Consider the following 57,671-nt stretch of genomic DNA (forward strand, 5'->3'; position numbering starts at 1 on the left):
GAGCGCGCATCTGCTCATGGACGGCCACACCCCGGCCAAGCTCGAGCGGTTGGTGGCCGAACTGTCCCTGCAGCCGGGGGTCCGCACGGTGCAGTGGTACGCGGGGGAGACGGCGCAACAGCCGGACTGAGCACCGGCCGGGCCGGCTAGGGGCGGCCCTGCAGCTGCGGCGCGGCCGCGGCGAGCAGGGCCGCGCGGTCACCGGTCAGCGGCGGGTAGATGCGCGGGGTGTTGATGGCCCGCTTGGTGGCCTTGGCCTGCGCGCCCCGCGAGACCACCGCCCGGTCCCATCCCCGGGTGTAGACCGCGCCGGCCGGTCCGAGGTCGAGAACGGTGACGTACCAAGGTATTCGAAGCGGCAGCATCGGCTCATCGAACAGGTCGCTGATCACGTTGTAGCCGGCGTGGCGACCCATCGGACGTCCGTGCCGGCACGACATCACCGACAGATGTTCTTCGTCCAGGCGGGCGGCCGCCACGTCACCCGCGGCGAACAGCGATGCGATCCCGGGGACGCGCAGGTAGCCGTCGACCGGCACCCGGCCCAGCCCGTCGCCCGTCACCGGCAGCCACGCGGTCAATGGGCTGGCCCACATCCCGGCGCACCACACCAGCGTGGCGGCCTCGAGGCGCTCGCCCGACGACAGCGACACACCCCTTTCCGCGACCGCGGTGACGCGCTCGCCCCCATCCGGGTGTCGATGCCGTTATCCGACAACGCCTGCCGGATCACCGGCAGTGCCGAAGGGCCCATGTCCGAGCCGATCGCGCCGTGGTCGACGAGGACCACGCGCGGGGCGGCCCGTTGCGGGCCGAACAGCCCGCCGAGCCCGTTCGGCAGCTCGCTCGCTCACCACGGTGACGTCGACCGTGCCCGCGGGGACGGCGAGTTCGTCGAGCCGCCGCGCGGCGCCCAGGGCCGCCCACAGTCCGGCGAACCCGGAGCCGATCACCAGCACAGCGGTCAACGCCCGACACTTCACCGATCCGAGCCGCTCGGCGGCTCGGATCGCGCAATCGTCTCACCACGCCGTGACGGTGGCGGCCATCGACGCGGCGCGGCGGCGCGCCCGACGCCCGCAGGTCTCGCGCCGGCGCCGAGCCGACCGGATCCGCGAATTCCCCGGACGCAATAGCCGGACGCAATAGTCTGTGTGGGTGAGTTCCGTTTCGGGTTTCCTGTCCGCGCTCCCGCCCCAAATGCGGGATCCCGTATTGTTTGCTATCCCATTCTTTTTGCTGCTGCTGACGCTGGAATGGACCGCGGCCCGCAAGCTGGAACGCATCGCACCGGACGTCGGCGAGACGCGGCCGGGTTCCGGGGCCTACCTGAGCCGCGACTCCATGGCGAGCATCTCGATGGGCCTGGTGTCGGTCGCCACGACGGGGGGCTGGAAGACCCTGGCGCTGCTGGGCTATGCGGCGATCTACGCCTACCTGGCGCCCTGGCACCTCCCGTCGTCCCGGTGGTACACGTGGGTCGTCGCACTCTTCGGCGTCGACCTGCTGTACTACGCCTACCATCGCGTCGCGCACCGGGTACGGCTGATCTGGGCCACGCACCAGGCGCACCACTCCAGCGAATATTTCAACTTCGCTACCGCGCTGCGCCAGAAGTGGAACAACAGCGGCGAAGTCCTGATGTGGATTCCCTTGCCGTGGTTGGGGGTTCCGCCGTGGATGGTCTTCTTTTCCTTCTCGGTGAGCTTGATCTACCAGTTCTGGATCCACACCGAGCGAATCGACAAACTGCCGCGCCCGTTCGAGTTCGTCTTCAACACGCCGTCGCATCACCGCGTGCATCACGGCATGGACAAGCTCTACCTGGACAGGAACTACGGCGGCATCCTGATCATCTGGGACCGGCTGTTCGGCAGCTTCCAACCGGAGGTGTTCCGCCCCCACTACGGGCTCACCAAGCAGGTCGACACGTTCAACATCTGGAAGCTGCAGACGCGCGAATACGTCGCCATCGCCCGCGACTGGCGAGCGGCCGGCCGCCACCGCGACCGGCTCGGCTACGTGTTCGGTCCGCCGGGCTGGGTGCCGCGCGCGGCGGCGCGGACCGGGGCCGCCGACCCGATGGTCACGACGCTGTAACGCCCGCGCCGACCGTCGCGAAGACTCCTGCGTAAGGGAAAGTAACGCCGTAGTCTCGATTAGGTTGAGATTCGGCCCCGACGGATCGGAGCCCAAGGTGCGCCGCCGAGCATTGCGCGCATTCGCCGCCCCAGTCATTGTCGCGGCCTTCGTGCCTGCGTTGCCGTCCGCTGCGGCCAGCGCGCAGGGCACTCTGGTCTACCCGGGCATGGAGATCGTGCAGGACAACCGGCTGTGCACTCTGGCCTACGTCGACCCGACGATGCGCGTCGCGTACACGGCCGGGCATTGCCGCGGCGGGGGAGCCGTCTACGACAAGAGCGGCAACGCGATCGGCCGGATGGCCACCTTCCGGGACAACACGCCCAGCGGAACGACGGTCGCCACCGACCAGATCATCAACGACTACGAGGCGATCGTGCTGGACGACGGCGTCACGCCGAGCACCGTGCTGCCGGGCGGGCGCTCCCTGCAGTCGAATCCGGCCGCCACCGTGCAGGCGGGCCAACCGGTGTGCCACTTCGGGGTGGTCACCGGTGAGACCTGCGGGACCGTCGAGAGCGTCAACAACGGGTGGTTCACCATGTCGCACGGCGTGCAGAGCATGAAGGGCGATTCCGGCGGACCGGTATACCTGGCACCCGACGGTGGACCCGGGCAGATCGTCGGGATCTTCAACAGCATGTGGGGTGATTTCCCCGCCGCGGTGTCGTGGCGGGCGGCCTCGGACCAGGTCCGCCAGGACCTGGGCGCGACCGCCAACCCGCGCTGATCAGCGCGAGGCGTCCGGGGCCAGCACGAAGACGGGGATCGCCGGCGCGGCGGCGCGCAACTGCTCGTCACCGGAGTCCGGTGTCAGGCCGGGGACGAAATCTTTGACCTGCCAGTACCACCGGGCCAGGTACCGCCGCAGGACGTCGGGCTTGGCCGCGTCGTCCAGCTCTGTGGCGGCGGCGCGCTCCCGGTGCCAGCGCGGGCCCATCTCGAGGACGCCCGCCGCCCGGACGTTGCGGGCCCACTGCGTGTTGCCGCGGGGTGAGACGAGGTAGTGCACGCCGTCGACGGTCAGCAGGTTGACCGCCACCGTGCGCGGCTGCCCGGTCTTGCGGCCCCGCACCCGCACCGCGCGGGTCCCGGCGATGCCGACCCCCATCTCGGCCAGCCAGCGGATCGCGACGTTGGCGGCCCGGGCGGCGCGGTTCGGCTGTTGATAGTGGGTGGTCACCGTGGCGTCCTCTCGACAGACCAGAGAGCGGCGCTCTCGAATTGCCACCACGGTGCCACGCCCTTCGCCGAAAAGCAAGAGCGGTGATCTCGGTTGTGCGATACTGGCCGTGTGGGGAAGCGCCAGGAGTCGCGGGAACAGATCGAGGCGCGGATCGTCGAACTGGGCCGCCGCCACCTGGTGGACCGCGGCGCGGCGGGCCTGTCGCTGCGTGCGATCGCGCGCGACCTGGGCATGGTGTCCTCGGCGGTGTACCGCTACGTGGCCAGCCGCGACGAGTTGTTGACCTTGCTGCTGGTCGACGCCTATTCCGACCTGGCCGACACCGTGGACCGGGCCCGCGAATCGGGCGGCGAACTGTGGAGCGACGACGTCATCGCCATCGCGCGGGCCGTGCGGGGCTGGGCGATTGCCCACCCGTCCCGCTGGGCCCTGTTGTACGGCAGCCCCGTTCCCGGCTATCACGCCCCCGCGGAGCGCACCGTCGCGGTCGGGACCAGGGTTGTCGGGGCCTTCCTCGACGCCGTGTCCGCCGGGATCGCCACGGGAGACATACGGTTAACCAATGACGTTGTGGCACAGCCGCTGTCGTCCGATTTCCGGCGGCTCCGCCAGGAATTCGGCTTTCCAGGGGACGACCGAGTGATCACCAGATGCTTTTTGCTGTGGGCGGGCGTGCTGGGCGCCATCAGCCTGGAGGTGTTCGGCCAGTACGGCGCCGACACGCTGACCGAGCCCGGAGCGGTTTTCGACGCCCAGCTCCAGTTGCTGGTCGGCCTGTTCGGCCAGCCGTGACGCGCGACCGTGCGCCCTCGGCGGCGGCGGAATTAGAACGTGTTCATCCGGTACCGACCGGCGCGGCGCGGCCCGTCACGGCAAAGATCGCGTGCTGGGCTATCCTGCGAGGCGATGACCCTCTCCGTTCACGCGCCCACGCAGATCGCCTGGGTCACCCGGGACCTGGACGCCACCGAAACGGCCCTCACCGGCCTGTTAGGAGTCAGGAAATGGGTTCGCATCCCCGGCGTGCACTTTGCTCCGGACAGCTGCAGCTACCTCGGCGCGCCGGCCGATTTCGTCGCCGACATCTCCTTGAGCTACCTCGGCGACATGCAACTGGAGTTGATCTCACCGGTCCGCGGCCAGAACATCTATAGTGACTTTCTGCGTGACTCCGGACCGGGACTGCACCACATCTGCACGGAGGCCGACAGCCCCGAGCAGTTCGACGCGATGCTGGCCGGGGCCGGCGACCATGGCGCCACCGTCGCGCAACAGGGCGTGATGCCCGGCGGTATCCGGTTCGCCTATCTGTCGGCGCCCCAAGCGGGAGTGCCATTCGTCGAGATCGCCTACGTCTCGCCCGAGATGCGGGCTTTCTACGACTACATCAAACGGCAGCAACGGTGAGCCGCGCCAACGACGATGCAGAGCGCAGCGATGAGGAGGAGTGGCGCCAATGAGTCGCGCCAACGACGATGCAGAGCGCAGCGATGAGGAGGAGTGGCGCCAATGAGTCGCGCCAACGACGATGCAGAGCGCAGCGATGAGGAGGAGTGGCGCCAATGAGCACCGAGACACCAGCAACGGTCAGCGCGGACACGGTGGAGTCCTGGTCCGACGACGTCGACGTGGTCGTGATCGGGTTCGGCATCGGAGGCGGGTGTGCGGCCGTCAGCGCGGCGGCCGCCGGCGCACGGGTGCTGGTGCTGGAGCGCGCCGCCGCGGCGGGCGGCACCACTTCCCTTGCCGGAGGCCACTTTTACCTCGGCGGGGGAACGGCGGTGCAACTGGCCACCGGCCACCCCGATTCGCCCGAGGAGATGTACAAATACCTGGTCGCCGTCTCGCGCGAGCCGGAGCTGGACAAGATCCGCGCCTACTGCGACGGCAGCGTCGAACACTTCGACTGGCTCGAGGACCTGGGCTTCCAGTTCGAGCGCAGCTACTTCCCGGGAAAGGCGGTGATCCAGCCCAACACCGAGGGCTTGATGTACACCGGCAACGAGAAGGTGTGGCCGTTCCTGGAGAAGGCGGTGCCGGCGCCGCGCGGCCACAAGGTGCCCGTCCCCGGCGACACCGGCGGCGCCAGCATGGTGATCGAGCTGCTGCTCAAGCGCGCCGCAAGCCTGGGCGTTCAGATCCGCTACGAGACCGGCGCCACGCAGCTCGTCGTGGACGATTCCGGCGCCGTAACCGGTGTCACCTGGAAGCGTTTCACCGAAACCGGTGCGGTGAAAGCGAAGTCGGTGATCATTGCCGCCGGGGGATTCGTGATGAACCCGGACATGGTGGCCACCTACACCCCGAAACTGGCCGAGAAGCCGTTCGTGCTCGGCAACACCTACGACGACGGCCTGGGCATCCGGTTGGGCGCGTCGGCCGGAGGGGCCACCCGGCACATGGATCAGGTCTTCATCTCCGCGCCGCCCTACCCGCCGTCGATCCTGCTGACCGGGATCATCGTCAACAAGCTCGGCCAGCGCTTCGTCGCCGAAGACTCCTACCATTCCAGGACGGCCGGGTTCATCATGGACCAGCCGGACAGCACGGCGTACCTCATCGTCGACGAGGCGCACCTCGAGCACCCCAAGATGCCGCTGGTGCCGCTGATCGACGGCTGGGAAACCGTCCCCCAGATGGAGGCCGCGCTCGGCATCCCGCAGGGCAATCTGGTGGCGACGCTGGACCGGTACAACGACTACGCCGCGCGCGGCGAGGACCCGGACTTCCACAAGCAACCGGAATTCCTCGCGCCACAGGACAAGGGTCCGTGGGGCGCGTTCGACATGTCGCTGGGCAAGGCGATGTATGCCGGATTCACCATCGGCGGGCTGGCGGTCACCGTGGACGGCGAGGTGCAGCGCGCCGACGGCAGCGTCATCCCGGGGCTTTACGCGGTGGGCGCCTGCGCGTCCAACATCGCCCAGGACGGCAAGGGGTACGCCAGCGGCACGCAACTGGGCGAGGGTTCGTTCTTCGGGCGCCGCGCGGGAGCGCACGCGGCCCGCGGGGCCGGGGAGGCGCAGGCGCCCGCGCCGAGCCTGTAATTCTGCTGGGCCTGCAATTCTGCAGGGAAAGTGCGAGTACAGTCCTGCAGATTTACAGCCTCGAGGGCTGCCCGGCCGACAGCCGGCTAGACCGACGCAGGCTCCTTCTCCACCGGGCCCAACCGCCAGTCGCCGCCACCGAGCAGGTGTAGCCGTTGTTCGTGGTGCTGCTCGACGGCAGGCCGGTGACTGACGCTGACCAGCACGCAATCGGGCAACTCGGCGCGCACCAGCTGGTACAACGCGAATTCCAGCCCCTCGTCCAGCGCGGAGGTGGCCTCGTCGAGGAAGACCGCCTCGGGTTTGGTCAGCAGGATGCGGGCAAAGGCGACACGCTGCTGTTCGCCGGGGGAGAGCACCTTGGCCCAGTCCTGCTCCTCGTCGAGCCGGGCGATCAGCGGGCTCAACGCGACCTTGCCCAGCACGTCGCGTAACTGGTCGTCGGCGACGTCGTCGGGCGAGTTGGGATAGCAGACGACGCTGCGCAGGTCGCCCAGCGGCACGTAGGGCAACTGGGACAAGAACATCGTCGCGTTGTCTCCGTCGGGACGGCACAACGTCCCCGACGCGTACGGCCACAGCTCGGCCAGACTGCGCAGCAGCGTGGTCTTGCCGGACCCGGAGCGCCCGGTGATCACCAGCGAGTCGCCCCGGTCCAGCTGCACGTCGAGCGGGTCGATCAGCTGGTCCCCGTTCGGCGTGCGCACCTCCAGGTCGCGGAGTTCGACCGCCGCCTCCTCGCTGCCTTTGACCAGGATCGTCGGCAGGGCCCGGCCCCGCGTGTTGGCGTCGACCAGGCCGTGCAACCGGATGATCGCGGCCCGGAAGGCCGCGAACGCGTCGTAGTTGTTGCGGAAGAACGACAGCGAGTCCTGGATGTTGCCGAAGGCCGTCGCGCTCTGTCCGACGTCACCGAAGTCGATGCGCCCGGCGAACAGCCGCGGCGCCTGAATCACCCAGGGCAACGGGACGATCAACTGCGACACCGAGAAGTTCCAGCCGTTGAAGATGATGGTGCGGCGCACGAACCTGCGGTAGTTGTCGATGATCGGGGTGAAGCGCCGCCACAGTTGCGCCCGCTCGACCCGCTCACCGCGGTAAAAGCCCACCGCCTCGGCGGCGTCGCGCAACCGCACCAGTCCGTAACGGAATGCGGCGTTGAGCTTCTCGTTGTTGAAGCTCAGCCAGATCAGGGGGTGCCCCAGCCACACGGCGACGACCGTGGCGACCAGCACGTAGACGAGCACGACCCAGAACATCGCACGGGGAATGGTCACGCCCAGGACGTTGAGGTTCCCGGACAGGTTCCACAGGATCGCGGCGAACGAGAGCACCGAGGCCACCGCGTTGACGGCCCCGAACAGCAACGTGCTGCCGGTCCCGTTGGACGGGATGTTCGGCGTGCCCCCGGCGTTGGCGGTGAAGATGTCGATGTCCTGCTGGATGCGCTGGTCGGGGTTGTCGATGGTGTTGTCGATGAACAGGTCCCGGTAATAGGCCCGCCCGGCGAGCCAGTCGTCGGTGAGGTTGCCGGTCAGCCACACCCGCCAGGCGATGATGAAGCGCTGCGTCAGGTAGATGTCCGTCATGATCCGGACGACGTAGAGCGACGCCAGCAGGCTGAAGATCACCAGGGACATCCAGAAGCCGTGGATGCCGGACTGTCTGACCTTTTCGTTGCCGGCCGCCAGGCCCTGCACCGCGATCTGCACGGATGTGTAGAGGTCGTTGCCCTGGTAGCTGAGCAGCACCATGATCCGCACGGACAGGATCACCGACAGCAACAGCACGCCGAGCATCGCCCATACGGGAACGCTGCGCGCGCCGACGAAGTACCCGCGGGTGATCCGCCAGAACTGCCGTCCCCAGGGCGTGAAGTACCTGAACGCGACCAGCACGACCAGCACGCAGACCGCGCTGATGACCCAGGCCAGCGCGACCCACCGCAGCGACTCCACGGGTGCCGTCGACCAATTGATCGACGGCTTAAACGTTTTCGCGCCCAAGGTCTGAGTCTCCTTTGTACCCGGAAGGCGGCGGATAGGCTGCAGTGATGAGCACCGACGCCGTCTCAACCCAGCCCATGCATGCCGGCCGGCTCGTCGCGCGGCGACTCAAGGCCAGCGGTGTCGACACCATCTTCACGCTATCCGGCGGCCACCTGTTCTCCATCTACGACGGCTGCCACGACGAGGGTATCCGGCTGATCGACACCCGCCACGAGCAGACGGCGACCTTCGCCGCCGAGGGCTGGTCCAAGGTCACCAGGGTGCCGGGCGTGGCGGCGCTGACCGCCGGGCCGGGGGTCACCAACGGGATGAGCGCGATGGCGGCGGCGCAGCAGAACCAGTCGCCCCTGGTAGTGCTCGGCGGCCGCGCCCCGGCGGGGCGCTGGGGGATGGGTTCGCTGCAGGAGATCGACCACGTGCCGTTCGTGGCGCCGCTGGCGCGGTTCGCGGCCACCGCGCAGTCCGCCGACGCCGCCGGCCGACTCGTCGACGAGGCGCTGCGGGCCGCGGTGGCCCCGCCGTCGGGCGTGGCCTTCGTCGATTTCCCGATGGACCACGTCTTCTCGATGTCCGACGACGACGGCAGGCCCGGGGTCCTGGCCGAACCGGCGCCCGGCGTCCAGGCGGATTCCCAGGCTCTGGAGCATGCGGTCGGCCTGCTGTCCGCCGCGCAGCGGCCGGTGATCATGGCGGGCACCAACGTGTGGTGGGGGCACGCGGAGGCGGCGCTGCTGCGGCTGGCCGAGGAGCGGCAGATTCCGGTGCTGATGAACGGGATGGCCCGGGGGGTGGTGCCCGCCGATCACCCGATGGCGTTCTCGCGGGCGCGGGCGAAAGCGCTGAGCGAGGCCGACTTGGCCCTGGTCGTCGGGGTGCCGATGGATTTCCGGCTCGGCTTCGGCGGGGTGTTCGGCCCGCAGACCCAGCTCGTCGTCGCCGATCGCGCCGAACCCGGGCGCGACCATCCGCGTCCCGTCGCGGCCGCGCTCTACGGCGACCTCACCTCGATCCTGTCGGCCCTGACCGAGGGGACCGTGGCGAACGGCACCGGCCACCGGGACTGGACCGCGGAGCTGCGCGCGACCGAGAACGCCGCGCGCGCCGGGGAGCAGGCCGACCTGGGCGAGAACAGGATTCCGCTGCACCCGATGCGGGTGTACGCCGAGCTGGCCCCGATGCTGGACCGCGACGCCATCGTCATCATCGACGCGGGCGATTTCGGCTCCTACGCCGGCCGGGTGATCGACAGCTACCTGCCCGGCTGCTGGCTGGACAGCGGCCCGTTCGGGTGCCTGGGTTCGGGCCCGGGTTACGCCCTGGCCGCCAAGCTGGCCCATCCGGACCGCCAGGTCGTGCTGCTGCAGGGCGACGGCGCGTTCGGCTTCAGCGGCATGGAATGGGACACCCTGGTTCGCCACAACGTGCCGGTCGTGTCGGTGATCGGCAACAACGGGATCTGGGCCCTGGAAAAGCATCCGATGGAGGCGCTCTACGGCTACTCGGTGGTGGCCGAGCTGCGCCCGGGCACGCGGTACGACGAGGTGGTGCGCGCCCTGGGCGGCCACGGTGAGCTCGTGTCCGCCCCCGCCGAGCTGCGGCCCGCGCTGGAGCGCGCCTTCACCTGTGGCCTGCCCGCCGTCGTCAACGTGCTCACCGACCCCGCCGTCGCCTATCCGCGCCGATCCAACCTGGCCTGACGCCGCGCCGCATGGTTCCCTCCGGACCGGGTAGGCGCAGTGCATGCCGATGGTGCCGAAGCACCGGATCCCGAGCGGCCCGGTGTTGATGTTCTGGGTGGTGCCGGCGGTCTGCGTGGCCGTGGCGATCGCGCTCGTGATCGCCGAGGTCGCGCATCGGTCGCGCCAGGTGATGGATCGGTACTATCCGGCCGACGCGGACCGGCCCGCCGAAACTGATCTCTCGGAGGCCCCGGAGCACGTGATCGCGTCACCGCGCGAAGGACTGCTCGTCGAGGTGGACGAGGCCGCCCTCGCCAAGCTGGCGGCCCGCGCGAATTGCGTGGTCGCGCTGGAGCGCCGGGTGGGAGACTTCGTTCCCGAGGGGTCGGCGTTGCTGACGGTGCGCGGTGACCCCGACGATCCGGACCGGCTGGTCGGCCGCATGTGCAGGCGGGTGGTGTTGGGCGCCGAACGGGCCCTCGTGCAGGATGTGGCGTTCGGGTTTCGCCAGTTGGTCGACATCGCCGACCGGGCCATGTCCCCGGGCATCAACGATCCGACCACGGCCTGCCGGGCCCTGGACTCGCTGCACAGTCTGCTGCGGCAGCTTGCCACGCGCGCGCCGGCATCCGACGCGGTATGCGGGCCGGACGGCCGGGTGCGGTTGGTGATGCCGCGATATCAGTTCGCCGACCTTCTCGACGTCACGGTGGACGAGATCTGGCACTACGGATCCGACGCGGCGCAGGTGCCCGAGCGGATCAGGCGCATGCTCGCCGACCTGGCTGAGGTCGCCCGCCCGGAGCATCAGGACGCGGTGCGGCACTGGATACGGCGGGTCAACGCATAACGAAATCCGCCGTGCGCGTTGGCATTGGTGTCGCGCCACGCGTCCGACCAGCGCGGCGCCGGCGCGGTGACCGGTTCCGCGCAGCGCCGCAGGGGTAGTCGCACAACCATGAGCTCGCAGCGCAAGCACCGCATCCCCACCGGCCCGCATTCCCAATTCTGGTTGGTGCCGGTGGTGTTCTCGGTGGCCGCGGTCGGGCTGGCCTTCGCGCTGACCACCTTCAACGACACCTTCCCGGAGATGACCGCGCCCTTCATGTTCAAAGGCACGTCGTCGGGTGCCCGCAGCTCGTTGGACTCCATCGTCACCGCGATGATCTCGCTGACCGGGATGGTGTTCTCGCTGGCCTTCGTCGCGGTGCAGCTGTCCAGCGGCCAGTACTCGCCCCGGGTGGTGCAGATGTACATGCGGGACCGCATCATCCAGGTCACGTTCGGAGATCTTCGTCGCGACGTTCTTCTACGCGCTGGTCGTGGAGCAGAGCTTGAAACCCGGCGCGCCGGTGCCGCGCCTGGCGGTCAGCGTGGCAACGGTGTTCGTGTTTGCCAGCGCCGTGTTGTTCATGATCTATGTCGGTCGCGTGGCGTACATGATGCGGGCCTCGACGATCATCGCCGAGATCTGCGACCTGGCGAGCGCGATCCTGGAGGGACGCTGTCCGCGCGACGCGGGGCCGCCCGACACCGTCGGAGAGCTGCCGGCGGCGCACCGCGTGATCGCGGCGCGGGAGCGGGGGATGCTGGTCACGATCGCGGAGTCGGCCGTCGCGAAGCAGGCTGCCCGGGCGGGCTGCATCGTGGCGTTGAAGCTTCGGGTCGGGGATTTCGTGCCGCTGGAGGCGCCGCTGTTCACGGTGCACGGCACGCCCGACGACCTCGACCGCCTCGTCGACGGGACGTGCAAGCACCTGGAGTTCGGCACCGAGCGCACCCTGCAACAGGATGTGGCGTTCGGCTTCCGGCAGTTGATCGACATGATCGAGAAGGCGCTGTCCCCGAGCGTGAACGATCCGACCACCGCCTGCCAGGCCCTGGACGCGCTGCATGAGTTGTTGCGGCGGCTGGCAACCCGCGCGCCGGTGTCGGAAGCGGTCCGCGGACCCGACGGCGAGCTGCGGCTGGTGATGCCGCGCTACCAATTCGGCGACCTGCTTCAGGTGACGGTGTGCGAGACGCTGCGCTACGGCTCGGATGCGGCGCAGGTGCCCGAGCGGATCGACCGCATGCTCGCCGACCTGGCGGAGGCGGCCCACCCCGAGCATCGCGACGCCGTACGTCGCGCCAGGGAACTGAGCGTCTAGGGCGGGGCCGGGACTGGCCGTCGCCACCTGCGACTGCCCGGCGCCGGCCCGCGTACCGTTGTGCTGTGCCCAAGACCAGCCGCGCCCAGCCTGGCGGCCTGAGCAGCCGGTTCTGGCGACTGCTCGGCGCCAGCACAGAAAAGGACCGCAGCCGTTCCCTCGCCGCGGTCACCTCCTCGTCGGAGTACGACGAGGAGGCCGCCGGCCTGACCGATGAGCAGCTCCGCAAGGCCGCGGGACTGCTCAAGCTCGACGACCTCGCGGAGTCCGACGACATCGCCCAGTTCCTCGCGATCGCCCGGGAGGCGGCCGAGCGCGCGACCGGGCTCCGCCCGTTCGACGTGCAGTTGCTGGGGGCGTTGCGCATGCTTGCCGGCGACGTGATCGAGATGGCCACCGGTGAGGGCAAGACCCTGGCCGGCGCGATCGCGGCGGCCGGGTACGCCCTCGCCGGCCGGCACGTGCACGTGGTGACGATCAACGACTACCTGGCCCGCCGCGACGCGGAGTGGATGGGCGCCCTGCTGACGGCCATGGGTTTGACCGTCGGCTGGATCACCGCGGAGTCGACGCGGGAGGACCGCCGGGCCGCCTACCACTGCGACGTCACCTACGCCTCGGTCAACGAGATCGGCTTCGACGTGCTGCGCGACCAGCTGGTGACCGACGTCGCCGACCTGGTCTCGCCCAACCCCGACGTCGCCCTGATCGACGAGGCCGACTCCGTACTGGTCGACGAGGCGCTGGTGCCCCTGGTGCTGGCCGGCACCACCCACCGGGAGACACCGCGCCTGGAGATCATCAAGCTGGTCGGCGAACTCGTCGCGGGCACCGACTACGACACCGACGCCGACAGCCGCAACGTCCACCTGACCGAAGCCGGCGCGCACAAGGTCGAGAAGGCGCTCGGCGGCATCGACCTGTACTCCGAGGAACACGTCGGCACGACGCTGACCGAGGTCAACGTCGCCCTGCACGCACACGTGCTGTTGCAGCGCGACGTCCACTACATCGTCCGCGACGACGCGGTGCACCTGATCAACTCCTCCCGCGGGCGCATCGCCCAGCTGCAGCGCTGGCCCGACGGTCTGCAGGCCGCCGTGGAGGCGAAGGAGGGCATCGAGACCACCGAGACGGGCGAGGTGCTCGACACCATCACGGTGCAGGCGCTGATCAACCGCTACGCGACCGTGTGCGGGATGACGGGGACCGCGCTGGCCGCCGGTGAGCAGCTGCGCCAGTTCTACAAGCTGGGTGTGTCGCCGATCCCGCCGAACAAGCCCAACATCCGCGAGGACGAGCCCGACCGCGTGTACATCACCGCCGCCGCCAAGAACGACGCGATCGTGGCGCACATCACCGAGGTGCATGCCACCGGCCAGCCGGTGCTGGTCGGCACCCGCGACGTGGCCGAGTCCGAGGAACTGCACGAGCGTCTGCTGCGCCGCGACATCCCGGCGGTGGTGCTCAACGCGAAGAACGACGCCGAGGAAGCGCAGGTGATCGCCGAGGCGGGCAAATACGGTGTGGTAACGGTGTCCACCCAGATGGCCGGACGCGGCACCGACATCCGGCTCGGCGGGTCCGACGAGGCCGATCATGACAAGGTCGCCGAGTTGGGCGGGCTGCACGTGGTGGGGACCGGCCGGCACCACACCGAGCGGCTGGACAACCAGTTGCGCGGCCGGGCCGGGCGCCAGGGAGACCCGGGGTCGACGGTGTTCTTCTCCAGTTGGGAAGACGACGTGGTGGTGGCCAACCTCGATCGCAACAAGCTGCCCACCCAGACCGACGAGGACGGCCGGATCGTCAGCGCCAAGTCGGCCGGGCTGCTCGACCACGCCCAGCGCGTCGCCGAGGGCCGCATGCTGGATGTGCACGCCAACACCTGGCGCTACAACCAACTGATCGCCCAACAGCGCGCCATCATCGTCGATCGGCGAAACACGTTGCTGCGTACCGCTACCGCGCGCGAGGAGCTCGCCGAGCTGGCACCCCGGCGCTACGAGGAGCTGTCGGAGAAGATCTCCGAGGAACGGCTCGAGACGATCTGCCGGCAGATCATGCTGTACCACCTCGACCGAGGCTGGGCCGATCACCTGGCGTACCTGGCCGACATCCGCGAGAGCATCCACCTGCGCGCGCTGGGCCGGCAGAACCCCCTGGACGAGTTCCACCGGCTGGCGGTCGACGCGTTCGCGTCGCTGGCCGCCGACGCGATCGAGGCGGCCCAGCAGACGTTCGAGACCGCCAACGTCCTCGAGGAGGAGCCGGGCCTGGACCTGTCCAAGCTCGCCCGTCCGACCTCGACGTGGACCTACATGGTCAACGACAACCCGCTCTCCGACGACACGCTGTCGACCCTGAGCCTGCCCGGGGTGTTCCGCTGACGGTGTTCGCGGCCCGATCCGTCGTGCGAACCACATCATCACGGGGCTAAGGTCACGGCTCATGGAGCCACTGCCTCCGCCCGACCGGGTGCTGACAGTGCCGAACGCGCTGAGCGCCCTGCGGCTGGCGCTCATCCCGGTGTTCGTCTACGTCCTGCTGGTCGCGCACGCCAACGGCTGGGCGGTGGCGATCCTGACGTTCAGCGGCGCCTCGGACTGGGCCGACGGCAAGATCGCGCGGCTGCTCGACCAGTCCTCGCGGCTGGGCGTGCTGCTCGACCCGGCGGTGGACCGCCTTTACATGGTCAGCGTGCCGATCGTGTTGGCCCTGAGCGGCATCGTGCCCTGGTGGTTCGTGATCGTGCTGCTGGCGCGCGACGGGCTGCTGGCCGCGACGCTGCCGTGGCTGCGGAGCCGTGGGCTGTCGGCACTGCCGGTGACCTACGTCGGCAAAGCCGCCACGTTCGCCCTGATGGCTGGCTTTCCGCTGGTTCTGCTGGGAACCTGGGACGCGTTATGGAGCCGCGTGGTGTGGGCCTGCGGGTGGGCGTTTCTCGTGTGGGGTATGTACATGTACCTGTGGGCGTTCGTGCTGTACGCGGTCCAGGTGGGCCTGGTCGTGCGGCGGATGCCCAGGCTCGCACCCCACCTGCGGGAAGCGGCCGCACAGGAGTCGGGTGACCATGGCCGAGGCTGACCGCATGCTCGGGGGCTACGACCCCAACGCCGGCCACAGCGCCCACGCGGCCGCACGGCGGCAACACATCCCGGTGCCCTCCCTGCTGCGCGCCCTGCTGTCCGAGCACCTGGACCCCGGTTACGCCGCGGCGGCCGCCAAACGCAGCCGCTCGACCACGCCACCCACCCCGGGCCGGCGCGCCCTGGACTGGATCTGGCAGGCCCTGGCGGCGCTGTTGATCGCGACGGTGTTCGCGCTCGCGGTGACGCAGGCCCGCTCGGTTGCGCCCGGCGTCCGCAGCGAGCAGCAGCTGCTGGTCCGGGGCGTGCGTTCGGCGGAAGCCACCGCCGGCGACCTGGCGCAGCGCCGCGCGGCCCTGTCGACGCGGGTCGACGACGTGCAGCGCCGGGCGCTGGCCGACAACGCGGCGGGCCAGCGGCTGCTGAGCCGCCTGGACGCGCTCAGCCTGGCCGCGGCCAGCACGCCGGTGATCGGGCCGGGCCTGAAGGTGACCGTGACCGACCCCGGCGTCAGCCCGAACCTGTCCGACGTGTCCAAACAGCGGGTCAGCGGCAGCACCCAGATCATCTTGGACCGGGACCTGCAGCTGGTCGTGAATTCGTTGTGGGAGAGCGGCGCCGAGGCCGTCTCGGTCGGCGGCGTGCGGATCGGGCCGAACGCGACCATCCGGCAGGCCGGCGGGGCGATTCTCGTCGACAACAATCCCACCAGCAGCCCCTACACCATCCTGGCGGTCGGGCCGCCACACGCGATGCGCGACGTGTTCGACCGCAGTCGCGGCTTGCAACGCCTCAGGCTGCTCGAGGTTTCCTACGGCGTGGACGTCACCGTCCACGCCGCCGACGGCCTCTCGCTGCCCGCCGGATCGATCCGGGATGTCAAGTTCGCCAAGCAGATTGGGTCGCAGTGAGCAGAGTTCGCGCATGATCGGTATCGCGGCGCTCGCCGTCGGCATCGTGCTGGGCCTGGTCTTCCACCCCGCGGTGCCCGAGGTGATCCAGCCCTATCTTCCGATCGCGGTGGTCGCCGCCCTGGACGCGGTGTTCGGCGGGATGCGGGCTTACCTCGAACGGATCTTCGACTCGAAGGTGTTCGTGGTGTCGTTCGTCTTCAACGTGTTCGTGGCCGCGCTGATCGTCTATGTGGGCGACCAACTCGGCGTCGGCACCCAGTTGTCCACGGCGATCATCGTCGTGCTGGGCATCCGCATCTTCGGCAACGCCGCCGCGCTGCGCCGCCGATTGTTCGGTGCCTGACCGCGCCGGCGACGATGCAGAGCGAAGCGATGAGAAGGAGCGGCGGATTGACCGCGCCGGCGACGATGCAGAGCGAAGCGATGAGAAGGAGCGGCGGATTGACGGCGCCGGCGACGATGCAGAGCGAAGCGATGAGAAGGAGCGGCGGATTGACGGAGACGGGACCGGGATGAGCCAAGACCCGCCCGAACGCGCCCCCGACGAACCCCCCGGCACCCCCGACGAGCGGCGTGGCGGCCGCCACGAACTACCGGCCCACCGCCCGCGGCCCGCGATCGGGGCGGTGCACCGCAGAGGGTGGTCCGGATTCCTGCGCGGCGGCCGCACCCGGCTGGCCTTCGGCACCCTGGCCATCTTGTTGTGCCTGCTCCTGGGGATCGGCATCGCCACACAGGTCCGGCGGACCGAGACGGGCGACTCCCTGGACACCGCGCGGCCCGCGGACCTGCTTGTGCTGCTCGACTCGCTGCGCCAGCGCGAAGCCACCCTCAACACCGAGGTGAGCGAACTGCAGAGCACGCTGAACTCGTTGCAGGCCGCCGGCAACACCGATCAGGCGGCCATCCAGAGCGCGCAGGCCAGGCTGGCGGCGCTGTCGATCCTGGTCGGCATCGTGGGCGCCACGGGGCCGGGCGTCACCGTCACGATCGAGGATCCCGGGCCCGGAGTGTCGCCGGAGGCGATGCTCGACGTCGTCAACGAGCTGCGTGCCGCCGGCGCCGAGGCGATCGAGGTCAACGACGCCCGCCAGTCCGTGCGGGTGGGTGTGGACACCTGGGTAGCGGGTATGCCTGGCTCGCTGGTCGTCGACAACAAGACCCTGTCGCCACCGTATTCGGTTCTGGCAATTGGTGATCCGCCGACGCTGGCCGCGGCGATGAACATTCCGGGCGGCGCAGAGGACAGCATCAAGCGCGTCGGCGCGCGGATGTCGGTGCAGCAGGCCGACAAGGTGGATGTGGCCACCTTGCGGCAACCAAAACCGCACCAATACGCTCAGCCCGTCAAGTGAACCCGACCAGAACAGGATTACCGTGAGCGATATCCCGCCCGATCTGCACTACACCACCGAACACGAGTGGGTTCGCCGCAGCGAGGACACCGCACGGATCGGGATCACCGACTTCGCGCAGTCGGCGTTGGGCGATGTCGTTTTCGTTCAGTTGCCCGAGGTGGGCGCCGAACTGACCGCGGGGGAGTCCTTCGGCGAGGTGGAGTCGACGAAATCGGTGTCGGACCTCTACGCCCCCGTCTCGGGCAAAGTGTCCGCGGTCAACGGCGACCTGGACGGCAGCCCCCAGCTGGTCAACTCCGACCCCTACGGCGCCGGATGGCTGCTGGAAGTTCAGGTCTCGGACGTCGCCGAGTTGGAGTCGGCCATCTCGGGATTGCTCGACGCCGAGGCGTACCGCGGCACGCTGACCGAATGACGGTTGCTAATGTGCCTGCCAGCCGTGCTCCGCAACCGTGCGCGCGGCGCGGCAAGCTCGATCGTGGAGGTGTCGCTCCCGCTCGCGGGGGTACGTCTCCACATGGGCTCGTGCAGTTCCCCCGCGCGGGGAACCGCGACCCGGGGTGGTCGGGCTTACGATGCCGAGGTGGTGGGCACATTGTCGAGCGGTGCGCGGTACGGTCGACACATCAAGGCGAGCAGGCAGTGACAAGCAGTACGGGGCGAAGCGAAACAAGTGGGTGACCGGCCCGAGCGGCCCGGTCAGACAACGCCACAGCGGCCAGTGAGGAGCAGCGCGTGACGGACATGGACTCCGACATGGGTAAAGACCAGAGTTCTGACGAAGTCACTGTGGAGACGACTTCCGTCTTCCGGGCCGACTTCCTCAACGAGCTGGACGCCCCCGTACAAGCGGGCGGCGAAACCGCGGTGTCCGGAGTGGAGGGCCTTCCGGCGGGTTCGGCGTTGCTGGTCGTCAAGCGGGGACCGAACGCCGGGTCCCGCTTCCTGCTCGACCAGCCCATCACGTCGGCGGGCCGGCACCCCGACAGCGACATCTTCCTCGACGACGTCACCGTCAGCCGCCGCCACGCCGAATTCCGGCTGGAGAACAACGAATTCCACGTCGTCGACGTCGGCAGCCTCAACGGGACCTACGTCAACCGCGAGCCCGTCGATTCGGCGGTGCTGGCGAACGGCGACGAGGTGCAGATCGGCAAATTCCGTCTGGTGTTCCTGACGGGGCCCAAGCAAGGTGAGGGCGAGGGAGGTTCCGGAGGCTAGTGAGCGCACCCGATAGCCCGGCTCTGGCCGGGATGTCGATCGGGGCGGTACTGGACCTGCTGAGGCCGGACTTCCCCGATGTCACGATCTCCAAGATCCGATTCTTGGAGGCCGAGGGGTTGGTGACGCCGCAGCGCGCCGCGTCGGGATATCGCCGGTTCACCGCGTACGACTGCGCGCGGTTGCGTTTCATCCTGACCGCCCAGCGCGACCACTACCTACCGCTGAAGGTGATCAGGGCGCAACTGGACGCCCAGGCCGACGGGGAGTTGCCGGCCGTCGGGTCGCCCTACGGTGTCCCGCGGCTGGTGTCGGTGACCGACGACGGGGAGGTCGCCGGATCCGACACGGCGGCAGTGGCTCCCACCCGCGTCCGGCTCAGCCACGAAGACCTCCTGGCGCGCTCGGGGGTCGACGACGAGCTCCTGACGGCGCTCCTGAAAGCCGGCGTGATCACCACCGGCCCGGGCGGTTTCTTCGACGAACACGCCGTGGTGATTCTGCAGTGCGCGAGCGCGCTGTCCGAATACGGCGTCGAGCCGCGGCATTTGCGGGCCTTCCGCTCCGCGGCCGACCGGCAGTCCGACCTGATCGCCCAGATCGCCGGCCCGGTGGTCAAGGCCGGAAAGGCCGGTGCCCGCGACCGCGCCGACGATCTCGCGCGTGAGGTCGCGGCGCTCGCAATTACGTTGCACACATCGTTGATCAAGTCCGCCGTTCGCGACGTTCTGCGCCGCTGAGGACTAGACTTCAAGCGAAACTTGGTGTTCGACCGCAACGTCGCGCCGAGTATGGGTTGTAGACGGCGGCAGGTGCGGAGGTCAGGCACAAATGGGCGAGGTTCGTGTTGTCGGCATTCGCGTAGAGCAACCGCAAAACCAGCCGGTGCTGTTGCTCCGTGAAGCCAACGGCGACCGGTATCTGCCGATCTGGATCGGCCAGTCCGAGGCCGCGGCCATTGCGCTCGAGCAGCAAGGCGTGGAGCCGCCCCGCCCGTTGACGCACGATCTCATCAGGGATGTGATTGCCGCGCTTGGACATTCGCTGAAAGAAGTGCGGATCGTCGACCTGCAGGAGGGCACCTTCTACGCCGACCTGGTGTTCGACCGCAACATCACCGTGTCGGCGCGGCCGTCGGACTCGGTGGCGATAGCGCTGCGGGTCGGCGTTCCGATCTACGTCGAGGAAGCCGTGCTCGCCCAGGCGGGGCTGCTCATCCCCGACGAGAGCGACGAGGACTCCAACACCGGCGTCCGTGAGGACGAGGTGGAGAAGTTCAAGGAATTCCTCGACAGCGTGTCGCCCGACGACTTCAAGGCCACCTAGCCCGCCCGGCGGGCCGCTCCGTCACCGCAGGTCGCGACCGGCGCGGGGCCGACCAGGGTACGCCCGCTACCCTGGACGGGGACGTCACGGATGTGTCTCATCTCGCCGCGATCTCGACACGCCTGGCGGATAGCGCACCCACTCACCGTTGCGGCGGCCATACTTTGAGGACCAGACAAGGCGCGGCGGCTACCGAACAGCGTAAGCTCTCTAGCACTCGGGCCTGAGCAAGCGCGGCTGCCGGGGCAGCCAGTGAGAACGAGCGCGACCGGCGAGAGGAAGCACCTTGAGCGACCAGCCACGTCAAGAGCAGCTGGATCTAGCCGACCACGCGGAGCCCGCAGGCAACGGTGATCAGGTGCCGCACGAACCCGTGCAGCCCGGACTGTTCCCCGACGATTCCGTGCCCGACGCGCTCGTGGGCTATCGCGGGCCGAGCGCCTGCCAGATCGCCGGCATCACCTACCGCCAGCTGGACTACTGGGCGCGAACGTCGCTGGTGGTTCCCTCGATCCGCGGCGCGGCGGGTTCGGGCAGCCAGCGCCTCTACTCGTTCAAGGACATCCTGGTCCTCAAGATCGTCAAGCGCCTGCTCGACACCGGCATCTCGCTGCACAACATCCGGGTCGCCGTCGACCATCTGCGCCAGCGCGGCGTCGAGGACCTGGCCAACATCACCCTGTTCTCCGACGGCACCACCGTCTACGAGTGCACCTCGGCCGAAGAGGTCGTCGACCTCTTGCAGGGCGGCCAGGGCGTGTTCGGCATCGCGGTATCCGGTGCGATGCGCGAGCTGACCGGCGTCATCGCCGACTTCCCGGGCGAGCGCGCCGACGGCGGCGAATCCATCGCGGCTCCCGAAGACGAGCTGGCGTCCCGGCGCAAGCACCGCGACCGCAAGATCGGTTAATCGCGCGCCCGTCCCGGCGCGAAGGTGCGCGGCTGCACGCGTCGCGCGGCGTGTCGCCGTGCCGACACGCACGCTCGCGGCCGAGCCGAGCGGCCGGGTAAGCTGGACGACGCGTCGCACTCGGGCGGGAGAGTTCCGTGACTGCCAGTCACGGGCGCCGAAGGAGCAAGACCTCTCCACCAACCTCTCAGGCATCCGGACCGCGCGAGTTTACGACGTCTCTGGAAAGCGGTGCGGCCCCGACTGGTCCGCACCCGCCGATGGGGAAAGGCGCTAAGAGCAGGAGCGGCGCCGAATCTCTCAGGCGCCTGGCGAGACGGGCGAAGACAGAGGGAGAGGGCCGCCTTCCTCTGCCTCTGCTTTTCTGCAGGCCGTCCAGTCAGGAGTTCGCCCGTGTCAGACCACTCAACTTTCGCAACCCGTCACATCGGCCCCGACAGCCAGGCCGTCGCGGCCATGCTCGCGGTCATCGGCGCCGACTCGCTCGACGAACTGGCCGCCAAGGCCGTGCCGGGCCGCATCCTCGACAAGCTCACCGACGGCGGTGTCGCGCCCGGTCTCGACGCGCTGCCCCCGGCCGCCACCGAGACCGAGGCGCTGGCCGAGCTCCGCGCGCTGGCCGAGGCGAACACGGTGGCCGTGTCGATGATCGGGCAGGGCTACTACGACACGCTCACCCCACCGGTGTTGGTGCGCAACATCATGGAAAACCCGGCCTGGTACACCGCCTACACCCCGTACCAGCCCGAGATCAGTCAGGGCCGGCTGGAGGCGCTGCTGAACTTCCAGACGATGGTGGCCGATCTGACCGGGCTCGAGATCGCGAACGCCTCGATGCTCGACGAGGGGACCGCGGCCGCCGAGGCGATGACCCTGATGCACCGGGCCGCCCGGGGCACGTCGAACTGGCTGGCCGTCGACGTCGACGTCTTCACCCAGACCGCCGCGGTGCTGGCGACGCGGGCCCGGCCGCTGGGCATCGAGATCGTCACCGCCGACCTGCGCGAGGGGCTGCCGGACGGCGAGTTCTTCGGGGTCGTCGCGCAGCTGCCCGGCGCCAGCGGCCGGATCACGGACTGGGCCGCCCTGGTGGCGCAGGCGCACGACCGCGGGGCGCTGGTCGCCATCGGCGCCGACCTGCTGGCGTGCACGCTGATCACCCCGCCCGGCGAGATCGGCGCCGACGTGGCGTTCGGCAGCACCCAAAGATTCGGTGTGCCAATGGGCTTCGGCGGCCCGCACGCCGGATACCTGTCGGTGCACCCCCAGCATGCGCGCCAACTGCCGGGCCGGCTGGTGGGGGTGTCGGTCGACGACGACGGTGCGCCGGCGTTTCGCCTGGCGCTGCAGACGCGCGAGCAGCACATCCGCCGCGACAAGGCGACGAGCAACATCTGCACCGCGCAGGTGCTGCTGGCGGTGATGGCCGCCATGTACGCGGCCTACCACGGTGCCGAGGGCCTGGTGGCCATCGCCCGCCGGGTGCACGGGCACGCCGAGGCGATCGCCGCCGGGCTCGGCGACGCCGTCGTGCACGACACGTACTTCGACACCGTCCTGGCCCGGGTGCCGGGACGCGCTGACGCCGTCGTCGCCGCGGCGAAGGTCAAGGGCATCAACGTGTGGCGCGTCGACGCCGACCATGTGTCGGTGGCGTGCGACGAGGCCACTACGGACGACCACGTGGCGGCGGTGCTGGAGGCGTTCGGGGTGCTGCCCGCCGACCCGGTGCGCGTCGACATCGCCACCCGGACATCGGAATTCCTGACCCACCCGGCGTTCACGCAGTACCGCACCGAGACCGCGATGATGCGCTACCTGCGCACCCTCGCGGACAAGGACATCGCCCTGGACCGCAGCATGATCCCGCTCGGCTCGTGCACGATGAAACTCAACGCGGCCGCCGAGATGGAGCCGATCACCTGGCCGGAGTTCGCGCGCCAGCATCCCTTCGCCCCGGCCTCCGATACCCCCGGGCTGCGTCGCCTGATCGCCGACCTTCAGAGTTGGCTGGTGCAGATCACCGGCTACGACGCGGTCTCCCTGCAACCCAACGCCGGCTCGCAGGGCGAATACGCCGGATTGCTGGCGATCCGCGAATACCACGCCAGCCGGGGCGAACCGCACCGCGACGTCTGCCTGATCCCGTCCAGCGCGCACGGCACCAACGCCGCCTCGGCGGCGCTGGCCGGCATGCGGGTGGTCGTGGTGGCCTGCCGGGACAAGGGTGGTCAGGCGGGCGACGTCGACCTCGACGACCTGCGAGACAAGGTCGCAGCGCACGCCGACCACCTGGCGGCGCTGATGATCACCTATCCCTCCACGCACGGGGTCTACGAGCACGACGTCGCCGACATCTGCGCGGCCGTGCACGACGCCGGCGGCCAGGTCTACATCGACGGCGCGAACCTCAACGCGCTCGTCGGGCTGGCCCGGCCGGGACGGTTCGGCGGCGACGTCAGCCACCTGAACCTGCACAAGACGTTCTGCATCCCGCACGGGGGCGGCGGCCCGGGCGTCGGGCCGGTGGCGGCGCGGTCCCACCTCGCGCCGTTCCTGCCGGGGCACCCGTTCGCCCCCGAGCTGCCCGGCGGGCACCCGGTGGCGTCGGCGCCGTACGGCTCGGCCTCGATCCTGCCGATCACCTGGGCCTACATCCGGATGATGGGCGCGCAGGGGCTGCGCGCGGCCTCGCTGGTCGCGATCGCCTCGGCCAACTACATCGCCCGGCGTCTCGACGAGTACTTCCCGGTGCTCTACACCGGCGAGAACGGCATGGTCGCCCACGAGTGCATCCTCGATCTGCGCGGGATCACCAAGGCGACCGGCGTGACCGTCGACGACGTCGCGAAACGACTGGCGGACTACGGTTTCCACGCGCCCACGATGAGCTTTCCGGTGGCCGGCACGCTCATGGTCGAGCCCACCGAGAGCGAGACCCTGACCGAAGTCGACGCGTTCTGCGAAGCCATGATCGCCATCCGCGGCGAGATCGACCGGGTCGGTTCGGGGGAGTGGACCGTCGACGACAATCCGCTGCGCGGCGCGCCGCACACCGCCGAGTGCCTGCTGGTCGCCGACTGGGATCACCCGTACACCCGCGAGGAAGCGGCCTACCCGCTCGGCAAGGGCTTCCGGCCCAAGGTCTGGCCGCCGGTGCGGCGCATCGACGGCGCCTACGGCGACCGCCACCTGGTCTGCTCGTGCCCGCCGGTGGAGGCGTTCGCGTAGTCGGCGAGCTCAGCTCAGCTCAGGAACGTGTTGACCGCGGCGGCGAGGTTGGGGGAGGCCGACGTCGGCAGGTTCTGGTAGCCGCCACCGCTGAGCCGGGCGACGGCTTCCCAAGTCGGGCGGTCGGGGTCGGCGCCGAAGTCGATGACGTTGACCGCGATCGGCTTGGCCGGGTCGGCGCTGGTGCGGATGAAGTCCTGCAGGCCCGCTCCGTCGAGCGTCCGGTCGGTGTGCGGCCCGGCGGTGATCACCAGGATGGAGTTCGTCTGGCCGGCACGGTAACTGGCCTGCCGCTCCTGGTAGAGCATGCGCAGCGTCGTGAACGACACCGCACCGCCCGGCGAGGAGTACTGCTTGTCCAGGGCGGCCATCAGTGCCGCCGACCGGGGCTGGCCGTTGACCGGGTCGGACAGCGGTCCGGTCGCCACCTCCGCCCGGCCCTCGTGGCCGTCGAACGTCCACAGCCCGAGGACGTCGGAGGGCGGCAGCGCCTTGATCTTGCCCTCGAGCGCCGCGATCACGTTGGCCAGCCGGGTCTTGCCGCCTTCGTCGGTGGGCATCGACTGGTCGAGCATGATCGTCGCGGCCAGCCCGCTCGACGGCGCGGCCATCGCCTCGGCCAGCGTGGCGCGCAGCCCGTCGTCGCCCACCGACAGGGCGGGCGGGAGGGCGGGGAAGCCGATGACCGGGCTGCTCGGCGGTGTGACGCCGTTGACCCGGAACCCCGCCTTGGCCAGCTTGTCGAGTTGCTCGGGCTTGCGCATGAAGTGGGCGAACTCGCTGCCCGCCGACACCTGCTCCTGCGTCAGCCACTCGCCGCTGAGCAGCACCGTGGGGTAGTCGGCCACCGGTGGCGGTCCGGGCGGCAGCCAGGCGCCCAGCTTGCCCTTGGCGTCCGACAGCGACTGGCCGCGCTGGAACACCTGCTGCTCGGTGGTGATCACCGCGTGCACCGGCGCGGACGCGACGTCACCCGCGTCGACCAGCGCGTTCATCGCCTCGACCAACGAGTTGTCCGCCAGTTTGGGCTGGGAGCCCAGCAGCGTGTGGACCGCGCCGACCCCCTGGGTGGCCGGGGCACCGGCGGGCGCCGAGGCGACCGCGACCGCCTCGCCGGCCAGGAACGAGGCGTCCCCGTTACCGCCCGTCGGCAACGCCAGCCGCAGCGAACCCCAGCCCGGCAGGTTCATTCCGTCCAGGGCGTTCGGGTTGGCCTGCAGGCCGGGCAGCGCGGCCCAGGTCTGGTCGCTCAGGGCGTGCTCGAGTTCGGGGCGGACGGCGACCACCACCGGCGACGTCACCAGCGACCGGCTGTCGCTGATCGTCTTGGGGCCCGTGGCCGCGGCGAGCCGCGCGACGGACACCGAGCTGCCCGGGAGCCACAACGTCGGCCGCTCGCCCAAGTCGGCGGGCCACTGGCCGATGAAGCCGCCGAGGACGGCGTCGGCGTTGGCCGCCTTGATCTTCACCACCATGCAGTGATCGCCGACCGGGCCCGCCGACGAGTTGTAGCTTTCCGCCAGCTGCTGCACCGGATCGGCGATCGACGGGTCGACGATGACCGCGACGTCCTCCTTGCCCCCCACGCAGCGCACCGCGGCGCGGTGCGAGCGGTTGGACAACGCGTCGCCGAAAAAGCTCCACAGAATCACCGTGCCGACCACCAGGATGACGGCCACCAGCGCCACGACCACGCCGACGCTGACGCCCCGGCGCCCGCCGACGCTGCGATGGCCGCCGCGCCAGTCGCCCAGACCCCGGTGCCCGCCCCGGAACAGCGACGGCGACGGGGCTGCCGCGCTGTCCCGGTCCGCCGGGCGCGGGGCGAATTCCGGATACTCGTCGGGCGTGCCCGCACCGAACGCGCCGTCGGCGGGGTAGCGCGCCTCGGCGTCGGGAGCTTCCTCCTCGTCGGCGTCGTCCCCGCCTGCCGCGTCCTCGCCGGGCTCGGGCGGAGACTCCGGCGCGGGGTAGCCGATGCCGCCCCACGGGTCGGTCGTCCACGGCCCGGTCTCGAACCCGTCGCCCGGGCGGTGTTCGTCGGACGGCTGGTCGACGGGCTCGTCGGGGCCGGGCTTGCTGTGCCTACCCATACCGGCGTCCGCCGCCTTTCCGTCGACTGGTCACGTGAACGGGGTCATCGCGTGTGGCGCCCGGTCTCGGGCAACGGCGATTTTACTGCGCGTCGCGGGCCTTGAGCTCCCGCCGGCGCCGATGCAGGATCGGCTCGGTGTAGCCGTTGGGCTGCTGCGCGCCCAACAGGATCAGATCCTGGGCGGCCAGGAACGCGATGCTGTCGTCGAAGTTGGGCGCCATGGGCCGGTAAGCCTTGTCGCCGGCGTTCTGCTGGTCGACCAGCGGCGCCATCCGCTCCAGCCCGGCCCGGACGTCCTCGCTGGTGATGATGCCGTGACGCAACCAGTTCGCGAGCAACTGGCTGGCGATCCGCAGGGTGGCCCGGTCCTCCATGAGGTCCACGTTGTGGATGTCGGGCACCTTCGAGGACCCGACTCCCTGGTCGATCCAGCGCACCACGTAGCCGAGGATGCCCTGGCAGTTGTTGTCGACCTCCTCGCGGATCTCCTCAGGAGCCCAGGCGAGTTCCTTGGTCAGCGGGATGGTCAGCAGCTGCTCGACGGTGGCGCGCTTCTTGCCCGCCAGTTCCTCCTGCACCGCGGCCACGTCGACCTTGTGGTAGTGCATCGCGTGCAGCGTCGCCGCCGTCGGCGACGGCACCCAGGCGGTGCTGGCACCGGCGCGGGGCTGGGCGATCTTCTGCTCGACCATGTCGGCCATCAGCTCCGTCATCGTCCACATGCCCTTGCCGATCTGGGCGTGGCCCTCGAAACCCGCCGCGAGACCGACGTCGACGTTGTTGTCCTCGTAGGCCAGGATCCACGGCTGGGTCTTCATGGCGCCCTTGCGCACCATGGGGCCCGCCTCCATCGACGTGTGGATCTCGTCGCCGGTGCGGTCCAGGAAGCCGGTGTTGATGAACACGACCCGGTCGGCGACGGCCTTGATGCACGCCTTCAGGTTGAGGGTCGTGCGCCGCTCCTCGTCCATCACGCCGACCTTGATGGTCTTCTGCGGCAACCCCAGCACGTCCTCGACCCGGCTGAACAGCTCGGCGGTGAACGCGACCTCGTCGGGGCCGTGCATCTTGGGCTTGACGATGTAGACCGAGCCGGTGCGGCTGTTGGCCAGCGGGCCGTTGCCGTCGCCGGCCTTGAGCCCGTGAATGGCGCACACCCCGGTGAACAGCGCGTCCTGGATGCCCTCGAAGATCTCGTTCCCGTCGGCGTCCACGATCGCGTCGTTGGTCATCAGATGCCCGACGTTGCGGACGAACATCAGGCTGCGGCCCGGCAGGGTCAGCTCGCCGCCGTCGGGCGTGGTGTAGGTGCGGTCCTGGTTGAGGACGCGGGTGAAGGTCTTGTCGCCCTTGCTCACCTCGGCGGCCAGGTCGCCCTTGTTCAGGCCCAGCCAGTTGCGGTAGGCGCCGACCTTGTCGTCGGCGTCGACAGCGGACACGGCGTCCTCGAAGTCGATGATCGTGGTGACCGCGGACTCCAGCACCACGTCCTTCACGCCGGCGGCGTCGGTCTTGCCGATGGGGGACTCGGGGTCGATCTCGATCTCGATGTGCAGGCCGTTGTTGACCAGCAACACCGACCAGCTGGGGGAGCCGAGCTCGCCGCTGTATCCGACGAACTTCTCGGGGCCGGCCAATCCGGTGGAACCCGAGCCGGTGTCGACCTGCAGGCGGCCGTCGACGATGCTCAGGCCGGTCACGTCGGTCCACGAGCCCGACTCCAGGGGCACCGCCTCGTCGAGGAACTTGCGGGCGTAGGCGATCACCTTGTCGCCGCGGACCTTGTTGTAGCTGGTGCCCTGCTCGGCGCCGTCGCTCTCCGGGATGACGTCGGTGCCGTACAGGGCGTCGTAGAGGGAACCCCAGCGGGCGTTGGCCGCGTTCAGCGCGAACCGGGCATTGGTCACCGGGACCACGAGCTGCGGTCCGGCCGTCGTGGTGATCTCGGGGTCCACGTTGGCGGTGGTGATGGTGAAGTCGCCGGGTTCGGGCTGCAGGTAGCCGATCTCGGTGAGGAACTCGCGGTAGGCCTCCGGGTCGAGGGGCTGGATCACCCGTTGCCGGTGCCACTTGTCGATCTGGGCCTGCAACTCGTCGCGGCGGTCGAGCAGGTCCTGGTTCTGCGGGCTGAGGTCGGTGACGACCTTGTCGACGCCCGCCCAGAAGCTGTCCGGGTCAATGTCGGTGCCAGGCAGGGCCTCGTTGTTCACGAAGTCGTAGAGCACTCGGGCGACCCGCAAGTTCCCCACCGACACGCGATCAGTCATTTCTCTCCTCCGTAACGGGCCTGCTCGCACCTCCGGCCCTCAGCTGGCCTTTTAACTAACTCAGGCGTCAGCCTACCGACATGCAGCCTGACGATCGTTCCCCGGCCGGCCCGCAGCAGCAGGTCAGGCCCCGCTGACCGCTCCACCGATGACACCGCGGCGGGCACCGAGGACCACTCGCCGGCAACGCGCGCACCGCGGCGCGAAAACCTTGGCCCTGCAGCACGTTTCTCTACTGGCAGCCGTAGCGATCATACGGGTCGGGGCTGCTCTGCCCGCCGGCCACTCCCACCCGGCCCGTCCGGGCCCCGCCGACCCCTCCCACTAGGCCTCGTTCATGACGCCGACCAGGTCTTCGACCAGATCTTCCATGGCCACCATCCCGACCACCCCGGTGACGTCGTCGGTCACCAGGGCCAGGTGGCTGTTGTTGCGGCGCATCCGGGACAGGGCGTCGGCCAGCGGCAACGACGTGGGCACTCGCGGCAGCGGCCGCACCAGCGCCAGGTCGATCGCGGTCCCGGGGTCGCCGCCGAGGGTGAGTACGTCCTTGATGTGCAGGTAGCCGATGAAATGGCCGTCCGGGCCCGCCACCGGATACCGGGAGAACCCGGTCTCGGCCAGGGCCTGCTCGACGCTGCCGACCGTCGGCCCCGAGTCCGGCCCGGCCACCGGCACCGCCCGGGTCTCGGCCAGCGGAACGACCACGTCCCCGACCACCCGGTTGCGGACCTGCAGCGCCCGGGTCAACCGGCTGTGTTCCTCCCGATCCAGCAAACCCTCCGACACGGATTCGGCGATCATCTCGTCGAGCTCGGCGGTGTTGACCGCGATCTCGAGCTCGTCCTTGGGTTCGACGCCGAGCATCCGCACGACCGCGTTGGCGCAGCGGTTGTAGAACGCGATGAACGGCCGGGCGACGCGCACGTAGGCCAGGTACGGCGGCACCAGCAGCATGGCCGTGCGCTCCGGACCGGCCAGCGCGATGTTCTTGGGCACCATCTCGCCCAGCAGCACGTGCAGCGTCACCACGATGGCCAGCGCGATGGCGAACGACACGCTGTGCAGCAACGCCGGGGGCAGACCGGTCAGCCCGAAACCCGTCTGCAGCAGGCCGAACACCGCGGACTCGCCGATCCGGCCGAGCAGCAGGGAGGCGGCCGTCACCCCCAGTTGGGCGCCGGCCAGCATGGACGACAGCTGCTCCCCGGCGCGGATCACGGTGACCGCCCTGGTCCTGCCCTGCTCGGCCAGCGCTTCGAGGCGGTCCCGGCGCACCGAGATCAGCGAGAACTCCGCCCCGACGAAAAAGGCGTTCACCGCGATCAGCAGGACGGCCAGCAGCAGCCTCATGGTGTCGCTCACCGGCGGCCCCGCTCCTGCGGGCCGCCCAGCTCGGTCAGCTCGAGCTGGTCGATGCGGTGCCCGTCCATCCGGACCACCGTCGCCTGCCAGCGTCCCGGCCCGTCGAGCAGCCCGTCGGAATCCAGCGACGTCAGCTCCACGGTCTCGCCGGCCGTCGGGATGTGGCCGAGTTCGCGCAGCACCAGCCCGCCGATCGTCTCGTAGGGCCCCTCGGGACCGCGGTAGCCGGTGGCGGTGGCGACCTCGTCGATGCGCAGCAGGCCCGCCACCCGCCAGCCGCGGCCGGCCGCCGTCACGTCCGGGGTCGCGTCGTCGTGCTCGTCGCGGACGTCGCCGACGATCTCCTCGATCAAATCCTCGAGGGTGACCATGCCGGCGGTGCCGCCGTACTCGTCGACGACCATTGCGGTCTGCAGCTCGCTGGTGCGGATCTGCGCCATCACCGCGTCCCCGTCCAGCGTCGACGGCACCACCGGGACGGGTTGGGCCAGCTCGGTCAGCGGCGTGTGCGCGCGGTCGGCCGGCGGGATCGCGAAAACCTGTTTGACGTGCACGATGCCGACGGTTTCGTCGAGGTCACCGTCGACGATCGGGAAGCGGGAGAATCCGGACTCGGCGGCCGCCGCGATCAGGTCGGCGACGCTGTCGCCGGTCTGCAGGGCCACGATCTTCGACCTCGGCGTCATCAGTTCCTCGGCGGTCCGGGTGCCGAACTGCAGCGATCGCCGCACCAGCGAGGCGGTGGCCGCGTCCAGGGCGCCGCTGCGCGCCGAGGTGCGCACCAGCGACAGCAGTTCCTGCGGCGAGCGGGCCGACCGCAGCTCCTCGGCCGGTTCGATGCCCAGCTTGCGCACGATCCAGTTCGCCACCCCGTTGGTCACCCGGATGGCGGGGGTGAGCAGCAGTGAGAACAACAGCTGCACGGCCACGACGGCGCGCGCGGTCGCCAGCGGGCGGGCCACCGCGAGGTATTTGGGGACCAGCTCGCCGAACACCATCGACACCGACGTCACGACCACCATCACCAGGAACGCCATGGTCGCGTCGCCCGCGTGGTCGGACACCCCGAGCGCGTCCAGCCACGGATGCGGCAGGTCGGCCACCATGGGTGCGGTGAGGTAGCCGGTCACCAGCGTCGTGATGGAGATGCCCAGCTGGGCTCCCGAGAGCTGGAACGACAGCTTGTTCTGGGCTCGCTGGATGAAACGGTCGCGGCGCCCGCCGGCGCGGGCGTTGGCCTCCACGGCGCTGCGGTCGAGCGCCGTCAGGGAGAATTCGGCCGCCACGAAGACCGCGTTTGCGACGATCAGCACGGCGATGGCCAGCACGCTGACCAGGCTGGCGGCGAGGTTCACGGTGTTCCCGGGAACGTCGCGGGTGGCCGCTGCACCCGCAGGAAAGCGGCCTCGAGGCGTGCCTGCGGCACGTCATCCCCTTCGCTCGATGCCGCGCAGCGGTTTGCTGCGGGCGGGAAATTCACCGGAGATGCCATGGTAGCGAAGTTCGCGTCCCACCCGGAACGTCCGGTTGCCACGTGTTCAGGGTGGTGTCACCAGCCCAGGGGCAGCGGATGGCCCTCGGCGAACCCCGCGGCCGACTGCACACCGACGACCGCCCGCTCGTGCAGCTCCGCCAGGTTGGCGGCGCCGACATAGGTGCAGGTGCTGCGCACGCCCGAGGTGATGTGGTCGATCAGGTCCTCGACGCCGCCGCGGGCGGGATCCAGGCCCATCCGCGACGTCGAGATGCCCTCCTCGAACAACGCCTTGCGGGCCCGCTCGAACGCCGTGTCGGCGCCGCTGCGGGCGACGACGGCCCGCTTGGACGCCATCCCGTAGCTCTCCTTGTAGGGCTGGTTGTCCCGGTCCCGCATCAGGTCGCCGGGGGACTCGTAGGTCCCGGCGAACCACGACCCGATCATGACGTTGGACGCGCCGGCGGCCACCGCCAGCGCCACGTCCCGCGGGTGGCGGATCCCGCCGTCCGCCCAGACGTGCCCACCGAGGGCCCTGGCGGCGGCGGCGCATTCGACCACCGCGGAGAACTGCGGGCGGCCGACCCCGGTCATCATCCGCGTGGTGCACATGGCGCCGGGCCCGACACCGACCTTGACGATGTCGGCCCCGGCGTCGAGCAGGTCCCGGGTGCCCTCCGCCGACACGACGTTGCCCGCCACCAGCGGCAGGCCGAGGTTCAGCTCGGCGACCGCCGCGATCGCCTCCAGCGTCTTGACCTGGTGTCCGTGCGCGGTGTCGATGACCAGCACGTCGACGCCGGCTTCGGCCAGCGAGCGGGCCCGGGCCCCGACGTCGCCGTTGATGCCGACGGCGGCGCCGATGCGCAGCCGCCCGCGCGCGTCGGTGGCCGGGGTGTAGAGCCCGGCGCGGATCGCGCCGGTACGGGTCAGCACTCCGGCCAGCGTGCCGTCCGGGTTGGTCAGCACGGCGACGCCGATCGGGGAGTGCTCGAGCAGGTCGAAGACCTTGCGCATGTCGGTGCCGACCGGGGCGGCGACGAACTCGTTGACGGCGACGTCACGCACCCGGGTGAAGCGGTCGACGCCCAGGCAGGACGCCTCGCTCACCAGACCGATGGGGCGGCCCTCGAAGACGACGACGGCGACGCCGTGCGCGCGCTTGTGGATCAGCGCGATCGCATCGGACACGGAGTCGTCGGGCTCCAGCACGACCGGGGTGTCGAGAACCAGGTCGCGGCTCTTGACGAATTGCACCGTGTGCTGCACCGCCGGGATCGGCAGGTCCTGGGGCAGGATCACGATGCCGCCCCGGCGGGCGACCGTCTCGGCCATCCGCCGCCCGGCCACGGCGGTCATGTTGGCGACCACGACCGGGATGGTGGTGCCCGAGCCGTCGTCGCTGGACAGGTCGACGTCGAACCGCGAGGCAACCTCCGACCGGTTCGGCACGATGAACACGTCGTCGTAGGTCAGGTCGTACCCGGGTCGGTGCCCGTCCAGAAACCTCATCGCTGTCGCCCCAAACTACCCACGCTCCTGTCTCGCTATGCGGGCACTTCGGTGCGGTCGCCGCTCCACAACGTGTGGAACTTGCCCGGCGCGTCGATCCGCGCGTAGGTGTGGGCACCGAAGAAGTCCCGCAGCCCCTGGGTCAGCGCGGCCGGCAACCGCTCGGTGCGCAGCGCGTCGTAGTACGACAGCGCCGACGAGAAGCCCGGAATCGGGATACCCAGTTGGGTGGCCGTCACCACCACACGACGCCAACCGTCGACGGCCGCTTCGATCGCGCTGCGGAAATAGGGCGCCACGACCAGCGTGGGCAGGTCGGGTTCGGCGCCGAACGCCTCCTTGATGCGGTTGAGGAACTTCGCCCGGATGATGCAGCCGCCGCGCCAGATGGTCGCCAGGTCGCCGGGGGCGATGCCCCAGTCGTATTCGGTGCTGCCGGCCTGGATCTGGTTGAAGCCCTGCGCGTAGGCGATGATCTTCGACGCGTACAGGGCCTGCCGGACGTCTTCGACGAACTGCTCCGCATCGGAAGGCTTTGCGCCCAGCCCGCCGGAGGCCAGCCCGATGGTGGCCGTGCGCTGGGTCGCCGAACCCGACAGCGCCCGGGCGAACACCGCCTCGGCGATGCCGGTGACCGGGACACCGAGGTCCAGCGCCGACTTCACCGTCCAGCGTCCGGTGCCCTTCTGCTCGGCCTCGTCCAGGATGACGTCGACGAGCGGCTTGCCGGTCTTGGCGTCGGTCTGGCGCAACACCTGAGCGGTGATCTCGACCAGGAAGCTGTCCAGTTCGCCCTTGTTCCACTCGTCGAACACGTCGGCGATCTCCGCGGCGCTCTTGCCGAGCCCGTCGCGCAGGAGCTGGTAGGCCTCGCCGATCAGCTGCATGTCGGAGTACTCGATGCCGTTGTGCACCATCTTGACGAAGTGGCCGGCGCCGTCGGGGCCGATGTGGGTGCAGCACGGGACGCCGTCGACGTGCGCGGAGATCTCCTCGAGCAGCGGGCCCAGGGATTCGTACGACTCCGCCGGGCCGCCCGGCATGATCGACGGGCCGTTCAGCGCGCCCTCCTCGCCGCCGGAGATGCCGGCGCCGACGAAGTGCAGGCCGCGCTCGCGCATCGCCTTCTCGCGGCGGATGGTGTCGGTGTAGAGGGCGTTGCCGCCGTCGATGATGATGTCGCCCTCCTCCATGGCGTCGGCGAGCTCGTTGATGACCGCGTCGGTCGCCTCACCGGCCTTGACCATGATCAGGACGCGGCGCGGCTTCTCCAGCGCGTCCAGGAATTCCGGGATGGTCTGGCAGCGCACGAACTCGCCGTCGCCGCCGTGCTCGTCGAGCAGCGCGTCGGTCTTGGCGACCGAGCGGTTGTGCAGCGCGACCGTGTAGCCGTGCCGGGCGAAATTGCGGGCGATGTTCGAGCCCATCACGGCCAGGCCGGTGACGCCGATCTGCGCGGTACCCGTCCTGGCATTCGGCTCCATCTTGGCATTCGGCTTGGTGTCCGACGAACTCATGTCTGCGCGCCTCTCAGGTTGGAGAACTTCTGTTGCAAGCCCTTCCGACACACTGTGGCACAGCGGAGCATTCGGTCCTCCGGCGAGTTTCGAGTTGGCCCGCCGCTACAGGTCGAACAGTCGCCGCAACTCGGTGAGCCACGGCACCGCCAGCGCGACGGTGGGCACCACCAGGATGGCGGCCGCGGCCAGGTAGGCGACCACCGACAAGGTCAGGCTGTTACCGCGCCCCGCCAGCCGGCGCACCCGCACCACCGTGCTGGGCCCGCCGACGGCCAGCGCGCCCGAGGGTGCCGTGCCCGACGCGCACGCAACCAGCGCCCGGGCCAGGGGAGCGCGCCCGGCGGCGCGCACCGCGGCATCGTCGGCCAGCAGTTCGACGAGCAGCTGCACGGCGCGCAGCGCGCTGGTGCTGCGCACGAGTCGGGGGAATGCGGCGTGCACGGCGGTGAACGCCTCCAGCACCAGGTCGTGGCGGGCCCGCAGGTGGGCCCGCTCGTGAGTGAGGACGGCCGCGACCTCGTCGCCGGTGAGCGCGGTCAGCGCCCCTTCGCTGACGACCACCCGGCTGCGCACGCCCGGCAGGCAGTAGGCCAGCGGCTGCGCCACCCCCAGGACACGCAGGTCCCGGGTCCGTGCGCACGGCTGGACGCGGGCGGCATCGTGGTCGACCCCGACGAGGTCGACCACCATCCGGTGGTGCGCCCGCCGGCGCCGGTTGGCGATGACGACGCGCACCACGGCGACGGTCAACCGGGCACCGACCAGCACGGTCAGCGCGAAGGCGGCCAGGCACGCCGACCACAGCGGCCAGCCGAGCCGGCCCTCGGCTTCGACGACGCCGGCCGTGGGCCGCCCGTCGGGACCGGGCATGAGCAACCGGCTGGCGACCGCGATGCCGGCGCTGAACGTCGAGAAGACCGCGGCCAGCGCGATGGCCTGCCACAGCACCATCGCGGCGCGCGGGGCGCGCAACGGCCAGGTGGCGCGTGCCAGGATGGCCGGCGCCGGGCCGACCAGCAGCACCGCGAGCAGAGTGAAGGCCAGCGCGGACACGCTGCCAGTCTCCCTCAGGCCTCCGCTGACACGCCAGTAGGTGGCGTATTGCGTTGGTTTGCTTCCAGTTCGGCGAGCGCGCGGCGCAGGGCCTGGGCCTCGTCCGCACCGACCCGCTCGACGAAGTGCACGAGCGCAGCCTGCCGGCCCCCGGAGTCCTCGGCCTGGGCCAGCGCGTCGACCATCAGCCCGGCCACCAGTTCGTCGCGGCCGTGGACCGCCGCATAGCGGTGGGCCCGGTCGTCGCGGATCTGGGACACCAGGTTCTTCTTCGCCAGCCGCTGCAGCACGGTCATCACCGTGGTGTAGGCGAGGTCGCGGCGCGCCGACAACGCCTCGTGGACCTGGCGCACGGTCTGGGGTTCCGGCGTGGACCACAGATGGTCCATCACGGCGCGCTCCAGTTCCCCCAACCGGGTCAGCTTGGCCATAGGCTGCTCATCTCCTCAACCGTCGGGACAAGCGTACTCCCGCTTACTACCGGCCGTCGTAACGAAAGGCGCACGGGTCGCGCCCCGGGGGTTGCAAATTTAGGGCAGCCTTGCCTATGCTGACCGGGATCGAGCGACAACCGAAGTCGACGGACCGCGACGGAGTCCTGAGGGCTGCAGTGACCCCCGGTCCACTCGATCGGCGAGCCCCGTGCCCGGTGCACGGGGCTCGCCCGTTTCCGGGACCGCCCCGCACGCCGGCCGTCGCGCGCCGATGGTGCGGACACGCCGACGGTGCCGACACGCCGATGGTGTAGACACGAGGACGTGCAACCGCCGGACCCGGATTTCAGCGCGCCCTTCGATACCGAATTGGGCCTGCGCTACACCGAACTCGGCCCGGACGGCGTCCGGGCGCAACTCGAGGTCACACCCAAGCTGCTGCAGCCGATGGGCCTGGTGCACGGCGGGGTGTACTGCTCGATGATCGAGAGCATGGCCAGCGTGGCCGCCTACACCTGGCTGGCCACCCGGGGTGGCGGGAACGTCGTGGGCGTCAACAACAACACCGACTTCCTGCGTGCCATCGGGTCGGGAACGGTGTACGGCAGGGCCGAGCCGATCCACCGCGGCCGCCGTCAGCAACTCTGGCTGGTCACCATCACCGACGCGACCGACCGGGTGGTGGCGCGGGGCCAGGTGCGGCTGCAGAACCTCGAGCCGGCTACGGACCAGGGCTGAACGGCGCCCGGGGGGCATCGACCGCCCCGCCACCGCGGCGTGGCAGGATAACCCGACATGCGCCTGACGCCGCACGAGCAGGACCGCCTGCTGTTGTCGTACGCCGCCGATCTGGCCCGGCGTCGCCGGGAACGGGGCTTGCGGCTCAATCATCCCGAGTCGGTTGCGCTCATCAGCGACCACATCCTCGAGGGCGCCCGCGACGGGCGCACGGTTGCCGAGCTGATGGCCAGCGGCTGCCAAGTCCTGACGCGCGACGACGTGATGGAGGGAGTGCCCGAGATGATCGACGACGTGCAGGTGGAGGCGACGTTCCCGGACGGAACCAAGTTGGTCACCGTTCACCACCCGATCGCATGATTCCCGGCGAAATCCTCTACGGCAAAGGCGATATCGAGATCAATGCGGGCGCAAAGCGCCTCGAGATGGAGATCGTCAACACCGGGGACCGCCCGATCCAGGTCGGCAGTCACGTCCATCTTCCGCAGGCGAACAAGGCGTTGTCGTTCGACCGCGCGGCCGCCTACGGTCACCGGCTGGACGTCCCCGCCGCGACCGCCGTGCGTTTCGAACCCGGTGTGCCCCAGCGGGTGCGACTGGTTCCGCTGCGCGGACGGCGCCAGGTGCACGGCCTGACCTTGAATCCCCCCGGAAGGCTGGACGACTGATGGCGCCACTGCCCCGTGACCGCTACGCCCTGGTGTACGGGCCCACCACCGGCGACCGGGTCCGGCTCGCGGACACCGATTTGCTGGTGGAGATCACCGAGGACCGCAGCGGCGGGCCGGGTCTGGCCGGCGACGAGGCGGTGTTCGGCGGCGGCAAGGTGCTGCGCGAGTCGATGGGCCAGGGGCGCGCCACCCGGGCCGAGGGCGCGCCCGACACCGTGATCACCGGCGCGATCGTCCTCGACTACTGGGGAATCATCAAGGCCGACATCGGGATTCGCGATGGCCGCATCACCGCGCTGGGCAAGGCCGGCAACCCCGACATCATGTCGGGGGTGCACCCGGACCTGGTGGTCGGGCCGTCCACCGAGGTCATCGGGGGCAACGGCCTGATCGTGACCGCGGGGGCGATCGACAGCCACGTGCATCTGATCTGCCCGCAGCTCATGCCCGAGGCGATCGGCTCCGGCGTCACCACCATCGTCGGGGGTGGCACCGGGCCCGCCGAGGGCAGCAAGGCCACGACCGTCACCCCGGGCGCCTGGCACCTGGGCCGCATGCTGGAAGCGCTGGACGGCTGGCCGGTCAACTTCGCGCTGCTGGGCAAGGGGAACACCGTCAGCGCCGAGGGGCTGTGGGAGCAATTGCGCGGCGGCGCTTCGGGTTTCAAACTGCACGAGGACTGGGGATCGACGCCGGCGGTGATCGATGCCTGCCTGAGGGTGGCCGACGCGGCGGGCGTGCAGGTGGCGCTGCACACCGACACACTCAACGAGATGGGGTTCGTGGAGGACACACTGGCCGCGATCGCCGGCCGCTCGATCCACACCTATCACACCGAGGGCGCCGGCGGTGGCCATGCGCCGGACATCATCAGGGTCGCCGGCCAACCCAATGTGCTGCCCAGCTCCACCAACCCGACCCGCCCGCACACGCGCAACACCCTCGACGAGCACCTGGACATGCTGATGGTCTGCCATCATCTGAACCCCGCGGTGCCCGGAGATCTGGCGTTCGCCGAGAGCCGGATCCGGGGATCGACGATGACCGCCGAGGACGTGCTGCACGACATGGGCGCGATCGCGATCGTGGGCAGCGACTCGCAGGCCATGGGCCGCATCGGCGAGACGGTGATACGCACCTGGCAGAGCGCCCACGTGATGAAACGCCGTCGCGGCGCGCTGCCCGGTGACGGTGCCGCGGACAACAACCGGGTGCAGCGCTACGTCGCCAAATACACCATCTGCCCGGCGATCGCCCACGGCATGGATCGTGAGATCGGCTCTGTGGAGGTGGGTAAGCTCGCGGACCTGGTGTTGTGGGAGCCGGCGTTCTTCGGGGTGCGCCCGCACCTGGTCATCAAGGGCGGCATGATCGCCTGGGCGGCGATGGGTGACGCGAATGCGTCCATCCCTACCCCGCAGCCGGTGTTGCCGCGGCCGATGTTCGGGGCCGCCCCGGCCACCACGGCGGCGACCTCCGTGCATTTCGTCTCGCCACAGGCCATCGAGGCCGGTTTGGCCGACACGCTCGCGGTCCGCAGGCCGCTGGTGCCGGTCGCCGATGTTCGCGCCGTGGGCAAGGCGCAGCTCCCGCTCAACGACGCCCTGCCCGACATCAAGGTCGACCCGGACACCTTCACCGTGCGCATCGACGGCGAGGTCTGGCCGGAACAACCGCCGACCGAATTGCCGATGGCACAGCGCTATTTTCTGTTCTGACCCTCCCGCGACACGTTCCCGACGGGCGCAGTGGACGGGCTTCGGCAGCACCGATACCGGGGCGTGGAAGGATCAACGAATATGTTCACCGGCCGCATGCCGAGCCCGCAGGAGCGGATGTCCTCCGATTCCGCGGGGCCGACCATCGCCCCATGATGTCTCTCGCGGTGTTACTGACCCTCGCGGACTCGCGGCTGCCCACCGGGGCGCACGTGCACTCTGGCGGCGTCGAAGAGGCCGTCACCACCGGATTGGTCACTAACATGGCAACACTGGAAGCCTTCCTGTGCAGGAAGATTCGCAGCCACGGGCTGGTCGCTGCATCGATCGCGGCGGCGGTGCACCGCGGCGAGCTCACCCCGGCAGACGCCGACCGGGAGGCCGACGCGCGCACCCCGTCCCCGGCGGCCCGCCAAGCTTCGCGCAGCCAGGGCCGCGGACTGACCCGGTTGGCGCGACGGGTCTGGCCGGACGCGGACTGGGATGCCATCGGCCCCCGCCCGCACCTCGCCGTTGCGGCGGGCCGGGTCGGCGCCGCCGGCGGGTTGAGTCCCGAGCAGAGCGCGCTGACCGTCGTCTACACCGCGATGACCGGCACGGCGACGGCCGCGCAGCGCCTGCTCGCGCTGGACCCGGCCGACGTCGCGGCGTGCACGTTTCGGCTCGCGGATCTGTGCGAGCACACCGCCGCCGAAGCGGCCAAGGGACTTGCCGACCTGTCCGACCCGCTCCTCGACACTCTCGCGGAGTGCCACGCCGAACGCGAGCGGCCGTTGTTCTTATCCTGAAAGGTTCGCCATGACAACACATTCCCACACCCACACACACACCCACGCCGATCGGCCCCGACGCGTCCGCGGCCGCGGTGAGCCGCTGCGCATCGGGATCGGGGGACCGGTCGGCTCGGGTAAGACGGCGCTGGTCGCCGCGCTGTGCCGGCAGTTGCGCGACGAGCTGTCGCTGGCGGTGGTGACCAACGACATCTACACCACCGAGGACGCCGACTTCCTGCGCAGGCACGCGGTGCTGCCAGATGACCGGATCGCGGCCGTGCAGACCGGTGGCTGCCCACATACCGCGATCCGCGACGACATCACCGCCAACCTCGATGCGATCGACGACCTGATCGCCGCCCACGACGCGCTGGACCTGATCCTGGTCGAGTCCGGCGGCGACAACCTCACCGCCACGTTCTCGTCGGGACTGGTCGACGTGCAGATCTTCGTCGTCGACGTGGCCGGCGGCGACAAGGTGCCCCGCAAGGGTGGGCCGGGCGTGACCTTCTCGGACCTGTTGGTGGTGAACAAAACCGACTTGGCGTCGGCGGTGGGCGCCAGCCTGCAAGTGATGGCCCGCGACGCCGACGCAGTGCGCGAGGGCCGTCCGACGGTGTTGCAATCCTTGACCGAGGACCCGGCCGCGACCGGTGTGCTGGCGTGGGTCCGGACGCAACTGCGCGAGTTCGCCAGCCTCTGATGCGCTCCGAGCTCCTGGTGATCGCAGCCCCCAACCGGTTGCCGCGCATCGAATGCCGGGCGGGCGCTGTGACTGCTCGCTGCACCGCACCGGACACGGTCCACCTGGTTTCCGCGGCCGCGAACCCGCTGGGCGGCGACGCCATCGAAATTCGCGTGGTCGTCGAGCCGGGAGCCCGGCTGAAAATCCGCAGCGCCGCAGCCAGCGTCGCGCTGCCGGGACCGGCGACACCGACCTCACGCGCACGCTGGGAGGTGGAGGTTGCCGGCGACCTTGACATCGACCTCGAGCCGACGGTCGTGGCCGCCCATGCGCGTCACCTGTCCGGCATCTCGGTGCTGCTGCACGAGGAGGGATCGATCCGGCTGCGTGAACGGGTCCAGATCGGCAGATTCGGTGAGCGGGAGGGATTCTGGTCGGGATCGCTGTGCGCCGACCGCAACGACCGGCCGTTGACGCGGCACCGGGTGGAGCTCGGCGCCGGATCGCTCGCCGACGACGCACTGTGCGCCCCGCGCGCCAATGTCAGCGAGTTATGTTATCCGGCAACCACTTCCGTCGCACCAGCCGGCACCGGGACGACGGTGCTGGCATTGGCCGCCGGGGGATCGCTGAGCACCTGGCAGGGGGACCGGTTGTCCTGCTGACCAACCGGCCACCCCGCCGGGTGCGTCGCTCAGCGTGCGGGGATGGCGTCGTTGTGCGGGGCGTCGCTGTTCTGGTGGGCCCGGGTGAGCACCAGGTACACGATGCCGAGGCCGACGATGGTCACCGACAGGATCGCGATGATGTAGTCGTCGTACCAGGGCTTGTAGGGTTCCCGCGGCCAGGCGAGGTTGACGATGGCCGCGACACCGTAGAGCAGCGCCCCGATGTTGACGGGCAGCCCCCAGCGGCCCAGCTTGTACTTCCCGTTCGGCTGCCAGCCCTTGAGCCGGGCGCGCAGGGCGGCCAGCACCACCATCTGGAACCCGATGTAGACCCCGACCGAGCCGAAGCTGACCAGTTTGGTCAGCGCGTCGCTGGAGATCAGCGACCCGATGATCAGCAGCGCCGGGATGACGACCGCGATCAGCAACGCGTACGGCGGCACGTGCCGTTTCTGGTCGAAGTGCTTCAGGAACTTCGAGCCGACGATCATGTCGTCGCGGCCGTAGGAATAGATGAGCCGGCTGGCGGCGGCCTGCAGACTCAGCGCGCACGACGTGAACGAGATCAGCACGACGCACAGCACCACCTTGGCGCCCAGGCCGCCGAACGCCGACTTCAAGACGGTGTCGATCGGATCGGCGTCCTTGCCGCTGATCACCGCGCCGAAGTCGGGCACCGACAGGATCAGGCTCAAGCAGACGAAGGTGGCCGCCGAACCGCCGATGTAGATGGTGCGCCGCATCGCCTTGGGGATCACCAAGCCGGGGTTGCGCACCTCCTCGGCCACGTCGCCGCACGCTTCGAAGCCGAAGAACTGGTAGAGCGCGATCAGGCCGGCGGCCAAAAACGCGTAGGTGAAGCTGTGGTGGCCTTCGGCGCCGAAGCTGTGGAACAGCACACCGAGGTTGTGGTGGCGCTGGGTGACCAGCAGCCAGACACCGACGACTATGGCGCCGATGAGCTCGGCGCTGAACCCGAAGATGGCGAAGTAGCTCAGCATCTTGGTGCCGGTCAGGTTGATGGCCGTGGCCAGCGCCAGCATGACCAGCGCGCACAGCACCGTGGCGTGCGCGGACGACGTGAAACCGAACACGTCGGCCACGTACGGGCCCGCGCCGTAGGCCGCGTCGGCCAGCAACGCCAGCAGGGTGAACATGTAGACCCACCCGGTCATCCACGCCCACTTGCGTCCCCACAGCCGCCGCGCCCAGGGATAGACCCCGCCGGCCACCGGGAACTGCGCGACCACCTCGCTGAAGACCAGGGCGACCAGCATCTGCCCGGCCCCCGCGATCAGCAGGGTCCAGATCATCGGCGGGCCGGCGGTGGCCAGCGCGAACGCGAACACCGTGTAGATTCCGACCACCGGCGACAGGTAGGTGAAGCCCAGCGAGAAGTTCGCCCACGGGCTCATGTCCCGCCGGAAGTCGGATTGGAGCCCCAGCGCCTTGAGCTGGGCGTGGTCCTCGTCGTATGCGGCGTCGACGCCGGCGCCCACCTCCGTCCGGAGCTGGGTGTGGTCCTCACGATCGTTCGCGGTATTTGATGTCGTGTTGATGGCCAAAGCTCTTTCCTCACTTCTCAGGCCGTGTGGACGGGCAGGCTGGCGGTTCTCGTCACGGATGCGGGCGGGCATCGTGCGGGCCTTCTACTTGTTCGTCCCCTCCTTGATCAGGGTCGCCGCCGTGCGCTTGAGCACGTCGCGTTGTCGGGACACGTCGGCGATCGCCCTCCGCAGCTGGTTGAGTTCGTCGCGCTCGGCCACCGCCGCGGCGTCCTCCGCGCCGGGGGCCGGCTGGGCCCAGCGCGCCGCGGGGTCGTCGTTCATGGCCGATCCGCCGATCAGCTCCGGGATCACCTTGTTGCGTGCGCCGGCCTTGAGCCGGCCCTGGTCGCCGCGCGGCGCGTTGACGACACTTGCCACCGGACCCATCGGGGGCATGCCGTAGAAGCCGCCCGGCCCGGCCTGGGGCACGCCTTCCAGCCCCGCGGCGGGCAACGGCGCCGCGGTGGCGGCCAGCCGGATCGCCGGCGCGCTACCCCAGGTCTCCGGCACCGACAACTTGCCGACGGACACGGCCCGGCCCAGGCCGGCCGACACCCCGGGGCCGCCGAGCCCGGCGGGCGTGCCCGCTCCCGGGCCGTAGGAGTCCACCAGGCTCGACCCGAGCCCGGCATCCAGGGGAGAGGTGGGCGAGACCTGGGAGGCCGTGCTCGCCGAGAGCTGGTCGATCAGCGGGTTCCAGCCCGCGGCCACCGGCGGCGCCAACGTCAGCATGGCCCCGGACGCATCGAAGTTGAGGCCTTCGGAGAGGATCTGCGGACCCACCGTCAGCCCGCTCAGATTGTTGAACGCGTTGAACGGGCCGCTGGTCAACAGGTCGTAGATCGGATTCGATCCCGGCGCCGCGACCGCTCCCGACGACAGGCCCTGCAGCAGGTTGGGCACGCTCGACAACGTCGACTGGGTGCTCGAGCCGACGGCAGACGTGGTGGTCTGGGTGGCCGCCGCACCCTGGGTGGTCGCCGCGGCCGGGGTGGTCGTGGGTGGCGGGGCGTTGAACGGCGTCAACGTCGTGGCGGAAGAGGAGGCCCCGGCGTAGCCGTACATCGCGTGGGCGTCCTGGGCCCACATCTCGGCGTACTGCGCCTCGGTGCTCGCGATCGCCGGGGTGTTCTGACCCATGATGTTGGTGGACACCAGCGACGCCAACAGCGCGCGGTTGACCTCGATCTCCGGCGGCGGCACGGTCGCCGCGAACGCGGTCTCGTAGGCCGCGACCGCCGAGGAGAGCTGACCGGCGGTCTGCTGGGCCTGCGTGGCGGTGGCATTCATCCACGACACATACGGCGCCACCGCGGCCGCCATCCGCATCGACGACGGGCCGGCCCACGGCCCGTCGGTCAACGCCGAGAGCACGGCCCGATACGACGTGGCCATCGACGTCAGCTCGGCCGCCAGCGCGTTCCAGGCCGCCGCGGCGGTCGTCAACGACCCCGGCCCGGGCCCGGCATACATCCGGGCCGAGTTGAACTCCGGCGGGTACGCCGCGAAATCCAGGGCGCTGATCACAGCATCGCCTCCTTGATCAGCCGGGCCGCGGCATCGCGTTCCATCGCCACGTCGGCGATCTCCTTCCTGAGCTTGTCGAGCTCTTCGCGTTCGCGTTCGCTCAAGGCGCTGGCGACGTGCTTGCGAGCCGGTTGCACCGGGGCGGGCCGGGCCGCCGGGCGTTCGTCGGCGTGCTGCTCGCCGGGCAGCGCCGCGACGACCTTCTGGCCCTTGTCGGACTTGGTGCGCGTGGTCTGTTCGCCCCTGGGCGCGTTGACCAGGCTGCCCACCGGCGGGATTCCCCCGAAGAACCCGGGCTCGGCCGCCCCGGCCGCCGGCACGCCGTCGGCCGCCGCGCTCGACAACGGCGATGCGCTGCCGGCGAGGCGGATGGCGGGGGAGGACGTCCAACCGTGCGGTACCGACAACTTGCCGACCGTCGCGGCCTCGCCGACACCGGCCGACACGTCGGGGCCGTTCAGCGCCGCCGACATGGGGCCCCCCTCCGGGCCGTAGGAATCCACCAGCGCCCCGAGCCCGGCGCCGGGTACGACATCGCCGGCGGCCGCGGCGGTGGCCGTCGGCAACGCGAGCCCGTACAGCCCGCCCATCAGGGGCGTGATACCGGACGCGGTGAACAGGAAGCCACTGAGGACCAGCGTCCAGTTTCCGATGTTCGTGGTCAGGGTGTTGAGGTTGGCGGGGATCGGCAGGCCGAGGAGGTTTTCCAGCCACGTGATCGGGTTGAGCGACGCCGCCGGGTTGACCGCCCCCGCCGCCGAGAGACCTTGCAGCACATTGGGCACCGCCGTCAGCGCCGACTGCGCGCTCGGCGCGGCGGCGGAGGTCGTGGCCTGGGTGACCGCGGCGGCCTGGTTCGCCGCCCCGGTCGGATTCGTGGCCTGCGGCGGCGAGGCGAACGCCAGCAGCTTGGTCGCCGCGGCCGAGGCGCCGGCGTAGCTGAACATCGCCGCGGCGTCCTGCGCCCACATCTCGGCGTACTGCGCCTCGGTGGCCATGATCGCCGGGGTGTTCTGCCCCAGGAGGTTGGTGGCCACCAATGCCGCCAACAGGGCCCGGTTGACCTCGATCTCCGGCGGGGGCACGGTGGCGGTGAACGCCGCCTCGTACGCCGCTATCGCCGATTTGAGCTGGCTTGCGGTCTGCTCGACCTGTGCCGCCGTGCCGCTCATCCAGGACACGTAAGGAGTCGCCGCGGCGGCCATCGTGGTCGACGACGGCCCGACCCATGGGCCGCCAGTGAGCTCGGAGACCGTCGACCGGTACGAGGCCGCCGCGATGTTCAGCTCCGCCGCCAGCCCGTCCCAGGCCGCGGCGGCCGCCACCAGCGGTCCCGCCCCCGGTCCCGCATACATCCGACCGGAGTTGATCTCCGGCGGCAATGCCGCGTAGTCCACGTCACAACCCCCTCGTAAGCCGACCTGTCATCACCACGCCACATTCCCGGTCGCCCACATTTCTCGGTTCGTGCCTGCTGCCCGGTTTCGAGCGCCGTGACGGGCGCGCGAATGGTGACGCCCCGAACGTCCACACAGTCGCACCGGGGTGCACATCATCGAACGGACGTCCGGATCGCCGGACAGCTACCAATGATCGTTGTTTACACTGTAACCGGACTGGTTAACTCCTGTGAATTCGCTGGAAAGTCTGGATACCCGCTGTGGACTGACTGTGTTCGGGGGAAGGGACCCGGTTGGCGCGGGCGGGCGACAGCGTCGGCCAACGAGTCGCGGGGGTCGTCGCGGCACCCGGCCGACGCCCGGCGGGACGGCCGGTTCCGCCGGGCCCCAAGCAAAACCTGAACTGTCGCAACAGTTTTTACCAATCGAACGGTTGGGCGGCGGCGGGAGCGACGAGGTCCCGCCGCCGCGAGGCGCAGGGTCGGTGCGCGGCGCGCAGCGGCGCTGCCAGCCCAATTGGCCGACACCCGGGGGCGCCTTCAGCTAAACCGCGCGTTTCTGACGATAATTCGCTTGGGCACACGCCAGCAAACTCAACTCGCGACCCTACCAGGGCCGCGGGTTGAGTGTGGGACGGCTACCGCCGGCCGGTGACGCCACCCCGGCGGCACCGGTCGGCAGTGTCATCGACGCGAATCACCGGGCGGTGCGCGCATCGTGTCCCCAGCCTTCCTCGCTCACAGGCGCGTGAGCGTGTCGTTCAATTTGTACGGGGGCCGGCCACCGCCCTGGGCCGCGCGGCGCGGCTAGTCGGTGAACGGCCCCCACGCGTGCCGTTTCATCGCGGCGGGCTTCTTCCCGAGCTTGCCGGCGCGCACCATCACCGCGAGGCTGTCCAGGATGACGCGGCTGCTCATCAGCGCGGTCTGTTCCGCCCAGTCGTAGGGCGGCGAGCACTCCACCACCTCGATGCCGTTCAGTCCGGGCTCGGAGATCATCCGGATGAGGTTGAGCGCCTCGCGCGGCAACAGACCGCCGGGCTCGGGCCAGCCGGTGCCCGGCACGAATCCGGCGTCGATCACGTCGATGTCGAACGACAGGTACACCGCCTTGGCGTCCTTCCACGCCGTCTCCAGGGCGATCTCGGCGATCTTCTCGATCCCGACGCGTTCGACGTCGCCGACCGTGATGACGGTGCTACCGCGCTGCCGGCCCACCTGGACGCCGGCGCGCGGTGCCTGCCACCCGCCGATGCCGATCTGCACCAGGTTGGTGGCCGGCGCGTTCTTGATGTTGGTGGCGTGGAACCACGGCGTGGTGTGCATCCGCTCGTCGAGGTCGGTTTCCTGGGTGTCGACGTGGCGGTCGAAGTGGATGATGCCCACGTTCCCGTCCAGGTGGGGGGCCAGGCCCCGCACCGTCGGGAACCCGATCGAGTGGTCACCGCCGAGCACCACGGGGAAGACTCCCTGGGAGACCACGTGTGACATCGCCGTGCTGATCTGGTCGAACGACTTCTCGATGTTCGCCGGGATCGTGACGACGTCGCCGATGTCGACGATGTTGAGTTGTTCGCGCAGGTCCACGCCCAGCTCGTAGCAGTAGGTGCCGAACAGGTTGGTCGAGCGCCGGATACCCATGGGGCCAAACCGGGTGCCCGGGCGGTAGGTGGTGCCGGCGTCCAGCGGCGCGCCGAAGACCGCCACCTCGGCGTCGGCGATGTCGTGCACGTCCTCCAGGAACGGGCACTTCAGAAACGTCCCGCGCTCTCCGGCGAAGTGCGGCAGTTCCCCGCGGGAGAAGGTCGACAGCGTGCGGTCGTTGATCGTCGGGGCGGCTTCCAGACCGTGCGCGATGCAGCGGTCGATCTCTTCGCGGTGGCGGCGGTTCGGCAGTTCCGCCTCGGCCTGCTGTGCCCACTGACCTTCGCGGTTGGGAATGTCGGCCTGTCCAGCGAACGGATTCGTCACCAATCTGTCCTCTCGTTGAGATGTAACTCACGGCGGAGGATGCCCCGGCGAACGGTATCTAAGCGACCCGGCGGGTACTCGAATTGGCTTCGGTGACCGCCGCGCGACGCATCCAGTACTCACCGTCTTGTCGCTGTCCGGGTACGGCGAACTCGTCCGGGCGGCCTTTCACGGCTGCGCCGGGGTCCAACATACCGGCCGAGCTCACACCGCAATCCCACCGGCGAGGAACCTGGCCGCTTTGACAGCCGATTACCAGGCACATTGCCAGGCGTTTGACAGGGAAGCGTGGTCGTCGCCGGGGATGACTTCCCGGCGGTCCGGGCTAACTGGCGACCCGGGCGTTTTCCGAGCGGTGCGCCTCGGCCGCCAGTTCGGCAAGCTGTTCGAGGCGCGTCCGCGCAAAGGCCTGCTGCTCGGTGATGGTCAGCTGGCCGCGGCGATTGCTCAGGAACGTCACCGCCCACGACACCAGCGTGGTGACCTGGTTCTTGAAGCCGACCAGGTACACCAGGTGCAGCACCAGCCAGGCCAGCCAGGCGATGAAGCCGCTGAACTCGAGCCGGCCGATCTTGGCCACCGCGGAGAACTTGGAGACCGTGGCCATCGAACCCTTGTCGAAGTACTGGAAGGGCTCGCGCTGCGCCGGGTCCGCCCCGCCGAGCTCGGCTTTGATCGTGCGGGCGACGTACTTGGCGCCCTGGATCGCACCCTGCGCCACGCCCGGCACACCCTCGACGGCGGCCATGTCGCCGACGACGAACACGTTGGGGTGCCCGGGAATGGACAGGTCGGGAAGCACTTTGACCCGGCCGGCGCGATCCAGTTCGACCGCCGACTGGTCGGCGAGGTCCCGGCCTAGCCCACTCGCCGACACCCCGGCGGACCAGACTTTGCACTGGGACTCGATGCGCCGGACGGTGCCGTCGGAGTCCTTGACGGTGATGCCGTTGCGGTCCACGTCGGTGACCATCGCGCCCAACTGGATCTCGACGCCCATCTTCTCCAGCCGCGCGGCCGCCCGCCGGCCCAGCTTCTCCCCGAACGGCGGCAGCACCGCGGGCGCGGCGTCGAGCAGAATCACCCGGGCCTTCGTCGAGTCGATGTGCCGGAACGCGCCCTTGAGCGTGTACTCGGCCAACTCGGCGATCTGACCGGCCATTTCGACGCCGGTGGGACCGGCACCGACGACGGTGAACGTAAGCAGCTTCTTGCGGCGCTCCGGATCCCGGGAGCGCTCGGCCTGCTCGAAGGCGCCCAGGATGCGCCCGCGCAATTCCAAAGCGTCGTCGATCGACTTCATGCCGGGGGCGAACTCGGCGAAGTGGTCGTTGCCGAAGTAGGACTGGCCGGCGCCGGCGGCGACGATCAGGCTGTCGTACGGGGTTTCATAGGTGTGCCCCAACAGGTCGGACACGACGCGGCGGTTGGCCAGGTCGATGTGAGTCACGTTGCCCAGCAGCACCTGGAGATTGCTCTGGTCGCGCAGCACCACCCGGGTGGCCGGGGCGATCTCTCCTTCGGAGATGATCCCGGTGGCAACCTGGTACAGCAACGGCTGGAACAGGTGGTGGGTGGTGCGGGCGATCATCGTGATGTCGACATCGGCTCGTTTCAGCTTCTTCGCCGCGTTGAGGCCACCGAATCCCGATCCGATGATCACGACCCGATGCCTGGCTCCAGCTGGGCTTTCTGGCTGGGGGCTCATTGGTTTGGCTGCTCCTGACGGGGGCTCCTGCGCACGCGAATCCGTATCTTCACCACGGTAGTCACGCGTATACCCCCGGACCCAACTCGTAAGCATGTGTCGTTCGCAACACTAACGTTGTTCCGGGCCTGTATTGCCTGCTGACCGGGGGCGCGCTGTGGCGCAACTATCAGCTGGCCGGCGAGTCCCCGCAACCCGCGCGACGGCACCGAAGCGGCCACTGAGCGCGCTACGTCACTGGTTCGGCGCCGGGTCCCCGGAGCAGTGGTCGTGGCCCGCTTGGACGGTTCCGCCGCCGCCGGCCACCGCCAACGCCGCCGCTTCCGCCGCATCGGGCGTGGGGCCCCAGCCACCGAAGTATCTGGTTTTGGCGCCGTTCAGCGCGAGCGCGACGCACCCACCCGGGCCGCCGCTGGCCAGTAGGCGGCAGTCGCTGATGTTTTTGCGACACCGATCCATCGCCGACTTCTCGGCGTCAGCTTGACTGGCTGCCCCGTTGGCAATCTTGATCTGCCCGGTGGAGTCCGAGATCGCCATTGCCATCCAGTCGTTGTCGGCATGCGCGATCGGTGCTGCCGCGAATGCCACACCACCGATCGCGATCCACACCGCTGCGAATTTCTTCATGGGCTGACCCCGGCCCTTTGCTCTTGCGCTGCGCCGTCGTGACGCCGAGAACCACTATGGCACGGCAAGCGCCACCTCGCGACAGCAACGATTCTCGACCCGTCGTCGCGCGAGGCGCGTGGTGCCGCGTTCTACAACCCGACGACCGGACGCAGTGCTTCGCCGGCGGCGCTCACGACACCGGGCGTGTAGAAGGGCAGGTTGATGATCAGGCTGTCGATACCCGCGTCGAGCACCTTGGTCTTGAGTTGCTCGGCCACCGATTCGGCACCGCCGGCCACCATGCGCTGGCTCATCTCCGCGGGAATCTGGTCGGGTTTGGCGTTGTCGTCGACGAGCGCGGTGACCAGCATGCTGGTTTCCAGCGTGGCCGGGTCGCGGCCGATCTCCTCGCACCGCTGTCGCACCACCTGCAGCTTGCGCGGCAGCTCGTCGAACCCGGCGATCACGTTGAGGTGGTCGAAGTGCCGCGCCGCCAACGGGATCGTCTTCTTCTCGCCGCTGCCGCCGATCATCAACGGGATGTGGTCGCGGTAGCGGGGATTGGCCAGCGCCTCCGTCGCGCGATACCAGTTGCCCGAGAAGGTCGGCCGCTCGCCCTTGAGCATCGGCAGGATGATCTGCAACGCCTCGTCGAGCCGGTTGAACCTGTCGCTGAAGGTGCCGAATTCGAAGCCGAGCTGGTCGTGTTCGAGTTCGAACCAGCCGGTGCCGATGCCCAGGATGGCCCGGCCCCGGCTCACCACGTCCAGCGTGGTGATGGTCTTGGCCAGCAAGGTGGGGTTGCGGTAGGTGTTGCCGGTCACCAGGGTGCCCAGCTGCACCCGCTCGGTGGCGGTGGCCAGCGCCCCCAGGGCGGTGTAGGCCTCCAGCATCGGCTGGTCGGGTGAGCCCAGCATGGGCAGTTGGTAGAAGTGGTCCATCACGAAAACCGAGTCGAAACCGGCCGATTCGGCCTCGCGGGCCTGGGCGATGACGGTGGGGAAAAGCTGATCCACCCCGGTGCCGTAGGAGAAGTTGGGAATCTGCAGACCGAGTCGTATAGCCACGCTGGTTACCGTAGCGATCGGCCCACGGCGAGAAACCGGTGGGACGCGCCAACCGCAACGGGCTCAGGCGAACTGGGTCAACGCGCCGTGGCTGACGTGCAGGGTCTGGCCGGTGATGTGCCGGGCGGCCGGAGTGGTGAGGAACAGCGCCAGGCGGGCGAACTCCGCCGCCACCGTCGGGGGCGTGCGCGACAGGCCGTCGTAGCCGGGCTGGGCGCTGCGCCCGCAGGCGACGGCGTTGACGGTGATCCCGCGCGTGCCGAAGACGACGGCCTGCCCGGCGACCCAGCTCGACAGCGCGGCCTTGATGGCGGCGTCGATACTGCCCGCCGGGGGGTTCTCCGTCACCACCCCGACGATGGAGCCGCCGGAGCGCAGATGGTCGCCGACGGCCTGCACGGTCAGCACGGCCGACAGCACCGTCGCGTCGAGGGCGTTGCGCCAGGCCTGCGCGGTGTCGGCGATCGAGTACGTCCGCGGGTCGCCGGCCTCCCAGGACGGGACGGGCACGTGGACGATGGTGTCCAGGTGGCGGGGGAGGAGCCCGCGGGCCCCTTCGAGGCTGGCCGGGTCGGTGGTGTCGCAGACGATCGCGTCCACGTCGAGTTCCTTGGCGGCAATCTCCACCTCGCTGCGGCGCGCGCCCACCAGCGTCACCTTGTGACCGGCGTCGCGGAAACCCTCGGCCACTGTGCGCCCCAGTTCGGTGTCCCCACCGGTGACCAGCACGTCCACTGCCATGACCTCCTCGTGTTCACCGTCGAACCCCCAGACCCGACTCAGCACATGTTACTGGACGGTAGCTAGCCAATGAAATCCCCGGCGCCGCGACGCGCGCGCCAATTGCGTAACTATTCGGCCATCACCACAATCCTCCCGGGACGCGCACCGCCCGTTAGGGTGCATGCGTGCGTCCGGTCGGGTTCGCGGCTTGTCTGGTGTCGGCGGCGCTGCTGATCGCGCCGGTCGGGTGCGCCGGCAAATCGCCCTCTGCGCAATCCACCGGGTCGATCGTCGTGTTCGCCGCGGCCTCGCTGAAGCCCGCCGTCACCCAGATCGGACGGCAGTTCAAGGCCGACCATCCCGGCGACGGCGTCGATTTCGAGTTCGCCGGTTCCTCCGAGCTGGCGACGCAGCTGACCCAGGGCGCCTCCGCCGACGTCTTCGCGTCGGCCGACACGGCGCAGATGGACACCGTCGCCAACGCCGGACTGCTGGCCGGCGACCCCGCGGACGTCGCCTCGAACACGCTGGTGATCGTGACCGCTCCCGGGAACCCGAAAAACGTCGCGGCCTTCGCCGACCTGGCCAGGCCGGCCCTGGCCGTGGTCATCTGCCAGCGGCCGGTGCCGTGCGGGTCGGCGGCCCGGCGCATCGAGGACGACACCGGCGTGCACCTGAGGCCGGTCAGCGAGGAACTCAGCGTGACCGACGTGCTCGACAAGGTCACCACGGGTCAGGCCGACGCCGGACTGGTGTACGTCTCCGACGCCAAGAACGCCGGCGGCAAGGTGGCGACCGTCGACTTTCCCGAGGCGGCCGGCGCGGTCAACACCTACCCCATCGCGGTGCTGAGGCATGCCCCGCACCCCGCGGCGGCGCGGCGGTTCGTCGCACTGGTGATGTCCGGCCCCGGTCAGCAGGCGCTGGCCCGGGCGGGGTTCGCGAAGCCCTGACCGCCGGCCGTGGCTGCCCCCGTAAACCTGCCGCGCTGGGTGTACGTGCCGGCCGCGGTGGGGACCGTCTTCGTGGTGCTGCCGCTGCTGGCGATCGCGGTCAAGGTCGACTGGCCGAATTTCTGGTCGCTGATCACCAGTTCGTCGTCGAGGACGGCGCTGTTGCTGAGCCTGAAGACCGCGGCCGCCAGCACGGCGCTGTGCGTGCTGCTGGGGGTCCCGATGGCGCTCGTGCTGGCGCGCAGCACGACACCCCTGGTGCAGTTTTTGCGGCCGCTGATCCTGCTGCCGCTGGTGCTGCCCCCGGTCGTGGGCGGGATCGCGTTGCTCTACGCGTTCGGCCGGCTGGGACTGCTCGGGCAATACCTGGAGGCCGCCGGGATCAGCATCGCCTTCAGCACGACCGCGGTGGTGCTGGCGCAGAGCTTCGTGTCGCTGCCGTTCCTGGTGATCTCCCTCGAGGGCGCCGCCCGCACCGCCGGGGCCGACTACGAGGTGGTCGCCGCGACGCTGGGGGCCCGGCCCAGCGCGGTCTGGTGGCGGGTCACGCTCCCGCTGCTGCGGCCGGGCCTGGCATCGGGGGCGGTGCTGGCGTTCGCGCGTTCACTGGGGGAGTTCGGCGCGACGCTGACGTTCGCCGGTTCGCGGCAGGGGGTGACCCGCACCCTGCCGCTGGAGATCTACCTGCAGCGCGTCACCGACGCCAACGCGGCCGTGGCTTTGTCGATCCTGTTGGTGGCGGTGGCGGCGCTGGTGGTGCTGGGCCTGGGAGCGCGCGGGCTGACCGCGAGCGGCGGCAGGTAGGCGCCCGGTTACCAAGTGCCCTTTCCAGGCGCGGGCGGCTGAACGACGATGAACTGAGCCGCCTTTCACGCTTGATACCCCCAGGGGTACCCTTGGGGGCATCGAGCCGCATCACCGTTGTGGCCTGGTCCGACCGAGGAGCATCAATGGCACGAGTCGTCATCCTCGGCGCTGGCATCGCGGGACACACCGCCGCGCTGCACCTGCGCCGATGGCTACCCCGCAAGCACGAGGTCGTCGTGATTTCGCCCAACGCCGACTGGAACTGGATCCCGTCGAACATCTGGGTCGGCGTCGGCCGGATGGAGGCGGACAAGGTGCTGATTCCGCTGAAACCGATCTATGACCGCAAGGGCATCATCTTCCATCAGGCGCGCGCGACCGCGATCCGTCCCGAGGGGACGGGCGGTGAGGCGTCGCCCACGGTGGACTTCACCTACACCGACACCGAGCGCAACGGCCAGACCGGTTCCGTGGTGTACCACTACCTGATCAACGCTACGGGTCCGCAGCTGAACTTCGCGGCCACGCCCGGCCTGGGCCCGGACGGGCACTCCTACTCCGTGTGCACCGCCGATCACGCCATCGAGGCGTCCGCGGCGCTGCACAAGGTGATGGCCAAGATGCGAGCCGGCGAGAAGCAACGCCTGGTCATCGGCGTGGGGCACGGCACCTGCACCTGCGAGGGGGCGGCGTTCGAATACGCCTTCAACGTCGAACACACGCTGCGCGCGGCCGGTCTGCGCGACATGGCCGAGATCGTCTACCTCACCAACGAGTACGAACTCGGCGACTTCGGCGTCGACGGCATGCAGTTCCAGGAGAAGGGCTTCCTGCAGTCCAGCCGCATGTGGACGGAGTCGCTGTTCCGCGAGCGCGGCGTCAAGGCCGTCACCCAGGCCGCCGTGCACGAGGTGATGGAAGGCAAGCTGCGCTACGAGCAACTCGACGGCAAGGAGCACGACCTGGACTTCGACTTCGCGATGCTGCTGCCGCCGTTCAAGGGCGTCCCCCTCGCCGCCTACGACAACGCAGGCAACGACATCACGTCGAAGCTGTTCGCGCCGTCGGGTTTCCTCAAGGTGGACGCCGACTACTCGGGCAAGCCCTACGACGAGTGGTCCGCCGAGGACTGGCCGCACACCTACGAGTCCCCGGCTTACCGGAACATCTTCGCCCCAGGCATCGCGTTCGCGCCGCCCCACCCGATCTCTCGGCCGCGTAAGAGCCCCAACGGCACGGTCATCACGCCGAGCCCGCCGCGCACCGGGATGCCGTCGGGCATCATGGCCAAGACGGTCGCCGAGACCATCCGCGACCGCATCGAGCACCCCGACGCCGCCGCCCACCGCGCCTCGATGGCGACCATGGGCGCGGCGTGCGTCGCCTCCGCCGGTGCCGGACTGCGCGAGGGGTCGGCCGCCGCGATGACGATGTTCCCGGTCGTCCCGGACCCGAAGAAGTATCCGCAGACCGGCCGCGACATCGCCGGCACCTCCGGCGAGCTCGGCCTGGCCGGGCACTGGATCAAGATGTTGCTGCACTACATGTTCATCTACAAGGCCAAGGCCAGGCCGTTCTGGTGGTTGATCCCCGAGTGAAAGGCGGTCCCATGACTTCCATGGACAGTGAGAGCATCGACTCAGAGGTGAACGTCCGGACCGCCGAACGCATCGCCGATGCGCCGCTGCCCACCCGGTCGAAGCTGCGGATGCGCCAAAACCTGCTCGTGCAGTTCTGGCGTTTCACCAGCATCAATCTCAAGATGATGCGGATCATCTTCAGCGGTCACCACTGACGCGTCGCCGGTGAGCCGGTTGCAGCTTCGCGCGGTGGTCGGTGGCCGCCGACTGGACGTGGAGTTCTCGGTGGCCGCCGGCGAGGTGCTCGCGGTGCTGGGGCCCAACGGCGCGGGCAAGTCGACGGCGCTGCACGTCATCGCCGGGCTCGTGCGCCCCGACGAGGGCGTGGTGCGGCTGGGGGATCGCGTGCTCACCGACACCGCGGCGGGGGTGAACGTGGCCACGCACGACCGCCGGGTGGGGCTGCTGCTGCAGGACCCGTTGCTGTTCCCGCACCTGAGCGTCGCCGCCAACGTCGCCTTCGGGCCCCACAGCCGTCCCAAGAAGCTCCGGACGTGGCGCTCCGCGCGCGCCGGGGAGCGGGCGACGGCGCTGCGCTGGCTGCGCGAGGTGGACGCCCACCAGTTCGCCGATCGCAAGCCGCACCAGTTGTCGGGTGGCCAGGCCCAGCGGGTGGCGATCGCGCGGGCGCTGGCCGCCGAGCCCGATGTGCTGCTGCTCGACGAGCCACTGACCGGCCTCGACGTCGCCGCGGCGGCGGCGATCCGCGCGGTGCTGCGGGCGGTGGTGTCCCGCAGCGGCTGCGCCGTGATCCTGATAACCCATGACCTGCTGGACGTGTTCACGCTGGCCGACCGGGTCCTGGTGCTGGAGTCCGGCAAGATCTCCGAGATCGGTCCGGTGGCCGAGGTGCTGACCGCCCCGCGCAGCAATTTCGGGGCGCGCATCGCCGGTGTCAACCTGGTCAACGGCGCCGTGGGGCCCGACGGCTCGCTGCACGACCAGTCCGGCCGCCGCTGGCACGGTATGCCGGCCCAGGACTTCGGGGCGGATCTCACCGCGGGGCGGTACGCGGTCGCGGTGTTCGCGCCGACGGCGGTGGCGGTGTATCGGCATCGGCCGCACGGCAGCCCGCGCAACACCGTCGAGCAGACCGTGGCCGAGCTCGACACGCGTGGGACGGCGGTGTTGGTGCGCGGCCGGGAGCAGCCCGACGGCGCGCCCGGCCTGACCGCCCAAGTCACCGTCGAGGCCGCCGCGGAGCTGCGGTTGGCCCCCGGCGAGCGGGTGTGGTTCAGCGTCAAGGCGCACGAGGTCGCGCTGTATCCGGCGCCGCGGCGACGCCCCGGCTGACGAGCCGGCGCGCTGACCAATTGCCGCAGGGACCACACGAGAAAAAGCGCACCACATTGTCAGCAAGCCACCCTTGCGTCACAGCAGTAACGCGGTAGGTTCGTCGCCATGGATCGGGAGGACCTCAACTCAACGCGCCGCAGGGGACTGCGGGCCACGCTGGCGATCGCGGCCGCGGCCGGTGTCAGCGCGGTCGGTATCGCACTGCCGGCGACGTCGAAGGCCGATCCGGAGCCCGCGCCCCCGGCACCGGCGACCACCGCCGCGCCCGCACCCGCGCCCGCCCCGGGTGACCCGAATGCGGCGCCGCCGCCGGCCGACCCCAACGCGGCGCCGCCGCCGGCCGACCCCAACGCGCCGCCCCCGCCGCCGGCCGACCCCAACGCGCCGCCGCCCCCGCCGCCGCCACCGGACCTGCCCCGGATCACGAACGCCGTCGGAGGGTTCAGCTTCCTGCTGCCCCCGGGATGGGTCGAATCGGACGCGTCGCACCTCGACTACGGCTCGGCCATGCTGAGCAAGACCACCGGAGAGCCGCCGATGCCGGGCCAGGCGCCGCCCGTGGCCAACGACACCCGGATCGTCCTGGGCCGGTTGGACCAGAAGCTATACGCCAGCGCCGAACCCGACAACGCCAAGGCCGCGGTCCGGCTCGGCTCGGACATGGGTGAGTTCTACATGCCGTACCCCGGCACCCGCATCAACCAGGAATCCACCCCGCTCAACGGCAACGGACTCACGGGAAGCGCGTCGTACTACGAGGTCAAGTTCAACGACACGGCCAAGCCGAACGGCCAGATCTGGACCGGCGTCGTCGGCACGCCCGCCGCCAACGGCGGGGCACCCCAGCGGTGGTTCGTGGTGTGGCTCGGCACGTCCAACGACCCGGTGGACAGGGGCGCCGCCAAGGCGCTGGCTGAGTCGATCCAGCCCTGGGCGCCGCCGCCGGCGGCCCCGGGCGCGCCGGCACCCGCCCCGGGTCAGGCGCCCGCCCCCGGTCAAGCGCCCGGACCGGCGCCGGCATCTCCGGCGCCGGCCCCCGCAGCCCCCGCGCCGGCTCCCGAGGTCCCGACTCCCGTCCCCGCCCCGGGCCAGGCGCCCGCGGGACAGGTCAGCCCCACGCCCGCACCGGCACCGCAGCCGACGATGCGCACCTGAGCGCCACATCCGGATCACCCGCGTTGGGCCAATC

General features: G+C 70.0%; 51 protein-coding genes, 3 pseudogenes and 3 riboswitches (1 of these 57 running past the window's edge). Of the genes and pseudogenes, 35 read left to right on the plus strand and 19 right to left on the minus strand.

All coding sequences use genetic code 11. The features are described 5' to 3' along the window. On the plus strand, positions 1-130 hold the 3' portion of the coding sequence (locus tag ACJ512_RS14640) for an MgtC/SapB family protein (protein ID WP_407687670.1). It extends 581 nt beyond the left edge of the window; only the last 130 of its 711 coding nucleotides appear in the window; its start codon lies off the left edge, out of view; its stop codon occupies positions 128-130. Positions 131-146: 16 nt separating this feature from the next. Here the strand turns inward: ACJ512_RS14640 and ACJ512_RS14645 are convergent. After that, positions 147-850: pseudogene (locus tag ACJ512_RS14645) on the minus strand (FAD-dependent oxidoreductase); the annotation flags it as partial. A 308-nt stretch (positions 851-1,158) separates the two neighbouring features. Between ACJ512_RS14645 and ACJ512_RS14650 the strand changes: the two are divergent. Next, positions 1,159-2,100, plus strand: a complete 942-nt coding sequence (locus ACJ512_RS14650) for a sterol desaturase family protein (protein WP_407687669.1) — start codon at positions 1,159-1,161, stop codon at positions 2,098-2,100. A 97-nt stretch (positions 2,101-2,197) separates the two neighbouring features. Then, positions 2,198-2,872 (plus strand): Rv1815 family serine proteinase, encoded by a 675-nt coding sequence (locus ACJ512_RS14655; RefSeq protein WP_407687680.1) that lies wholly within the window; start codon positions 2,198-2,200, stop codon positions 2,870-2,872. On the opposite strand, the gene ACJ512_RS14660 is transcribed toward ACJ512_RS14655, so the two are convergent. Beyond that, a complete protein-coding gene (locus ACJ512_RS14660; protein ID WP_407687668.1) occupies positions 2,873-3,325 on the minus strand; it encodes a nitroreductase family deazaflavin-dependent oxidoreductase in 453 nt (150 codons plus the stop codon). It abuts the gene before it with no gap. Positions 3,326-3,436: 111 nt separating this feature from the next. Here ACJ512_RS14660 and ACJ512_RS14665 point away from each other — a divergent pair, with 111 nt between their 5' ends. The 3 genes from ACJ512_RS14665 (at position 3,437) to ACJ512_RS14675 (ending at position 6,375) form a co-directional block, all read left to right on the plus strand. Beyond that, positions 3,437-4,120, plus strand: a complete 684-nt coding sequence (locus tag ACJ512_RS14665; RefSeq protein ID WP_407687667.1) for a TetR/AcrR family transcriptional regulator — start codon at positions 3,437-3,439, stop codon at positions 4,118-4,120. A gap of 114 nt (positions 4,121-4,234) precedes the next feature. After that, positions 4,235-4,735, plus strand: a complete 501-nt coding sequence (locus ACJ512_RS14670) for a VOC family protein (RefSeq protein ID WP_407687666.1) — start codon at positions 4,235-4,237, stop codon at positions 4,733-4,735. A gap of 155 nt (positions 4,736-4,890) precedes the next feature. Then, complete coding sequence (locus ACJ512_RS14675) at positions 4,891-6,375, plus strand: FAD-binding protein (protein WP_407687665.1); 1,485 nt, start codon at positions 4,891-4,893, stop codon at positions 6,373-6,375. Between the two features lie 86 nt (positions 6,376-6,461). On the opposite strand, the gene ACJ512_RS14680 is transcribed toward ACJ512_RS14675, so the two are convergent. Then, a complete protein-coding gene (locus tag ACJ512_RS14680) occupies positions 6,462-8,381 on the minus strand; it encodes an ABC transporter ATP-binding protein/permease (protein WP_407687664.1) in 1,920 nt (639 codons plus the stop codon). 47 nt (positions 8,382-8,428) lie between these two features. Here ACJ512_RS14680 and ACJ512_RS14685 point away from each other — a divergent pair, with 47 nt between their 5' ends. From ACJ512_RS14685 to gcvP, 16 genes and pseudogenes are all read left to right on the plus strand, one after another. Further along, positions 8,429-10,081 (plus strand): acetolactate synthase, encoded by a 1,653-nt coding sequence (locus ACJ512_RS14685; RefSeq protein WP_407687663.1) that lies wholly within the window; start codon positions 8,429-8,431, stop codon positions 10,079-10,081. Positions 10,082-10,124: 43 nt separating this feature from the next. Beyond that, positions 10,125-10,913, plus strand: a complete 789-nt coding sequence (locus ACJ512_RS14690; protein WP_407687662.1) for a DUF2254 family protein — start codon at positions 10,125-10,127, stop codon at positions 10,911-10,913. Positions 10,914-11,021: 108 nt separating this feature from the next. Further along, positions 11,022-11,291 (plus strand): annotated as a pseudogene (locus tag ACJ512_RS14695) (DUF2254 family protein); the annotation flags it as partial. A gap of 61 nt (positions 11,292-11,352) precedes the next feature. Continuing rightward, positions 11,353-12,213: a DUF2254 family protein gene (locus ACJ512_RS14700; RefSeq protein WP_407687679.1), complete on the plus strand. Its 861-nt coding sequence runs from the start codon at positions 11,353-11,355 to the stop codon at positions 12,211-12,213. Positions 12,214-12,278: 65 nt separating this feature from the next. Then, positions 12,279-14,603, plus strand: a complete 2,325-nt coding sequence (secA2, locus tag ACJ512_RS14705; protein ID WP_407687661.1) for an accessory Sec system translocase SecA2 — start codon at positions 12,279-12,281, stop codon at positions 14,601-14,603. 61 nt (positions 14,604-14,664) lie between these two features. Beyond that, on the plus strand, positions 14,665-15,300 hold the full coding sequence (locus ACJ512_RS14710; RefSeq protein ID WP_407687660.1) for a CDP-alcohol phosphatidyltransferase family protein: 636 nt from the start codon (positions 14,665-14,667) through the stop codon (positions 15,298-15,300). Further along, the gene (locus ACJ512_RS14715) at positions 15,287-16,213 is read left to right on the plus strand and encodes a DUF881 domain-containing protein (RefSeq protein WP_407687659.1); all 927 of its coding nucleotides are present in this window, start codon (positions 15,287-15,289) and stop codon (positions 16,211-16,213) included. Before ACJ512_RS14710 ends, ACJ512_RS14715 begins: the two co-directional genes overlap by 14 nt. Positions 16,214-16,226: 13 nt before the next feature. Next, complete coding sequence (locus ACJ512_RS14720; RefSeq protein ID WP_369738522.1) at positions 16,227-16,559, plus strand: small basic family protein; 333 nt, start codon at positions 16,227-16,229, stop codon at positions 16,557-16,559. Next, a pseudogene (locus ACJ512_RS14725) lies at positions 16,556-16,645 on the plus strand (hypothetical protein); the annotation flags it as partial. The gene ACJ512_RS14720 and the pseudogene ACJ512_RS14725, both read left to right, overlap by 4 nt. A gap of 83 nt (positions 16,646-16,728) precedes the next feature. Beyond that, on the plus strand, positions 16,729-17,571 hold the full coding sequence (locus ACJ512_RS14730; RefSeq protein ID WP_407687658.1) for a DUF881 domain-containing protein: 843 nt from the start codon (positions 16,729-16,731) through the stop codon (positions 17,569-17,571). A 22-nt stretch (positions 17,572-17,593) separates the two neighbouring features. Continuing rightward, complete coding sequence (gene gcvH, locus ACJ512_RS14735) at positions 17,594-17,989, plus strand: glycine cleavage system protein GcvH (RefSeq protein ID WP_407687657.1); 396 nt, start codon at positions 17,594-17,596, stop codon at positions 17,987-17,989. Positions 17,990-18,309: 320 nt separating this feature from the next. After that, entirely contained in the window at positions 18,310-18,795 is a 486-nt protein-coding gene (gene garA / locus ACJ512_RS14740) for a glycogen accumulation regulator GarA (protein WP_407687656.1), read from the plus strand. Next, positions 18,795-19,535, plus strand: coding sequence for a transcriptional regulator FtsR (gene ftsR, locus ACJ512_RS14745; protein ID WP_407687655.1), 741 nt, complete (start codon positions 18,795-18,797; stop codon positions 19,533-19,535). Before garA ends, ftsR begins: the two co-directional genes overlap by 1 nt. Before the next feature lie 91 nt (positions 19,536-19,626). Continuing rightward, the gene (locus tag ACJ512_RS14750) at positions 19,627-20,121 is read left to right on the plus strand and encodes a bifunctional nuclease family protein (RefSeq protein WP_407687654.1); all 495 of its coding nucleotides are present in this window, start codon (positions 19,627-19,629) and stop codon (positions 20,119-20,121) included. A 286-nt stretch (positions 20,122-20,407) separates the two neighbouring features. Beyond that, positions 20,408-21,031, plus strand: a complete 624-nt coding sequence (locus ACJ512_RS14755) for a MerR family transcriptional regulator (RefSeq protein WP_407687653.1) — start codon at positions 20,408-20,410, stop codon at positions 21,029-21,031. A gap of 115 nt (positions 21,032-21,146) precedes the next feature. Continuing rightward, a riboswitch (glycine riboswitch) is annotated at positions 21,147-21,244 on the plus strand. Continuing rightward, positions 21,245-21,355, plus strand: a riboswitch (glycine riboswitch). A 69-nt stretch (positions 21,356-21,424) separates the two neighbouring features. Continuing rightward, complete coding sequence (gcvP, locus tag ACJ512_RS14760; RefSeq protein ID WP_407687652.1) at positions 21,425-24,262, plus strand: aminomethyl-transferring glycine dehydrogenase; 2,838 nt, start codon at positions 21,425-21,427, stop codon at positions 24,260-24,262. Positions 24,263-24,276: 14 nt separating this feature from the next. Here gcvP and ACJ512_RS14765 read toward each other — a convergent pair whose 3' ends face one another. The 8 genes from ACJ512_RS14765 to ACJ512_RS14800 form a co-directional block, all read right to left on the minus strand. Further along, entirely contained in the window at positions 24,277-26,355 is a 2,079-nt protein-coding gene (locus ACJ512_RS14765; protein ID WP_461479743.1) for a substrate-binding domain-containing protein, read from the minus strand. An 82-nt stretch (positions 26,356-26,437) separates the two neighbouring features. Then, positions 26,438-28,624 (minus strand): malate synthase G, encoded by a 2,187-nt coding sequence (locus tag ACJ512_RS14770; RefSeq protein WP_407687831.1) that lies wholly within the window; start codon positions 28,622-28,624, stop codon positions 26,438-26,440. 324 nt (positions 28,625-28,948) lie between these two features. Next, positions 28,949-29,977 (minus strand): hemolysin family protein, encoded by a 1,029-nt coding sequence (locus ACJ512_RS14775; RefSeq protein ID WP_407687834.1) that lies wholly within the window; start codon positions 29,975-29,977, stop codon positions 28,949-28,951. Positions 29,978-29,985: 8 nt separating this feature from the next. After that, entirely contained in the window at positions 29,986-31,344 is a 1,359-nt protein-coding gene (locus ACJ512_RS14780) for a hemolysin family protein (RefSeq protein WP_407687830.1), read from the minus strand. 194 nt (positions 31,345-31,538) lie between these two features. Continuing rightward, complete coding sequence (locus tag ACJ512_RS14785; RefSeq protein WP_407687829.1) at positions 31,539-32,975, minus strand: GuaB1 family IMP dehydrogenase-related protein; 1,437 nt, start codon at positions 32,973-32,975, stop codon at positions 31,539-31,541. 35 nt (positions 32,976-33,010) lie between these two features. Beyond that, positions 33,011-34,459 carry an NADP-dependent phosphogluconate dehydrogenase gene (gndA, locus tag ACJ512_RS14790; RefSeq protein WP_407687833.1) on the minus strand — a complete coding sequence of 483 codons (1,449 nt, stop codon included), beginning with the start codon at positions 34,457-34,459 and terminating at the stop codon, positions 33,011-33,013. A 138-nt stretch (positions 34,460-34,597) separates the two neighbouring features. Further along, positions 34,598-35,548 carry a M56 family metallopeptidase gene (locus ACJ512_RS14795; RefSeq protein ID WP_407687828.1) on the minus strand — a complete coding sequence of 317 codons (951 nt, stop codon included), beginning with the start codon at positions 35,546-35,548 and terminating at the stop codon, positions 34,598-34,600. A 14-nt stretch (positions 35,549-35,562) separates the two neighbouring features. Continuing rightward, a complete protein-coding gene (locus ACJ512_RS14800) occupies positions 35,563-35,979 on the minus strand; it encodes a BlaI/MecI/CopY family transcriptional regulator (RefSeq protein ID WP_407687827.1) in 417 nt (138 codons plus the stop codon). Positions 35,980-36,306: 327 nt separating this feature from the next. On the opposite strand from ACJ512_RS14800, the gene ACJ512_RS14805 reads away from it, so the two are divergent. From ACJ512_RS14805 to ACJ512_RS14835, 7 genes are all read left to right on the plus strand, one after another. Continuing rightward, on the plus strand, positions 36,307-36,720 hold the full coding sequence (locus ACJ512_RS14805; RefSeq protein ID WP_407687826.1) for a PaaI family thioesterase: 414 nt from the start codon (positions 36,307-36,309) through the stop codon (positions 36,718-36,720). Between the two features lie 57 nt (positions 36,721-36,777). After that, positions 36,778-37,080, plus strand: a complete 303-nt coding sequence (locus ACJ512_RS14810; protein ID WP_407687825.1) for an urease subunit gamma — start codon at positions 36,778-36,780, stop codon at positions 37,078-37,080. After that, on the plus strand, positions 37,077-37,388 hold the full coding sequence (locus ACJ512_RS14815; protein ID WP_407687824.1) for an urease subunit beta: 312 nt from the start codon (positions 37,077-37,079) through the stop codon (positions 37,386-37,388). Before ACJ512_RS14810 ends, ACJ512_RS14815 begins: the two co-directional genes overlap by 4 nt. Further along, the gene (locus ACJ512_RS14820) at positions 37,388-39,109 is read left to right on the plus strand and encodes an urease subunit alpha (protein ID WP_407687823.1); all 1,722 of its coding nucleotides are present in this window, start codon (positions 37,388-37,390) and stop codon (positions 39,107-39,109) included. Before ACJ512_RS14815 ends, ACJ512_RS14820 begins: the two co-directional genes overlap by 1 nt. A gap of 152 nt (positions 39,110-39,261) precedes the next feature. Continuing rightward, positions 39,262-39,897 carry an urease accessory protein UreF gene (locus tag ACJ512_RS14825; RefSeq protein WP_407687822.1) on the plus strand — a complete coding sequence of 212 codons (636 nt, stop codon included), beginning with the start codon at positions 39,262-39,264 and terminating at the stop codon, positions 39,895-39,897. Between the two features lie 10 nt (positions 39,898-39,907). Further along, positions 39,908-40,585 (plus strand): urease accessory protein UreG, encoded by a 678-nt coding sequence (gene ureG, locus ACJ512_RS14830; RefSeq protein WP_407687821.1) that lies wholly within the window; start codon positions 39,908-39,910, stop codon positions 40,583-40,585. Beyond that, positions 40,585-41,232, plus strand: coding sequence for an urease accessory protein UreD (locus tag ACJ512_RS14835; protein ID WP_407687820.1), 648 nt, complete (start codon positions 40,585-40,587; stop codon positions 41,230-41,232). The genes ureG and ACJ512_RS14835 overlap by 1 nt, the downstream gene beginning before the upstream one ends. 29 nt (positions 41,233-41,261) lie before the next feature. Here ACJ512_RS14835 and ACJ512_RS14840 read toward each other — a convergent pair whose 3' ends face one another. The 8 genes from ACJ512_RS14840 to ACJ512_RS14875 form a co-directional block, all read right to left on the minus strand. Beyond that, on the minus strand, positions 41,262-42,800 hold the full coding sequence (locus ACJ512_RS14840; RefSeq protein ID WP_407687819.1) for an APC family permease: 1,539 nt from the start codon (positions 42,798-42,800) through the stop codon (positions 41,262-41,264). Positions 42,801-42,884: 84 nt separating this feature from the next. After that, a complete protein-coding gene (locus tag ACJ512_RS14845) occupies positions 42,885-44,297 on the minus strand; it encodes a PPE family protein (protein WP_461480128.1) in 1,413 nt (470 codons plus the stop codon). An 8-nt stretch (positions 44,298-44,305) separates the two neighbouring features. Next, positions 44,306-45,706, minus strand: a complete 1,401-nt coding sequence (locus ACJ512_RS14850) for a PPE family protein (protein WP_407687817.1) — start codon at positions 45,704-45,706, stop codon at positions 44,306-44,308. Positions 45,707-46,515: 809 nt separating this feature from the next. After that, entirely contained in the window at positions 46,516-47,679 is a 1,164-nt protein-coding gene (locus tag ACJ512_RS14855; RefSeq protein WP_407687816.1) for an agmatinase family protein, read from the minus strand. A 116-nt stretch (positions 47,680-47,795) separates the two neighbouring features. Continuing rightward, positions 47,796-47,859: riboswitch (guanidine-III (ykkC-III) riboswitch) on the minus strand. Between the two features lie 145 nt (positions 47,860-48,004). Then, a complete protein-coding gene (locus ACJ512_RS14860) occupies positions 48,005-49,387 on the minus strand; it encodes an NAD(P)/FAD-dependent oxidoreductase (RefSeq protein WP_407687815.1) in 1,383 nt (460 codons plus the stop codon). A gap of 234 nt (positions 49,388-49,621) precedes the next feature. Continuing rightward, positions 49,622-50,014 (minus strand): DUF4189 domain-containing protein, encoded by a 393-nt coding sequence (locus ACJ512_RS14865; RefSeq protein ID WP_407687814.1) that lies wholly within the window; start codon positions 50,012-50,014, stop codon positions 49,622-49,624. 131 nt (positions 50,015-50,145) lie between these two features. Beyond that, complete coding sequence (locus ACJ512_RS14870) at positions 50,146-51,063, minus strand: LLM class F420-dependent oxidoreductase (RefSeq protein ID WP_407687813.1); 918 nt, start codon at positions 51,061-51,063, stop codon at positions 50,146-50,148. A 63-nt stretch (positions 51,064-51,126) separates the two neighbouring features. Further along, positions 51,127-51,804: an SDR family oxidoreductase gene (locus ACJ512_RS14875; RefSeq protein WP_407687812.1), complete on the minus strand. Its 678-nt coding sequence runs from the start codon at positions 51,802-51,804 to the stop codon at positions 51,127-51,129. Between the two features lie 167 nt (positions 51,805-51,971). Between ACJ512_RS14875 and modA the strand changes: the two genes are divergently transcribed. The 6 genes from modA to ACJ512_RS14905 all read left to right on the plus strand — a co-directional run bounded on the left by modA (position 51,972) and on the right by ACJ512_RS14905 (position 57,637). After that, positions 51,972-52,739, plus strand: a complete 768-nt coding sequence (gene modA, locus ACJ512_RS14880) for a molybdate ABC transporter substrate-binding protein (RefSeq protein ID WP_407687811.1) — start codon at positions 51,972-51,974, stop codon at positions 52,737-52,739. A gap of 9 nt (positions 52,740-52,748) precedes the next feature. Further along, positions 52,749-53,543, plus strand: a complete 795-nt coding sequence (locus ACJ512_RS14885) for an ABC transporter permease (protein WP_407687810.1) — start codon at positions 52,749-52,751, stop codon at positions 53,541-53,543. 146 nt (positions 53,544-53,689) lie between these two features. Further along, positions 53,690-55,144, plus strand: coding sequence for an NAD(P)/FAD-dependent oxidoreductase (locus ACJ512_RS14890; protein WP_407687809.1), 1,455 nt, complete (start codon positions 53,690-53,692; stop codon positions 55,142-55,144). Positions 55,145-55,155: 11 nt separating this feature from the next. Beyond that, positions 55,156-55,341, plus strand: coding sequence for a hypothetical protein (locus ACJ512_RS14895; protein ID WP_407687808.1), 186 nt, complete (start codon positions 55,156-55,158; stop codon positions 55,339-55,341). Positions 55,342-55,351: 10 nt separating this feature from the next. Then, positions 55,352-56,479: a sulfate/molybdate ABC transporter ATP-binding protein gene (locus ACJ512_RS14900; RefSeq protein ID WP_407687807.1), complete on the plus strand. Its 1,128-nt coding sequence runs from the start codon at positions 55,352-55,354 to the stop codon at positions 56,477-56,479. Between the two features lie 108 nt (positions 56,480-56,587). Beyond that, positions 56,588-57,637: an alanine and proline-rich secreted protein Apa gene (locus ACJ512_RS14905; protein ID WP_461479744.1), complete on the plus strand. Its 1,050-nt coding sequence runs from the start codon at positions 56,588-56,590 to the stop codon at positions 57,635-57,637. Positions 57,638-57,671: the final 34 nt, after the last annotated feature.

This window comes from Mycobacterium cajalii (genome assembly GCF_045809005.2).
Classification (GTDB): domain Bacteria; phylum Actinomycetota; class Actinomycetes; order Mycobacteriales; family Mycobacteriaceae; genus Mycobacterium.

Bases quoted from the DNA above. Each gene is read 5' to 3' on its own strand.
- ACJ512_RS14860 (WP_407687815.1), bottom strand. From the start codon at position 49,387: ATGAGCCCCCAGCCAGAAAGCCCAGCTGGAGCCAGGCATCGGGTCGTG.
- ACJ512_RS14825 (WP_407687822.1), top strand. From the start codon at position 39,262: ATGATGTCTCTCGCGGTGTTACTGACCCTCGCGGACTCGCGGCTGCCC.
- ACJ512_RS14865 (WP_407687814.1), bottom strand. From the start codon at position 50,014: ATGAAGAAATTCGCAGCGGTGTGGATCGCGATCGGTGGTGTGGCATTC.
- ACJ512_RS14685 (WP_407687663.1), top strand. From the start codon at position 8,429: ATGAGCACCGACGCCGTCTCAACCCAGCCCATGCATGCCGGCCGGCTC.
- ACJ512_RS14905 (WP_461479744.1), top strand. From the start codon at position 56,588: ATGGATCGGGAGGACCTCAACTCAACGCGCCGCAGGGGACTGCGGGCC.
- ACJ512_RS14770 (WP_407687831.1), bottom strand. From the start codon at position 28,624: ATGACTGATCGCGTGTCGGTGGGGAACTTGCGGGTCGCCCGAGTGCTC.
- gndA (WP_407687833.1), bottom strand. From the start codon at position 34,459: ATGGAGCCGAATGCCAGGACGGGTACCGCGCAGATCGGCGTCACCGGC.
- ureG (WP_407687821.1), top strand. From the start codon at position 39,908: ATGACAACACATTCCCACACCCACACACACACCCACGCCGATCGGCCC.
- ACJ512_RS14810 (WP_407687825.1), top strand. From the start codon at position 36,778: ATGCGCCTGACGCCGCACGAGCAGGACCGCCTGCTGTTGTCGTACGCC.
- ACJ512_RS14690 (WP_407687662.1), top strand. From the start codon at position 10,125: ATGCCGATGGTGCCGAAGCACCGGATCCCGAGCGGCCCGGTGTTGATG.
- ACJ512_RS14815 (WP_407687824.1), top strand. From the start codon at position 37,077: ATGATTCCCGGCGAAATCCTCTACGGCAAAGGCGATATCGAGATCAAT.
- ACJ512_RS14835 (WP_407687820.1), top strand. From the start codon at position 40,585: ATGCGCTCCGAGCTCCTGGTGATCGCAGCCCCCAACCGGTTGCCGCGC.
- ACJ512_RS14775 (WP_407687834.1), bottom strand. From the start codon at position 29,977: ATGAGGCTGCTGCTGGCCGTCCTGCTGATCGCGGTGAACGCCTTTTTC.
- ACJ512_RS14675 (WP_407687665.1), top strand. From the start codon at position 4,891: ATGAGCACCGAGACACCAGCAACGGTCAGCGCGGACACGGTGGAGTCC.
- ACJ512_RS14715 (WP_407687659.1), top strand. From the start codon at position 15,287: ATGGCCGAGGCTGACCGCATGCTCGGGGGCTACGACCCCAACGCCGGC.
- ACJ512_RS14890 (WP_407687809.1), top strand. From the start codon at position 53,690: ATGGCACGAGTCGTCATCCTCGGCGCTGGCATCGCGGGACACACCGCC.
- ACJ512_RS14720 (WP_369738522.1), top strand. From the start codon at position 16,227: ATGATCGGTATCGCGGCGCTCGCCGTCGGCATCGTGCTGGGCCTGGTC.
- ACJ512_RS14730 (WP_407687658.1), top strand. From the start codon at position 16,729: ATGAGCCAAGACCCGCCCGAACGCGCCCCCGACGAACCCCCCGGCACC.
- ACJ512_RS14710 (WP_407687660.1), top strand. From the start codon at position 14,665: ATGGAGCCACTGCCTCCGCCCGACCGGGTGCTGACAGTGCCGAACGCG.
- ACJ512_RS14800 (WP_407687827.1), bottom strand. From the start codon at position 35,979: ATGGCCAAGCTGACCCGGTTGGGGGAACTGGAGCGCGCCGTGATGGAC.
- ACJ512_RS14670 (WP_407687666.1), top strand. From the start codon at position 4,235: ATGACCCTCTCCGTTCACGCGCCCACGCAGATCGCCTGGGTCACCCGG.
- ACJ512_RS14875 (WP_407687812.1), bottom strand. From the start codon at position 51,804: ATGGCAGTGGACGTGCTGGTCACCGGTGGGGACACCGAACTGGGGCGC.
- ACJ512_RS14895 (WP_407687808.1), top strand. From the start codon at position 55,156: ATGACTTCCATGGACAGTGAGAGCATCGACTCAGAGGTGAACGTCCGG.
- ACJ512_RS14785 (WP_407687829.1), bottom strand. From the start codon at position 32,975: ATGAGGTTTCTGGACGGGCACCGACCCGGGTACGACCTGACCTACGAC.
- ACJ512_RS14765 (WP_461479743.1), bottom strand. From the start codon at position 26,355: ATGGGTAGGCACAGCAAGCCCGGCCCCGACGAGCCCGTCGACCAGCCG.
- ACJ512_RS14750 (WP_407687654.1), top strand. From the start codon at position 19,627: ATGGGCGAGGTTCGTGTTGTCGGCATTCGCGTAGAGCAACCGCAAAAC.
- ACJ512_RS14820 (WP_407687823.1), top strand. From the start codon at position 37,388: ATGGCGCCACTGCCCCGTGACCGCTACGCCCTGGTGTACGGGCCCACC.